The 55,722-nt window shown below is 59.2% G+C and carries 57 protein-coding genes (2 of these 57 only partly in view); 29 read left to right on the top strand and 28 right to left on the bottom strand.

Annotated elements, in window-relative coordinates; all coding sequences use genetic code 11:
- From sufC to yegQ, 4 genes are all read right to left on the bottom strand, one after another.
- Positions 1–56, bottom strand: partial view of a Fe-S cluster assembly ATPase SufC gene (gene sufC / locus LG327_RS00815; RefSeq protein ID WP_404364813.1) — the 5' portion only. The gene continues 703 nt to the left of window position 1, outside the view; the window shows 56 of its 759 coding nt (coding positions 1–56); the start codon lies at positions 54–56; its stop codon lies beyond the left edge, outside the window.
- 52 nt (positions 57–108) lie between these two features.
- Positions 109–1,557, bottom strand: a complete 1,449-nt coding sequence (gene sufB / locus LG327_RS00810) for a Fe-S cluster assembly protein SufB (protein WP_404364812.1) — start codon at positions 1,555–1,557, stop codon at positions 109–111.
- Between the two features lie 286 nt (positions 1,558–1,843).
- Positions 1,844–2,296, bottom strand: a complete 453-nt coding sequence (locus LG327_RS00805) for a hypothetical protein (RefSeq protein ID WP_404364811.1) — start codon at positions 2,294–2,296, stop codon at positions 1,844–1,846.
- Positions 2,293–3,600, bottom strand: a complete 1,308-nt coding sequence (gene yegQ / locus LG327_RS00800) for a tRNA 5-hydroxyuridine modification protein YegQ (protein WP_404364810.1) — start codon at positions 3,598–3,600, stop codon at positions 2,293–2,295. Before yegQ ends, LG327_RS00805 begins: the two co-directional genes overlap by 4 nt.
- 153 nt (positions 3,601–3,753) lie before the next feature.
- Here yegQ and LG327_RS00795 point away from each other — a divergent pair, with 153 nt between their 5' ends.
- Positions 3,754–4,122 carry a helix-turn-helix transcriptional regulator gene (locus tag LG327_RS00795; protein ID WP_404364808.1) on the top strand — a complete coding sequence of 123 codons (369 nt, stop codon included), beginning with the start codon at positions 3,754–3,756 and terminating at the stop codon, positions 4,120–4,122.
- A gap of 1 nt (position 4,123) precedes the next feature.
- Here LG327_RS00795 and fabB read toward each other — a convergent pair whose 3' ends face one another.
- A complete protein-coding gene (gene fabB, locus LG327_RS00790; protein ID WP_404364806.1) occupies positions 4,124–5,338 on the bottom strand; it encodes a beta-ketoacyl-ACP synthase I in 1,215 nt (404 codons plus the stop codon).
- A gap of 10 nt (positions 5,339–5,348) precedes the next feature.
- Positions 5,349–5,858: a bifunctional 3-hydroxydecanoyl-ACP dehydratase/trans-2-decenoyl-ACP isomerase gene (gene fabA, locus LG327_RS00785; RefSeq protein WP_404364804.1), complete on the bottom strand. Its 510-nt coding sequence runs from the start codon at positions 5,856–5,858 to the stop codon at positions 5,349–5,351.
- A gap of 184 nt (positions 5,859–6,042) precedes the next feature.
- Here fabA and LG327_RS00780 point away from each other — a divergent pair, with 184 nt between their 5' ends.
- Complete coding sequence (locus LG327_RS00780) at positions 6,043–6,558, top strand: SRPBCC family protein (protein WP_404364803.1); 516 nt, start codon at positions 6,043–6,045, stop codon at positions 6,556–6,558.
- 81 nt (positions 6,559–6,639) lie between these two features.
- Here LG327_RS00780 and LG327_RS00775 read toward each other — a convergent pair whose 3' ends face one another.
- Entirely contained in the window at positions 6,640–7,824 is a 1,185-nt protein-coding gene (locus tag LG327_RS00775) for an NnrS family protein (RefSeq protein WP_404364801.1), read from the bottom strand.
- 170 nt (positions 7,825–7,994) lie between these two features.
- On the opposite strand from LG327_RS00775, the gene LG327_RS00770 reads away from it, so the two are divergent.
- Complete coding sequence (locus tag LG327_RS00770; protein WP_404364799.1) at positions 7,995–8,369, top strand: SirB2 family protein; 375 nt, start codon at positions 7,995–7,997, stop codon at positions 8,367–8,369.
- Here the strand turns inward: LG327_RS00770 and LG327_RS00765 are convergent.
- The gene (locus LG327_RS00765; RefSeq protein ID WP_404364797.1) at positions 8,366–9,529 is read right to left on the bottom strand and encodes a cytochrome P450; all 1,164 of its coding nucleotides are present in this window, start codon (positions 9,527–9,529) and stop codon (positions 8,366–8,368) included. The two genes, LG327_RS00770 and LG327_RS00765, sit on opposite strands and share 4 nt — an antisense overlap.
- Positions 9,530–9,721: 192 nt before the next feature.
- The gene (locus tag LG327_RS00760; RefSeq protein WP_404364795.1) at positions 9,722–10,852 is read right to left on the bottom strand and encodes an NnrS family protein; all 1,131 of its coding nucleotides are present in this window, start codon (positions 10,850–10,852) and stop codon (positions 9,722–9,724) included.
- Between the two features lie 225 nt (positions 10,853–11,077).
- On the opposite strand from LG327_RS00760, the gene LG327_RS00755 reads away from it, so the two are divergent.
- Together LG327_RS00755 and LG327_RS00750 are read left to right on the top strand one after the other, a co-directional pair.
- On the top strand, positions 11,078–12,073 hold the full coding sequence (locus tag LG327_RS00755; RefSeq protein WP_404364793.1) for a peptidase U32 family protein: 996 nt from the start codon (positions 11,078–11,080) through the stop codon (positions 12,071–12,073).
- 15 nt (positions 12,074–12,088) lie between these two features.
- Positions 12,089–12,991, top strand: coding sequence for a U32 family peptidase (locus LG327_RS00750; protein ID WP_404369561.1), 903 nt, complete (start codon positions 12,089–12,091; stop codon positions 12,989–12,991).
- Positions 12,992–13,082: 91 nt separating this feature from the next.
- Here LG327_RS00750 and LG327_RS00745 read toward each other — a convergent pair whose 3' ends face one another.
- Positions 13,083–13,637: an SCP2 domain-containing protein gene (locus tag LG327_RS00745; RefSeq protein ID WP_404364791.1), complete on the bottom strand. Its 555-nt coding sequence runs from the start codon at positions 13,635–13,637 to the stop codon at positions 13,083–13,085.
- Positions 13,638–13,640: 3 nt separating this feature from the next.
- The gene (locus tag LG327_RS00740) at positions 13,641–15,056 is read right to left on the bottom strand and encodes a nitrate/nitrite transporter (RefSeq protein ID WP_404364789.1); all 1,416 of its coding nucleotides are present in this window, start codon (positions 15,054–15,056) and stop codon (positions 13,641–13,643) included.
- 234 nt (positions 15,057–15,290) lie between these two features.
- Here LG327_RS00740 and LG327_RS00735 point away from each other — a divergent pair, with 234 nt between their 5' ends.
- Both LG327_RS00735 and LG327_RS00730 read left to right on the top strand, forming a co-directional pair.
- On the top strand, positions 15,291–15,749 hold the full coding sequence (locus LG327_RS00735) for a universal stress protein (RefSeq protein WP_404364788.1): 459 nt from the start codon (positions 15,291–15,293) through the stop codon (positions 15,747–15,749).
- Positions 15,750–15,802: 53 nt separating this feature from the next.
- Positions 15,803–17,299 (top strand): MFS transporter, encoded by a 1,497-nt coding sequence (locus tag LG327_RS00730; RefSeq protein ID WP_404364786.1) that lies wholly within the window; start codon positions 15,803–15,805, stop codon positions 17,297–17,299.
- A gap of 106 nt (positions 17,300–17,405) precedes the next feature.
- Here LG327_RS00730 and LG327_RS00725 read toward each other — a convergent pair whose 3' ends face one another.
- The 10 genes from LG327_RS00725 to LG327_RS00680 form a co-directional block, all read right to left on the bottom strand.
- Positions 17,406–17,810 carry a PaaI family thioesterase gene (locus tag LG327_RS00725; RefSeq protein ID WP_404364784.1) on the bottom strand — a complete coding sequence of 135 codons (405 nt, stop codon included), beginning with the start codon at positions 17,808–17,810 and terminating at the stop codon, positions 17,406–17,408.
- A 206-nt stretch (positions 17,811–18,016) separates the two neighbouring features.
- The gene (locus tag LG327_RS00720; RefSeq protein ID WP_404364782.1) at positions 18,017–19,609 is read right to left on the bottom strand and encodes an antiporter; all 1,593 of its coding nucleotides are present in this window, start codon (positions 19,607–19,609) and stop codon (positions 18,017–18,019) included.
- Positions 19,610–19,883: 274 nt separating this feature from the next.
- Positions 19,884–21,380, bottom strand: a complete 1,497-nt coding sequence (locus LG327_RS00715) for a cytochrome D1 domain-containing protein (RefSeq protein WP_404364780.1) — start codon at positions 21,378–21,380, stop codon at positions 19,884–19,886.
- 32 nt (positions 21,381–21,412) lie between these two features.
- Complete coding sequence (gene cobA, locus LG327_RS00710) at positions 21,413–22,276, bottom strand: uroporphyrinogen-III C-methyltransferase (RefSeq protein ID WP_404364779.1); 864 nt, start codon at positions 22,274–22,276, stop codon at positions 21,413–21,415.
- An 11-nt stretch (positions 22,277–22,287) separates the two neighbouring features.
- Positions 22,288–23,487, bottom strand: coding sequence for a heme d1 biosynthesis radical SAM protein NirJ (nirJ, locus tag LG327_RS00705; protein ID WP_404364778.1), 1,200 nt, complete (start codon positions 23,485–23,487; stop codon positions 22,288–22,290).
- 15 nt (positions 23,488–23,502) lie between these two features.
- The gene (locus tag LG327_RS00700; protein ID WP_404364776.1) at positions 23,503–24,051 is read right to left on the bottom strand and encodes an Lrp/AsnC family transcriptional regulator; all 549 of its coding nucleotides are present in this window, start codon (positions 24,049–24,051) and stop codon (positions 23,503–23,505) included.
- The gene (locus LG327_RS00695; protein WP_404364774.1) at positions 24,026–24,517 is read right to left on the bottom strand and encodes an Lrp/AsnC family transcriptional regulator; all 492 of its coding nucleotides are present in this window, start codon (positions 24,515–24,517) and stop codon (positions 24,026–24,028) included. The genes LG327_RS00700 and LG327_RS00695 overlap by 26 nt, the downstream gene beginning before the upstream one ends.
- The gene (locus LG327_RS00690) at positions 24,501–25,025 is read right to left on the bottom strand and encodes an AsnC family protein (RefSeq protein WP_404369559.1); all 525 of its coding nucleotides are present in this window, start codon (positions 25,023–25,025) and stop codon (positions 24,501–24,503) included. Before LG327_RS00690 ends, LG327_RS00695 begins: the two co-directional genes overlap by 17 nt.
- 14 nt (positions 25,026–25,039) lie before the next feature.
- Positions 25,040–25,504, bottom strand: coding sequence for an AsnC family transcriptional regulator (locus tag LG327_RS00685; RefSeq protein ID WP_404364772.1), 465 nt, complete (start codon positions 25,502–25,504; stop codon positions 25,040–25,042).
- 27 nt (positions 25,505–25,531) lie between these two features.
- Complete coding sequence (locus tag LG327_RS00680; RefSeq protein WP_404364770.1) at positions 25,532–27,262, bottom strand: cytochrome D1 domain-containing protein; 1,731 nt, start codon at positions 27,260–27,262, stop codon at positions 25,532–25,534.
- A gap of 216 nt (positions 27,263–27,478) precedes the next feature.
- On the opposite strand from LG327_RS00680, the gene LG327_RS00675 reads away from it, so the two are divergent.
- From LG327_RS00675 to LG327_RS00665, 3 genes are read left to right on the top strand one after another with little or no spacing between them, the layout of a single operon-like run.
- Positions 27,479–27,844, top strand: a complete 366-nt coding sequence (locus LG327_RS00675) for a c-type cytochrome (protein ID WP_404364768.1) — start codon at positions 27,479–27,481, stop codon at positions 27,842–27,844.
- A gap of 25 nt (positions 27,845–27,869) precedes the next feature.
- Entirely contained in the window at positions 27,870–29,087 is a 1,218-nt protein-coding gene (locus tag LG327_RS00670; protein ID WP_404364766.1) for a cytochrome D1 domain-containing protein, read from the top strand.
- Positions 29,071–29,844, top strand: a complete 774-nt coding sequence (locus LG327_RS00665) for a PhnD/SsuA/transferrin family substrate-binding protein (RefSeq protein WP_404364764.1) — start codon at positions 29,071–29,073, stop codon at positions 29,842–29,844. Before LG327_RS00670 ends, LG327_RS00665 begins: the two co-directional genes overlap by 17 nt.
- Before the next feature lie 98 nt (positions 29,845–29,942).
- Here the strand turns inward: LG327_RS00665 and LG327_RS00660 are convergent, their stop codons facing one another.
- Complete coding sequence (locus tag LG327_RS00660; RefSeq protein WP_404364762.1) at positions 29,943–30,359, bottom strand: MarR family transcriptional regulator; 417 nt, start codon at positions 30,357–30,359, stop codon at positions 29,943–29,945.
- An 86-nt stretch (positions 30,360–30,445) separates the two neighbouring features.
- Here LG327_RS00660 and LG327_RS00655 point away from each other — a divergent pair, with 86 nt between their 5' ends.
- Positions 30,446–31,009, top strand: a complete 564-nt coding sequence (locus LG327_RS00655) for a Yip1 family protein (RefSeq protein ID WP_404364761.1) — start codon at positions 30,446–30,448, stop codon at positions 31,007–31,009.
- A 151-nt stretch (positions 31,010–31,160) separates the two neighbouring features.
- Positions 31,161–32,087 (top strand): AEC family transporter, encoded by a 927-nt coding sequence (locus tag LG327_RS00650; protein WP_404364759.1) that lies wholly within the window; start codon positions 31,161–31,163, stop codon positions 32,085–32,087.
- Between the two features lie 35 nt (positions 32,088–32,122).
- On the opposite strand, the gene rrtA is transcribed toward LG327_RS00650, so the two are convergent.
- Positions 32,123–32,695, bottom strand: a complete 573-nt coding sequence (gene rrtA / locus LG327_RS00645; protein ID WP_404364757.1) for a rhombosortase — start codon at positions 32,693–32,695, stop codon at positions 32,123–32,125.
- Between the two features lie 137 nt (positions 32,696–32,832).
- On the opposite strand from rrtA, the gene LG327_RS00640 reads away from it, so the two are divergent.
- The 3 genes from LG327_RS00640 to LG327_RS00630 are packed head-to-tail and all read left to right on the top strand — an operon-like array spanning position 32,833 to position 36,393.
- The gene (locus LG327_RS00640; RefSeq protein ID WP_404364755.1) at positions 32,833–35,022 is read left to right on the top strand and encodes a M12 family metallo-peptidase; all 2,190 of its coding nucleotides are present in this window, start codon (positions 32,833–32,835) and stop codon (positions 35,020–35,022) included.
- On the top strand, positions 35,019–35,477 hold the full coding sequence (locus LG327_RS00635) for a DUF6174 domain-containing protein (RefSeq protein ID WP_404364753.1): 459 nt from the start codon (positions 35,019–35,021) through the stop codon (positions 35,475–35,477). Before LG327_RS00640 ends, LG327_RS00635 begins: the two co-directional genes overlap by 4 nt.
- A 52-nt stretch (positions 35,478–35,529) precedes the next feature.
- Positions 35,530–36,393, top strand: a complete 864-nt coding sequence (locus LG327_RS00630) for a putative RNA methyltransferase (protein WP_404364751.1) — start codon at positions 35,530–35,532, stop codon at positions 36,391–36,393.
- An 11-nt stretch (positions 36,394–36,404) separates the two neighbouring features.
- Here LG327_RS00630 and LG327_RS00625 read toward each other — a convergent pair whose 3' ends face one another.
- The gene (locus tag LG327_RS00625) at positions 36,405–38,045 is read right to left on the bottom strand and encodes a BCCT family transporter (protein WP_404364750.1); all 1,641 of its coding nucleotides are present in this window, start codon (positions 38,043–38,045) and stop codon (positions 36,405–36,407) included.
- Between the two features lie 207 nt (positions 38,046–38,252).
- Here LG327_RS00625 and LG327_RS00620 point away from each other — a divergent pair, with 207 nt between their 5' ends.
- The 9 genes from LG327_RS00620 to LG327_RS00580 are packed head-to-tail and all read left to right on the top strand — an operon-like array spanning position 38,253 to position 45,364.
- On the top strand, positions 38,253–38,750 hold the full coding sequence (locus LG327_RS00620; RefSeq protein ID WP_404364748.1) for a Na+/H+ antiporter subunit E: 498 nt from the start codon (positions 38,253–38,255) through the stop codon (positions 38,748–38,750).
- A complete protein-coding gene (locus tag LG327_RS00615; RefSeq protein WP_404364746.1) occupies positions 38,750–39,052 on the top strand; it encodes a monovalent cation/H+ antiporter complex subunit F in 303 nt (100 codons plus the stop codon). Before LG327_RS00620 ends, LG327_RS00615 begins: the two co-directional genes overlap by 1 nt.
- Positions 39,045–39,365, top strand: coding sequence for a cation:proton antiporter (locus LG327_RS00610; RefSeq protein ID WP_404364744.1), 321 nt, complete (start codon positions 39,045–39,047; stop codon positions 39,363–39,365). Before LG327_RS00615 ends, LG327_RS00610 begins: the two co-directional genes overlap by 8 nt.
- Positions 39,358–39,639: a Na(+)/H(+) antiporter subunit B gene (locus tag LG327_RS00605; protein WP_404364742.1), complete on the top strand. Its 282-nt coding sequence runs from the start codon at positions 39,358–39,360 to the stop codon at positions 39,637–39,639. The genes LG327_RS00610 and LG327_RS00605 overlap by 8 nt, the downstream gene beginning before the upstream one ends.
- Positions 39,636–40,337, top strand: a complete 702-nt coding sequence (locus tag LG327_RS00600; RefSeq protein ID WP_404364740.1) for an MnhB domain-containing protein — start codon at positions 39,636–39,638, stop codon at positions 40,335–40,337. Before LG327_RS00605 ends, LG327_RS00600 begins: the two co-directional genes overlap by 4 nt.
- On the top strand, positions 40,334–40,684 hold the full coding sequence (locus tag LG327_RS00595) for an NADH-quinone oxidoreductase subunit K (protein ID WP_404364738.1): 351 nt from the start codon (positions 40,334–40,336) through the stop codon (positions 40,682–40,684). Before LG327_RS00600 ends, LG327_RS00595 begins: the two co-directional genes overlap by 4 nt.
- Positions 40,681–42,150: a complex I subunit 5 family protein gene (locus LG327_RS00590; protein WP_404364736.1), complete on the top strand. Its 1,470-nt coding sequence runs from the start codon at positions 40,681–40,683 to the stop codon at positions 42,148–42,150. Before LG327_RS00595 ends, LG327_RS00590 begins: the two co-directional genes overlap by 4 nt.
- A complete protein-coding gene (locus LG327_RS00585; protein ID WP_404364734.1) occupies positions 42,147–43,643 on the top strand; it encodes a complex I subunit 5 family protein in 1,497 nt (498 codons plus the stop codon). The genes LG327_RS00590 and LG327_RS00585 overlap by 4 nt, the downstream gene beginning before the upstream one ends.
- Positions 43,640–45,364 (top strand): complex I subunit 5 family protein, encoded by a 1,725-nt coding sequence (locus LG327_RS00580; RefSeq protein WP_404364733.1) that lies wholly within the window; start codon positions 43,640–43,642, stop codon positions 45,362–45,364. The genes LG327_RS00585 and LG327_RS00580 overlap by 4 nt, the downstream gene beginning before the upstream one ends.
- On the opposite strand, the gene LG327_RS00575 is transcribed toward LG327_RS00580, so the two are convergent.
- A complete protein-coding gene (locus LG327_RS00575; protein ID WP_404364731.1) occupies positions 45,361–45,504 on the bottom strand; it encodes a DUF2256 domain-containing protein in 144 nt (47 codons plus the stop codon). The genes LG327_RS00580 and LG327_RS00575 overlap by 4 nt on opposite strands.
- Before the next feature lie 71 nt (positions 45,505–45,575).
- Here LG327_RS00575 and LG327_RS00570 point away from each other — a divergent pair, with 71 nt between their 5' ends.
- Together LG327_RS00570 and LG327_RS00565 are read left to right on the top strand one after the other, a co-directional pair.
- Positions 45,576–47,264, top strand: coding sequence for an HAD family hydrolase (locus LG327_RS00570; RefSeq protein WP_404364729.1), 1,689 nt, complete (start codon positions 45,576–45,578; stop codon positions 47,262–47,264).
- Between the two features lie 26 nt (positions 47,265–47,290).
- Complete coding sequence (locus tag LG327_RS00565; RefSeq protein ID WP_404364727.1) at positions 47,291–47,890, top strand: DUF2845 domain-containing protein; 600 nt, start codon at positions 47,291–47,293, stop codon at positions 47,888–47,890.
- Between the two features lie 21 nt (positions 47,891–47,911).
- Here the strand turns inward: LG327_RS00565 and LG327_RS00560 are convergent, their stop codons facing one another.
- Entirely contained in the window at positions 47,912–49,444 is a 1,533-nt protein-coding gene (locus LG327_RS00560; protein ID WP_404364725.1) for a cryptochrome/photolyase family protein, read from the bottom strand.
- Positions 49,445–49,656: 212 nt separating this feature from the next.
- Here LG327_RS00560 and hemN point away from each other — a divergent pair, with 212 nt between their 5' ends.
- Complete coding sequence (gene hemN, locus LG327_RS00555; RefSeq protein WP_404364723.1) at positions 49,657–51,072, top strand: oxygen-independent coproporphyrinogen III oxidase; 1,416 nt, start codon at positions 49,657–49,659, stop codon at positions 51,070–51,072.
- Between the two features lie 383 nt (positions 51,073–51,455).
- A complete protein-coding gene (locus LG327_RS00550) occupies positions 51,456–51,893 on the top strand; it encodes an RrF2 family transcriptional regulator (protein ID WP_404364721.1) in 438 nt (145 codons plus the stop codon).
- A gap of 65 nt (positions 51,894–51,958) precedes the next feature.
- Here LG327_RS00550 and narL read toward each other — a convergent pair whose 3' ends face one another.
- Positions 51,959–52,612 carry a two-component system response regulator NarL gene (narL, locus tag LG327_RS00545; protein ID WP_404364720.1) on the bottom strand — a complete coding sequence of 218 codons (654 nt, stop codon included), beginning with the start codon at positions 52,610–52,612 and terminating at the stop codon, positions 51,959–51,961.
- Between the two features lie 3 nt (positions 52,613–52,615).
- On the bottom strand, positions 52,616–54,493 hold the full coding sequence (locus LG327_RS00540) for a histidine kinase (protein ID WP_404364718.1): 1,878 nt from the start codon (positions 54,491–54,493) through the stop codon (positions 52,616–52,618).
- Between the two features lie 228 nt (positions 54,494–54,721).
- On the opposite strand from LG327_RS00540, the gene LG327_RS00535 reads away from it, so the two are divergent.
- Positions 54,722–55,722 carry the 5' portion of a nitrate/nitrite transporter gene (locus LG327_RS00535; protein ID WP_404364716.1) on the top strand. 286 nt of this gene lie beyond the right edge of the window, so only the first 1,001 of its 1,287 coding nucleotides appear in the window; the start codon lies at positions 54,722–54,724; its stop codon lies off the right edge, out of view.

Below are 55,722 nucleotides of genomic sequence, written 5' to 3'. Positions count from 1 at the left end.
CCCTTGAGGATTTCTTTGCCTTCGACGGAGGCGTGCAGGTTCTTGATGCTCAGCATGGATCGGATTCTCTCTCGTTGCTCGAATTCGGTTCGATTAAACAGCCCGGCCTTACCCGACGGACCCTTCAAGGCTCACTTCCAGCAGCTTGCCGGCTTCCACCGCAAATTCCATGGGCAGTTCCTTGAACACTTCCTTGCAGAAGCCGTTGACGATCATCGAGACCGCCTGTTCAGGATCCATGCCCCGCTGACGGCAGAGGAACATCTGCTCGTCGCTGACCTTGGAGGTGGTGGCCTCGTGCTCCAGAATGGCGCTTTTGTTTTTCGTCTCAATGTACGGAAACGTATGGGCCGCTGAGCGGTCACCGATCAGCAGGGAGTCGCACTGGGTGAAGTTGCGGGCACCTTCAGCCCCCGGGCCGAACTTCACCAGCCCGCGATAGGCGTTGCTGCTGTGGCCGGCGGAAATGCCCTTGGAGATGATGGTGCTGGAGGTGTTCTTGCCCAGGTGGATCATCTTGGTGCCCGTGTCGGCCTGCTGGTAATTGTTGGTCAGCGCCACTGAATAAAACTCGCCTACGCTGTTCTCGCCCCGCAGGATGCAGCTGGGATACTTCCAGGTGATCGCCGAACCGGTTTCCACCTGGGTCCAGGAGATCTTGGAGTTTTTGCCAATGCAGGCGCCACGCTTGGTAACAAAGTTGTAGATGCCGCCCTTGCCGTTTTCGTCGCCGGGATACCAGTTCTGAACGGTGGAATACTTGATCTGGGCATCGTCCATTGCCACCAGTTCCACCACCGCTGCGTGCAGCTGGTTTTCGTCCCGCATGGGGGCCGTGCAGCCTTCCAGGTAGCTTACATAGCTGCCTTCTTCGGCAATGATCAGGGTGCGCTCGAACTGACCGGTGTTGGCGGCATTGATCCGGAAGTAGGTAGACAGCTCCATGGGGCAGCGTACGCCCTTGGGTACGTACACGAAGGTGCCGTCAGAAAAGGTTGCCGCATTCAGGCAGGCAAAATAGTTGTCGCCCACTGGTACCACCGAACCCAGGTATTTCTTCACCAGTTCCGGGTGCTCCTGCACTGCTTCGGAAATGGAGCAGAAAATGACACCGGCTTTGGCCAGCGGCTCCTTGAAGGTGGTGGCAACGGATACCGAGTCAAACACTGCGTCCACTGCCACGCCGGCGAGGGCCGCCCGTTCGTGCAGTGGGATGCCGAGTTTTTCATAGGTGCGCAGCAGCTCCGGATCCACCTCGTCCAGGCTCTGGGGCATGTCTTCCGGACGCTTGGGGGCGGAATAATAGGAAATGCTCTGGTAATCCACTTTCGGATAGTGGACGTGGGCCCACTCCGGCTCGTCCATCTCAAGCCACCGACGATAAGCCTTCAGACGCCAGTCAAGCATGAATTCAGGCTCATTCTTGATAGCTGACAGGCGCCGGATAACTTCTTCGTTGAGGCCGGGTTCAAACGTATCCGCCTCGATGTCAGTAACGAAACCGTGCTGGTATTCCCGCTTGATCAGCTCGTCAACCTGCTTGTCGGTGTTGGCCATGATGTCGCTCCGTAATCTCTCATCTGGGGCTTTTGGCCCGCTGTAGTTCTGGCTGGCATCTGGCTGGCGGCTGCCAGCGGATGCCTCAGATTCATGCTGCGTCAGTGTCGTTGATCTCTGTCGCTATGGCTTGCGCCACAGCATGTACGACCTGGCTGTTGTTATTGAATGATGCTTTTGATGACTGATTGTACAATATCAGACTAAATTAGTCAGGTATTAATTCCGCGCAGGTCGGATTATAGCCCAATCGGGCTGGAGGGCGGTAAGTGGCTTTGCCGGTGGCTTACTGGCCGGGGGACCTTACTGTCTGGTAAAGGTCATCGATGGTGGTGGAATAGCTCACTCCAACCAGTTTCCAGCCATCTTCGGGCTGGTAAAAGGTGAAAGTCCAGGCAATGGCCGCTGCGGCGAACTTCTGCAGCCAGACCACCCGGTGGAAATCATCCGCGATGGCTTCGTGCCGCACCCGTGCGTAGTCCAGGGTTTTGCCCGCCTTGTCCCGGACCTTGCTGAAGTAGACTGAAGCTTCGTCCGCAGATGCATCGAAAGCATCCACGGGCACCCCGAGAAACGGCCGGATGCCTCTGTAGGCAGCATTTATTTCTCCTTCGGCTGCCTTCTCCATGAATTCCCTCGTTTGTTCCGCAAGCGCGGCAGGAGTGGAGAGAGTTTCAGCGTTCACGGGCGCGGCAATGCCCGCAACCACGAGCAGGATCAGGGACAGTCTGGCAATCATGGAGTCTCCCGGTTTAAAAGGCGTGTGAGAAAACAGTGGTCCGTTGCGAGGGGCATGTTCTCAGGCGCGGGCAGCCGCACGTGATGGCCACTGCCTGGGGCACAGCTTAAGGCTTTGCCCTGCAGATTTTCCATGGTCGCCGTCTCAAAGCGGATATTTCCCGAGGGCGTTATGAGCTCCAGGGGGTCTCCCACCGAAAAACGGTTCTTCACATCGACGGTCAGCCACTGGCCATCCCTGCCGGTGATGGCGCCTACCACCTGCTGGGTGCCCAGGGAAGAGGCTCCCTGTTCGTAGTTCTGGAACTCCTGTGGCGGATGCCTGCGCAGGAACCCTTCGGTATAGCCGCGGTTTGAAAGCGCCTCCAGTTCATCCATGAGTTCCATTTTGAAGGGCTGGCCGCTTGCTGCCCCGTCGATGGCCTGGCGATAGACCTGGGTCGTCCGGGCAACGTAGTAATTGCTCTTGGTGCGCCCCTCGATCTTCAGCGAGTGCACGCCCATCCGGCAGAGCTCGGCCACATGCTGGATCGCCCGGAGGTCCCTCGAATTCATAATGTAGGTGCCATGCTCATCCTCGTAGGCGGGGATGTAGCTGCCGGGGCGATTGGGCTCCTCCAGCAGCATTTCCCGGGGCGCGGTTTTCGGTGTTGCGGAGATCAGATCGCCGGTATGGTCATGACTGTGGTTGACTGTTTTATAGTTCCACCGGCAGGCATTGGTGCAGGCGCCCTGGTTGGCGTCCCGATGATTCATGTAACCAGAGAGCAGGCAGCGGCCGGAGTACGCCATGCACAGGGCGCCGTGCACAAATACCTCAAGCTCCATGGCTGGAACCTGCTGGCGGATTTCGCGGATTTCATCCAGCCCGAGTTCGCGGGAGAGGATGACGCGGCTAATGCCTTGGCGGCGCCAGAACTCCACCGTTGCCCAGTTCACTGCATTGGCCTGCACCGACAGGTGGATGGACTGATCTGGCCACTGTTCGCGGACCAGCATGATCAGACCTGGATCGGACATGATCAGGGCGTCCGGCCCGAATTCAATCACTGGTGCCAGATCCCTGAGGTAGCTCCGCACCTTGTCATTGTGGGGCGCAATATTGGATACCACATAGAATGACTTGCCCAGGCTGTGGGCCCGCTGGATGCCGGCACCCAGAGCCTGGGCATTTTTGAAGCTGTTGTTGCGCACCCGTAGCGAGTAGCGGGGCTGGCCGGCGTACACGGCGTCTGCGCCATAGGCAAATGCTGTTTCCAGATGTTCTGGCGTGCCGGCGGGGGCAAGGAGTTCAGGGCTAGGCATCGGGGGTTTCCGGGGTTGGCAGGATCGGGGTGCCCATTCTGCCTGTAATCGCTCTGTTTTAAATTGATCAGACTCAATGTTGGGAATTACTATTTTCAGCTAACATGTGTACGCTGTTTTTCACAATGCAACGGATTTCAGGGAGGTCATGAAATGGGTCCTGATACACAGGCAGCCCTTGCTTTCAGTCGGAGGGTCAGGGCATTGATTGCCGACAGCCTGGCTGGGGGGCGGGTAGGGGTGGAAGCCGTGGCATCCCGGCTCAGTATGAGCCGGCATACCCTTTACAAAAAACTCAAGGAAGAGGATCTGACGTTTTTTGACCTGCTGAACGAAGTGCGCAGGGAAAGAGCCCTGCATTATCTCAGGGAGCGTGAGCGTTCGCTGGCAGAGGTGGCAGAACTGCTGGGTTTCTCCGAACTCAGTGCGTTCAGCCGCGCCTTCAAGCGCTGGATGGGCAAGCCGCCGGCGCAGTTCCGCTCCCAGGTTTTACCCGGAGCAGAACTGGCCGCAGGACACTGATTCAGCGCGGCTGGCTGAACACCAGGGTGGCGTTGGTTCCGCCAAAACCGAAGCTGTTGCTCATCACAAGGGGCAGGGACGCGTTGTCCTGACGTTCCCGCACGATTGGATAGAGGGCGGCGTCCGGATCCAGGTTTTCGATGTTGGCGGACGGGCAGATAAAGCCGTTCTGCTGCATGAGCAGGCTGTAGATGGCCTCGTGTACCCCGGCCGCGCCCAGCGAATGGCCGCTCAGCGGTTTGGTGGAGCTGAGCGGCGGCATGGTATCGCCAAACACTTCCTGAATGGCTTTGAGCTCCGTCACGTCCCCTGCGGGCGTGCTGGTGCCATGGGTGTTTATATAGGCGATGTTTCCGTCAAGCCCGGCCATGGCCTGCTGCATGCAGCGCACCGCGCCCTCTCCGCTGGGTGCAACCATGTTGGCACCGTCTGAGGTGGCACCGAATCCGACCAGCTCGGCAAGAATTGTGGCCCCACGGGCCTCTGCATGCTCCAGCGCTTCCAGTACCAGGGTTCCGCCGCCCCCGGATATGACAAAGCCGTCCCGGTCCGCATCGTAGGTGCGGGAAGCCTTCTGCGGTGTGTCATTGTATTTGGTGGACAGCGCGCCCATGCCGTCAAACAGCAGGCTCAGGGTCCAGTGGATGTCTTCGCCGCCGCCCGCGAACATGACATCCTGGCGGCCCAGGGCAATAAGATCGGCGGCATGGCCTATGGCGTGGGCGCTGGTGGCGCAGGCCGAGGTGATCCCGTAATTGACGCCGCGGATACCGTATGCGGTGGAAAGGCAGGCATTGATGGCACTGCCCATCACCCGGGGAACCCGGTAGGGACCGACCTTGCGAATGCCTTTCTGCCGGTGGGTGTCGATGGCGTCCATCAGTTCGACCGTGGACGCACCGCCTGTCCCCATGATGATGCCGGTCGAGTTGGCCTGGATCTGCCTGTCCGTCAGACCTGCCTGCTCTATGGCCTCCTTCATGGCAAGGTAGGTATAGCCAGAGGCCGGGCACATGAACCGCATCAGCTTGCGGTCGATCAGTTCGGCGAGGTCCAGATTGATCTGTCCGCATATCTGGCTGCGAAGACCGGCATCTCTCGCCTCCTCGCTGAAACCTATGCCGGACGTGACCTCCCGCAGGGATCGGGTGACTTCATCCCTGCTGGTTCCGAGGCTGGAAACAATGCCCATGCCGGTGATGACAACACGACGCATGATTTCGCTCCTAGAAGTTTTCAGTTGAAGTAAACAGGCCAACGCGGAGATCTTTGGCGGCGTAGATTTCTTTTCCGTCCACCTCCATGATGCCATCGGCAATGGCCATGTTGAGCTTGCGCCTGATGACACGCTTGATGTCCAGGCGATAGGTGACCAGCTTGTTGTCTGGCAGCACCTGGCCGGAAAACTTCACTTCTCCGGCCCCCAGGGCTCGACCCTTGCCTTCAGCACCGACCCAGCCCAGGTAAAACCCCACCAGTTGCCAGAGCGCATCCACTCCGAGGCAGCCAGGCATGACGGGATCACCGACGAAATGGCACTTGAAAAACCAGAGGCCCGGGTGAATGTCCAGCTCGGCTACAATGCTGCCCTTGCCATAGGCGCCGTCGCTGTCGTTGATATGGGTGATGCGGTCAAGCATCAGCATTTCATCGACAGGAAGCTGTGGGCCGCGCTCGAAGAGCCGCCCATGCCCACACTCGATCAGGCCGGCCTTGTCAAAGTGATCTGGGTACATAGATCTGGTATTCCCTGCAACGTATTTACTCAAAGTCTAGCAGCATTGAGGGGAGAGGCTATTGACCATTGGTTGCAATGTTTCTCCTGTCATCGCGGGAGCCGGCCTGGCCTTGACGGTGGTCAATGCTCCGGGCGGCTCTCCACGGTAGCGTTTCATCATAACCTGTGAAGTGGAGAACGTGATGTCAGAAGTGCTGAAGGACTGGGGGGCTCTCAGCCCCGAGAAAAACCGCGTCCGGGTTCGCCTGGAGCGGGAATTTGACCATGATACAGAGCGGGTCTGGACCATGTTGACCGACCCTGCCTGCCTCGCCAACTGGCTGGCCCCGGGCACCATTGATCTGCAGCCAGGCGGGGAGGTCAAGCTTGATTTCGGGATGAGTGGCACTCCCATTGATTCCCGGGTGAGAGCCATCCGCACTGGTCGGCTGCTTGAATATTCCTGGAGTGCCGGAGACGATCCGGAGCGACCCCTGCGGTGGGAGCTGGAGCCAGTGCCCGGCGGGACAAGGCTCTCGCTGACCCTTCTGCTGCCTCACGATCACCGGGTCGCCCTCTCCTCTGCAGGCTGGGACGCTCACCTGGAAATGCTTGCCGCGGCGCTGGAAGGCATCAGTATTCACTTTCCCGCGGACCGTTTCCGTGAGGCCAGGGCGGCATTCACCGAACTGGCGCAACAGCTCCCACAACAGGCCTGATCAGTTTCCCTGAATTGCAGTCTGACAGATATTCCAACTGAAACAGCGAGGGCGGCCAGTGGCCGCCCTCGCTGTTTCAGCTCAGCCTTCCCTGCCATCCGGTCGTGGTCGCGCCAGAATCCCTGCGTAGCGCACCAGGAAAATGCCGTAGGCGAGCAGCCACAGAAGAGCGCTGATGCCGATACCCGCCTGCCAGGACACCAGATTGAACGCGGTAACCACTCTGACCAGGGCCGCAAGGTGGATGGCGACGAAGGCGAGGACCATGCCCTTTGGCAGGACCAGCGGCCGCCCGGTGTGGCCCAGGGAGACCCGTGCAATCACCCCGAGGATGAGGCAGCCAACCGCACCTGTGCCAGCGGCGTGGGTCCAGGCGTTGGACGGCCATTCCGCCACAAGTGTGCCGGCCAGCAGTATCAGCGACACCGGTACCCAGAGGATGGACAGATGAAGAATCCACAGCAGAGGGTCGCTACGCACCAGCCAGCCTTTCCACCCCGCCAGCCGGATAAGCATGAGAACGGCTGCAGAGGTGGCCAGTACCGCCGCCAGCCCGTGCAGACCGCCCACAAGGACCAGCATCAGCAGAATCATGTTCACCAGCACTGCAAGGTCCAGGCGCGGGTTTATCTTGACCAGGCTGGCATCTTTGCCTCTCTGGCGTAGCCAGCCAGCCGAGAAGGCCGGGGTGATGCGTCCGCCGACGATACTGATCAGGGCCAGGGCCATGATCAGAGCCCCGTAGCTGAAGGCAGGGTCCAGCTGGGTGACGAAGCCGATCTGCATTGCCCAGAGCAGGCCCAGCACTAACAGTATCAGGAGCTGGCGTTTCTGTTTTGCTGCCCAGACCCGCCATCCCGCATCCAGCATGACCAGTGGCAGGAAGGCCAGATTGACTCCCTGAACCAGCCATTCAGGAAGCTCGGCCCCGAACGCGAGCAGCCCCCGGCCTGCCAGCCATACGCCCCAAAGCAGCAGAAGCCGGATGCCATGGGTGCGCTCTGTCTGGGTCCATACGCACACCGCAGTGAGCAGGAAGCCGGCAATGGCGGCAGAGAGGAAGCCAAACAGCATTTCATGCTGGTGCCAGAACAGTCCTGGCATGGCGAGTGGCAGATTTATGGCACCGGATACCTGGAGAATCCAGAGCGGAATGGCGAGCATCCCCAGCAGGGTCATGGAGAGGAAAAAAATCCGGAACGGGTAGGTGAATAACTGGCTCAGGGATGCCGACGGTTCTGGGCGATCGGTCGGAATGGCTTGCATGATGATGCTCCGGCGTCTGGTATTCGGAAGGTCATAACATCTATGGTAGATAAATGTTTATCCGTTTACCATACCGCTTCAGGGGTACTTTTTCCCGGAGTTTTTTGCGATATTCTGGCCCGTCATGGTCCCACCCCCGTAATGACGGGCCAGACAGAAGGAGTTTACCCATGAGCAGTTATCTGGTCCTGAAGACCATTCATATGGGCGCAGCCTGGCTGACCGTGGCGCTGTTCGGCCTCCGGCTGCTTATGGATGCGATGGGGCGTCCCGGATGGCGCAACACGCCTCTGCGCTGGATTCCCCACGCCAATGACACCCTGCTGCTGGCAGCTGCCATAGGCCTGCTGTTCGTCACCGGCTGGATGCCCTTTGTCCATCACTGGCTGACCGCCAAGGTGATTCTGCTGGTGGGCTACATAGTGGCTGGAATCTTTGCCCTGAAGCCCGGCCTGGGTCTGCAGACCCGGCTTGTTGCCAGCGTGCTGGCGCTGGTTCAGATAATGGCAATTTTCCACCTGGCTATTACCAGGCCGGCATTCTAGAAGACTTTTTCGGCAATCACCGGAAGAAAACTGAATCCTCCAGCGGGATAGACGGCCCGTCTGGACCGCTGACCTTCTGCCATGCGAATCGAATCGGTGCCAGCCAGCAGTTCCTCCATCACCATCCGGAGTTCCATCCTCGCCAGGCCCGCGCCCGGGCAGACATGAATGCCGGCCCCATAGAGCAGATTGTTGTCGGCATTCTGTTCCGGTTGAAAATCGTCCGGATCACCGAAAATCTCCTCATCCCGGTTTGCCGATGCCCACAGCAGAGTAATTTTTTCCCCCGGAGCCAGGGTGCGGCCGCCAATTTGCACCTCCCGGGTGGTTACGCGGCGGTTGGAGATCAGCGGGGCATCCATTCTGAGAATTTCATCGATGGCTCCAGGCAGACGGTCTGGATTCTGTCTCAGTTCATTCTGGAGGTCCGGTCGCTCAGCCAGGTAGCTCGCAAGAATGGAAACGCTTGCGGAGATGGTGCCCAGTTCCCCGACGGTCCAGTTGCGCACAATGCTCACGATTTCCTCATGGCTGAGGAGCCGGCCGTCCAGGGTCTGATTCATCAGGCCGGTGGTAACGTCCGTCGCATCCTCATTGCCGGCCTGACGCCGGCTATCCAGAATCTCCGTGATATAACCGTCAAACTCCCGGGCAATATCTGCCATGGCGCTCCGGTCCCGGGCCAGGGTCGCGCGAAGATTTTTTGTCACCCATGCCTGCAGCGGGCCATGGAGACTGTCTGGCCAGCCCATGAAGGCACACTGAATGCGCAGAGCAAAGAGCTGGCTGAAATGCTCCACAAGATCAAAAGCCTCGCCGTCCGGTATTTCTGAAACCAGTTGCCGGGCAATGTCCCGGCAGTCGGGTTCGAAGGCGACCAGCCTTTCATGAGAGAACCAGGTTTCGATCAGGCTTCGGTAACGACCGTGCTCCGGTGGATCCATACCGTTGGGGACGGACAGGTGGCTGGAGACCGTATTGCTGAATGTATCGTGGTCCCCCAGGACGCGCAGGACATCTCCGTGGCGGAACAGGGTCCAGTTCTGATAGTTGCTCCAGGCGACCGGGCATCTCCGGCGCATGGTGTCATAGGCATCGAGCTGGTTGGTCAGGATACTGTCGGCTCTTGGATCCCAATCGGGAGCGTGAGGGTCATTCACGGATTTCGTCTCCATAAGCTGCAAGAGAGATAGTCGATACCATCCAGCCATTACTACGATCCAGCCATTACCACCATCTAGCCATAACTGCACGACCGGATGCGGATCAAAGTCTATCTCTGGTGGCCGCATCCTGCATGGAGAAATATCAAGGGGTATAACACCGGTCGCCAATAACTGTCAGAGCCCGGCTTAACTCGCTGTCAGCTTCATGGGCATGGCAAGACGAACTCCGAGTGCCAGAAAAGCCAGACCCCAGCAGCTGGCTGACAGCCACAGAAGCCCAGGTTCTGAAAACGGCTGTGTCCCCGCCATAAACCGGGCGATGGCGGAGAGAGAGACCAGTGAAACCATGGCCCATACCCACAAGCGGGGAGGCGGTTTTCGGCGAGCGCGCTGAAAGTACAGGCGCAGGGTAACCGCAGAAGAAAGACTGCCCAGCCCTCCTGTGGTAATCAGGTGCAGGCTTGCAGCTGGCGGGTCTCCGGCGAGCAGGGTCAGGCCGGTTGTGCCAGCGCCAACCGATAACCACAGATAGCCTATGCCCAGAGCAATCAGGTCTGGACGCTCCGGGCAGAGCCAGAGTTGCCAGCGCAGGGTGCGGATCAGAATCAGCAGGGAGGCGACGAGCAGGGTCATGCCCGATGCCGGCGCAAGGCCCGGTATCAGGATGAACACAGCGGCAGCTGCCAGTAAAATGATCAGCGCAGCTTCAATACGGGGCTGCACCCGGGCTTCAAGGGGTATGCCTTTCTTCTCCAGGGTTCCTGCCGCTGCGGGGGCAATGATCCGTCCTCCCATGAATGTCATTAGCAGTAACAGGCAGAGAATCGCGAAGTGCATCAGTTGTCGCTGATCAGGAAGCTGCTCCCCGAACAGCTGGCTGAGCCAGGGGGATGCCTGCCAGACCAGAGGAATCAGGCAGGTCACAAGAATCAGCGGGCCGACCATCCGGTTTCGCCATTTCTTCGCTGCACTGAATCGAGGCACTGCCAGCCAGGCCAGGGTGAGAGCAAATAGCGGGTCCAGTATCATTGCTGTCCAGCTGTCGGGGCTCAGGAGCCAGGCGATACGGGTAGCCAGCCAGAGCCCTCCGAGAGATAACACGATGACCGGTGGCTGCGGGCCAAGGGTATATCCCGCAATAAGAGCCAGTGCGAAACCAAACAGCAATTCGTGACCGTGACCTGCTCCCAGCAACCCTGGCGGCCAGCCCGTCCCTGACTGCACGGCCCACACCGATAATGGCACAGTGATCGCCGCGAGAAAGGCCGCGGCGGGGAAAAACAGGCGGAAGGTCTGGATTTTTCTGGCTCTGGCCATGCTCCGGATTCCTCGCCTTCTTTTGCCTGTGACATGGTGCTGGCCTTGTTGGGACACGGGCATCAGTGTTTCATCACCAATGATGCCAGTGAAATGACTTAAGTCATTAATGCCTGACTGTATCTTTGATAAATGACGCCCAGCTTTTTTCTGCTGACAATGATCAAGGTGCCTGTCGCGACGGACGGTTAAGGTTGGCTTTATCGTGATTGCGGAGCAGAAGCCATGGAACTTGTCTGCCCGGCAGGCAGCCTGCCGGCCCTTAAAGAGGCGGTCGACAACGGTGCCGATGCGGTCTATCTCGGCTTCCGGGACAGTACGAATGCCCGTCAGTTCGCCGGTCTGAACTTCAATGAAAAACGGGCGGCAGAGGGTGTCGATTATGCCCGTCAGCGAGGCTGCCGGGTCTTCTGCGCTATAAATACCTATCCTCAGCCTGATGGCTGGAACCAGTGGACAGCGGCAGTGGACCGGGCAGCTGGCCTTGGTGTTGATGCCATCATTCTGGCAGACATGGGGCTGCTGGATTACGCCGCCCGCCGCCATCCGGATACCTCCCGCCACCTTTCCGTCCAGGGCTCGGCCACCAGCTATGAAGCTCTGCGTTTTTACAAGGATGCCTTCGACATCCGCCGGGCGGTTCTGCCCCGGGTGCTCTCTCTTGACCAGGTTCGGGGAGTAGCCAGACACAGCCCGGTGGAACTCGAGGTATTTGCCTTTGGCAGCCTCTGCATCATGGCGGAGGGCCGGTGCTATCTGTCCTCCTATCTGACCGATGAATCCCCAAATACCCGGGGCGCCTGCTCTCCGGCCAAAGCCGTGCGCTGGGAGGAAACCTCCGCAGGTCTGGAGTCGCGGTTGAACGGGGTTCTTATCGACCGCTACGGGCCCGGCGAGCCGGCGGGTTACCCGACTCTGTGCAAGGGACGATTTGAGGTGGAGGGCAATGTCTATCACGCCATCGAGGAGCCAGTGAGCCTGAGCACCATGGATCTGCTGCCGGAGCTCAAGGCGTTGGGCATTAGCGCCGTCAAGATCGAGGGTCGCCAACGCAGTCCCGCCTACATCGCTGATGTGGCCCGAACTTGGCGCCAGGCGCTGGATGGACTTGAGGGAAACCCCGGAAACTTTGAGGTGGCTCCGGCCTGGAGGGAAACCCTTTCCGGCTTGTCAGAGGGTGGCCTGACCACCCTCGGCGCCTATCACCGTAAATGGAAGTGAAGGAATGGAGGACCGATAATGAAGCTTTCTCTTGGACCCATTCTCTGGTTCTGGTCCCGCCAGACAGTTTTTGGGTTTTACGCCCAGGCAGCTGAGTGGCCGGTGGACACCATTTATCTCGGTGAAACAGTCTGCTCTCGCCGCCGTGAACTCAAGCCAGCGGACTGGTTTGCCCTGGCGCGGGATCTGAAAGCCTGCGGCAAGGAAGTGGTTCTTTCCACCCAGACGCTGATCGAGTCCGAGGCAGATCTCCGTGGCCTGCGCCGGCTCTGTGAGCAGAACGATTTTCTGGTGGAGGCCAACGACCAGAGTGCCCTGCAGCTTGTCTGCCAGCAGGGTATTCCGTTTGTTACCGGGCCTTCCATGAACACTTACAATACGGCCACCCTGAAATTGCTGGCTGAAAAGGGGCTGAAAAGATGGTGCCTGCCTGTGGAGCTTTGCCGGGATACCCTCCTTCGAATGATCGGGGAACTGGAACAGGACGGGGTGGATCTGCCGGCGGAGGTTTTTGCCTGGGGGTTTCTGCCACTTGCCTGGTCTTCCCGATGCTTTACCGCCAGGCACTATAACCTGCCCAAGGACAACTGTGAGTTTCGTTGCCTGCAGCATCCGGACGGCCTTGAACTGAGATCCAGGGAGTCCCGGGAGCTGTTCCGCATTAATGGCACGTCTACTCTTTCCGGTAGTCGTTATGACTTGATGCGTCAGTTGCCGGAGATGGCGGAGATGGGTGTGAAGACTGTTCGGCTGAGCCCGGAATATCAGGGCATGGAGGAGGTGGTCCGACGGTTTGATCAGGTGCGGGGAGGGGAGCGCCCTTCGGCTGATCCTCTGGCTCTGGTTGAGGCTCCGCCGTGCAATGGCTACTGGTATGGCCGACCCGGGATGGATCTGGTGCCTGGGAGTGGTTTGTAATCAGTAGAGGTACGAGTTTAACTCCCAAGTAAGAGCTGGCGGGAGCAGGGCGTTCCAAAACTGTCGGAGGCCAGGGATGGCCGGAGACAAGCTACAGGGATGTACTGGGGGCGTGTTTTGGAACGCCCTGCTCCCGCCAGCTTGGCCCAGGCACCAGAGTTCGAAAATCCCACTCCAGACTGTCCAGAAGATTCTTGATCCCGAGTCCAAGCTCGGTATCCCCCTCAATCATCAGCCGCCGCTGGAAGAACAGCTGGTCCGGATCCTGTCTGCGCTCTGCCAGAGTCCGGAAGGCGGACCAGGAGCCGCGGATGGTGGTCTCCCCAGGGCCTTCCACAACGCGAAGCCGCCCGCACCAGAAGCCCAGCGTTATCCCAGGCTGTCCGCCATCGATCTCAAGGCGGATGCACCGGCCCTCGAAGTCATCAAACTCGCCCTCGGTAATGGCCCGCGCGAATACCCGGTTCAGGGGTGCTTCGGCCAGAAGCTGTTTCACCGGAACCGGAATTCGCTGGTCTATGGCACCCACCAGGGGAGCCGGCGAAGGGGCGTATTCCCTGAGAACCGCAAGAAGCTGGCCAACCAGGGGGTCCGAAGACAGACGCCCAGGGAGTGACATTGCCGGAAGTGACGGGAAAATATGCATGGGTCAACCCTGTTGGTTCTGGTTCGGCGTTGAGAGCTCGGGAAGATCTGTTTGCTCTTCGTGGTGTCCCCATTCCACACGTTCGGCTTTGCGGATCGAGTGATGCATCCACAGCAGGGCGCAGGCAACGATCGCGAAGAGCAACATGAAACAGCTTTGCCAGATTCCCGTTGTGTCACTGAGCAGACCGAATCCCAGCGGCAGTAAAAACCCCCCAAGGCCACCGATCAGGCCGGTTATGCCGCCGACCGCACCAACGTGGTGGGGATAGTAGAGCGGAATGTGTTTGAACACGGCGGCCTTTCCCAGGGACATGAAAAAACCGAGAGTGAAGATGAGCAACATGAAACCCCAAAGACCCATCTCAATGCGGAAACTGATGTCTCCGTCGACCGCGGGAATCACATACCCGGTGGGCGGGTAACTGAGCAGAAAAGTGCAGACAAGGGAGCCGCCAAGAGCCCAGTACATGATGCGGCGTGCGCCATATCGGTTGGAAAGCCAGCCGCCCGGGATGCGAAAAAGGGCTGCGGGAATCGTATAGAGGGCTGCTGCCATGCCGGCAGCGACAATACCCAGACCGTAAACCTCCATCAGATAGTGGGGCAGCCAGAGTGCCAGCGCCACAAACCCGCCAGACACAAAGAAATAATACAGTGAGAAGCGCCAGACCCGGATGTCACCGAGCGGTGCCAGTTGCTTCAGTAATGGTCGGGAATGACGTTTTCCCTCTTTCGCCCGCGGATCATCCCTGGCGAACAGTAAAAAGCAGATGCCCATGACGGCCAGGATTGCCGCATATACCTGGCCGGTAGCCTGCCAGCCCAGCGCGATCAGCAGCAGGGGAGCTGCAAGGCTGGTCAGCCCTGCGCCCGCATTGCCTGCGCCAAGTACTCCCAGGGCGGCATTCCGGCGACCCGGTTCAAACCATGCCGCCGTGTAGGTGCTCACTGCCGTAAATGCCCCGCCTGCCAGTCCCATGCCCAGTGCTGCAACCAGAAGCATGGCGTAACTGCTCGCGAGCGTGAGCAGGTAAACGCATGCTGATGTAACCAGCATCAGAAGGCTGAAAGTCCGTCGACCGTCAAAGCGGTCAGCCAGGATTCCGAAAATCAGCCGGCTGATGGCGCCGGTCAGGATGGGCGTCGCCATCAGCAGGCCCAGTTGGGACTCGGACAGACCGAGATCCTGTTTCAGCTGCACCCCAATGATGGAAAGCAGAGTCCAGGCCGCGAAGCACAGGGTGAAGGCCAGTGTAGATAACCCGAGCGCACGGCGTTGGTCTGCCTTTGAGGTTGTCCCATCCACGTTGGTTGACCTCCTGATATTGACGGACAGGGAAGCGGGGATTCTGAGCGCCTCCGGGGCTCCCGCCAGACTTTCAGAATACCAGACCAGGCGCCGGGAGCCCGGGCGCATTGGGGGTACCTCCAAAAGGCAGGAAGTGGGTAGTCACCAGCAGCGGTAACGGCTTCCGGGGGTTAGGCCAGTATCGCCCGGCGGAGGTAAGGGGAGGGTAAGGAGGGGTAGATTTGATTTTTGTCAAAGGGTGCTGGCCACCGCTTGTGGGGTAATCGTGATGGAAATCAATAACGCCCAGTTCTGTCTGGTGGCTAATTCTGTGTGGTGGCTAATGAAAAGGAGCGCCCATCCATGAAGATCATGATTGCCTACGACGGCTCGCGCAATGCAAAGCTTGCCCTTGCCCAGTCCATAACCATGTTCGGAGGTCTGAACCCCAGGCTGACGCTGGCATCGGTTGCCGAAAATCCCCGGGACATCACCTCGGCCAATGAAGACCTGTTCCAGCAGGAACTGGATGAACTGAAACAGTATGTGCAGGAAGCTCTGGAAGTGTGTGAAAAGCATGGTATCCAGGCGGAGAGCCTTCTGCTGGAGGGGGACCCGCGAAAGATGCTGCTCCATGCCACGGAAAAAGTGCACCCCGACATGCTCGTAATCGCCCGCCATAGCGAACAGAAAGATGGCGGCTTCATTGCCCGCTCTCTTACCTATTTCGTCGATGAGCTGGACTACATGACCTTCGGCAGCGTGAGTTCGTTTCTCGCGCGCCGTGTGGAATGTCCCCTGCTGATTCTGCCCAGCCTGTGAGGCCGGACGGAGTGAAGACTTGACTGTTTGCCGTTCTGCCTGAGGAGGCTGAAATGAAAGTTGCAGATGTGTTCCGTGTGAAGAATCCGGAGGTCAGGGCCCTGCACCTGACCTGGATTGCTTTTTTCATTACCTTTTATGTCTGGTTCAACATGGCGCCGCTGGCATCCAGCATGCTGCGGAGCGTGGACTGGTTAACGGCGGATGACCTCCGCCTCTTCGCCATCTGTAACGTGGCGCTGACAATCCCGGCCCGCATTATCGTGGGAATGGCCCTGGACCGCTTCGGCCCCAGACGGGTGTTTTCCGTACTGATGATTGTGATGTCCATTCCGGCACTGGTGTTCGCCTTCGGTAACACCATGACCCAGCTTCTGGTGAGCCGCCTGGTGCTCAGCTCCATTGGTGCCAGCTTTGTAGTGGGCATCCACATGACAGCCATGTGGTTCAAGCCCAGGGATATCGGTTTTGCCGAAGGCTTCTATGCAGGCTGGGGCAACTTTGGCTCAGCGGCGGCCGCCATTACCCTCCCAACCATCGCTTTGCACATGTACGGTGGTGACGATGGCTGGCGCTGGGCCATTGCCCAGAGTGCCATCTTCATGGCGGCTTATGGTGTCTACTACTGGTTTGCCATTACCGACGGGCCTGTTGGTACAGTACACAGAAAGCCCCGCAAGGCAGTGGCGCTGGAAGTCAGCAGCTGGGGTGACATGATCAAACTGATCCTGTGGACCATTCCCCTGGTCGGTGTGCTGGCCATCCTGGTATGGCGTATAGAGAGCATGGGCTATCTGTCCGAAACATGGGCTGCTGTTTGCTATGCCGCCATTGTTGCCGTCGTCTGCTATCAGATCATCCAGATTCTCCGGGTGAACGTTCCCCTTTTGAAAAAGGGTGTTCCAGAGGACGACAAATATCCTTTCAACAGCGTGGCTGCGCTTAACAGCACCTATTTTGCGAATTTTGGGGCTGAGCTGGCGGTGGTGTCCATGCTGCCGATGTTTTTCGAGGAAACCTGGAGCCTTGGCGCCACTGCTGCCGGCCTGATCGCTGCTTCCTTTGCTTTCGTGAATCTGGTTGCCCGCCCCATGGGCGGCCTGGTATCGGACCGAATGGGTAACCGGCGTTTTGTCATGCTGTCCTACATGTTCGGTATTGGCATCGGCTTTGGCATGATGGGGCTGATGAACTCATCCTGGCCGCTGGTTATTGCCGTAGCCATCACCGTGTTCACTTCCTTCTTTGTGCAGGGAGCCGAAGGCGCCACTTTTGGCATCATCCCGTCCATCAAACGGAGGCTGACCGGCCAGATTTCAGGCATGGCGGGGGCGTACGGTAACGTCGGGGCTGTGGTCTATCTGACCATCTTCACCTTTGTCACCCCGACCCAGTTCTTCTACATCATTGCCGCCGGTGCCTTTGTCAGCTGGGTGCTGTGTCTGCTGTGGCTGAAAGAGCCCGAGTCCGGATTTGCGGATGAATACTATGTGTCTTCGGTTGATCTGCAGATAGAAAAAGAGGCGAAGCTTCGGGAGGCGTCTGTCTGATCTGCTGAACCCTCCATCTGAAATCACCGGCCCGTCGGGAGAGATCCTGACGGGCTTTTTCATTTGTGGCCGGCTTGGCTCGCCAACTCAGGGATCAGGGTCAGGGCTACTTTGCCATGATCGTCCCCTGGGCCACCGCGCAGATATAGGGCTCGTCTCCTTCTGTTTCCGCCCAGATCTCGCACTGGCAGGTAGCCAGGCGCTTTCCGGCGGCGGCTGTCTTTGCCTCTGCCCTCAGCCGCTGGGCCTTTGCCGGGCGAACATAATTGATCTTGTATTCGACGGTTACAGCATCACCGAATTCCGCACCGCCGGCAAAAGTGAGGGCGTTGTCCGCCAGATAGCTGACTACCCCACCGTGGACATAGCCATGCTGCTGAAGAAAGTCCTCGCGTACTGGCAGGGTCAGAACTGCCTCACCCGCCGCAAGATGCTCCAGCCCGGTACCCAGAAGCCGGCTGAATGGCTGGGCCTGCAGTATTCTCTGTCCGAGTTCCATGAAATCCTTCATAACTCTGCCCCTTCTCTCTCTTCGTGAAATAATCTGTTCAGCCCCTTGTCCGGCTCCGCCCTTCTGCTGACGAGCGGGACCTACCAGGGGAGACAGAGATTATCGCAAACTCTGGTAAGGGCGCAGAAAAGGTGGGCGCGGAAACAGAGAGAGCCCCGAACGGGGCTCTCTCTGGATACTGCTCGCTAGAGTGTTTGGGCTGGTGCTCAGGGGTTCTTGATGTAGGCATTCGGGCGGAGGTAGAACCACCAGTTCACCACCAGGCACACAGCATAGAACACGGCGAAGCCGTACATGGCGACTTCTGGTGTGCCTGCCTGGATCTCCTGGCCCATGACCCGCGGCGCTATGAAAGCACCGTAGGCGGCGACAGCAGAGGTCCAGCCAAGAACGGGTCCCTTTTGCTGCTGGTTGAAGATGAACCCGATGCTGCGGAAGGTGGATCCGTTGCCGATGCCACTGGCGGCGAACATGACGATAAACAGGATAAGGAATGGCGCGAATAAGGCGTTCGGATCTGTGCTGTTGTATGCCAGCATCATCACATAGCCGGTGGCGACCGAGGCTATGACCATGACCACCGAGATGATCTGGGTAACGATGGCACCACCAACCTTGTCGGAGATCCAGCCGCCGATCGGCCGGATGAGGGCGCCCACGAATGGCCCTATCCAGGCCCATGTAAGGGCGCTCGGCGCGTCAGGATTGACCACCCGGGTCATGGTGCCGCCTGCGTCCACTTCCATCATATTGCCGAAGATGACGCTGATTGACAGGGGCAGTGCCGCTGAAAATCCGATGAAGGAACCGAAAGTAAGAATGTAAAGCACAGTCATGGCCCAGGTGTGCTTGTTGCTGAAAATGGCGAACTGGTTTTTGATATTGGGCCTGATGTCACCGGGGATCAGGCGAAGCACTCCCAGCGTAACGATGATGGTAAGCGGCAGCGCCAGCCACATGTTCAGCACCTGAAGCGCCCAGACACCTGCAATGGAGGTCAGAATGCCAACGCCATAGAGACCGAGAATCCTGCCAAAAGCTGAAAGCGGGTGGCCCGGGTTGGGAGTAACCACTTTCAGGTTGTTCATGCCGAACCAGCAGGCAATCGCCAGCGGAATCAGGAAGACCAGCCAGATAAAGCCGGCGTTCTGGATCCAGGTGTCGGTCCCTGCCTCGATGCGACCGATCAGGGTGCCACTGGGGCTTTGTAGCTGCATGGGGTCACCGGCGATGGCGCCGAAAATGCCCGCGGTCATTACCAGCGGAATCACCACCTGCATGGTGGTCACCCCGAAATTACCCAGACCGGCATTCATCCCCAGGCCGAAGCCCTGTTTGCTCCTCGGGTAGAAGGTGCTGATGTTGCTCATGGAGCAGGCGAAGTTCCCGCCGCCAATGCCGGAGAGCAGCGCCAGAGCCTGGAAGACGATGAACGGGGTGTCCGGATTCATCAGCGCAAACCCGGTGCCCGCTGCCGGAATCATCAGCAGTGCGGTGGTCAGAAATATCGTGTTGCGACCGCCGGCAATCTTGATCATGAATGAGGCGGGGATCCGCAGCGTGGCGCCGGACAGACCGGCGATGGCGGCAAGAGTGAACAACTGATCAATGGTAAAAGGGAAACCCAGATTCTTCATCTGGGTGGTAATCATTCCCCACATCAGCCAGACGGCAAAGCCCATCAGCAGACTTGGGATGGAAATCCACAGGTTTCGGGTGGCAACACGCTTGCCCTCCCGCTCCCAGAATTCTTCGTTTTCGACATCCCAGTGTTCGATGTCGGCGTTCAGTTTTGCCATGGTCTTGACTCCCTCTGGTGATTCACCCCGGAACCGCAAAGGGCGCCGGGCGCTGATGGGAGTCATTGTGTGAACAGAAGCAGGTGATGATGATGACATTTGTCAAGGCAGGGCCGGGGCGGTCTGTTTCACGCAGCGGTGTGTTTCCTGATGCTGTTTTTATGTCAAAAAAACACTTTTAAAACATATGCTTGTCGAGGCTGTATCACCCTTGGGGTAGTGTGTCAGGCGAATGGAGCAATGGAGGTAGCCATTTGTTTTCAGGCTCTGGCCACTAGTGACTGGTGCCCTCTTCATACCGGATCTTGTTCCAGACGTTGTATTTGCCAGAGGGTTTGTTCATGGGAATCCGTTTCTCTTCCTCGAGTGTGTCTGCGTCATAAACGATGACGGCACCGTCATTGTCCCAGATGCTCAGCAGGAGTTTTTCACCATAACGGTCAAATTCCACGTGGGCTGCGACTTTGCCCGGGGCGGGCTGTAATGTTTTGACGATTTCCAGGGTCTGCTTGTCGATCACGTGAACCTTGTCCCTGTTGGGTCCGAAGAACACATCAACCCAGGCATAGCGGGAGTTCTTGTGGCTGCGCATGAAAAAGCCCGGTCCTGCGGTTTCCAGCGTTTTGATGACCTTCCAGTTGTCCATATCAATGATGGAAACCGCACCAGCGCGGAAATGGGGTGTGGCCATGACCCGCTTGCCCTGGTAATTCCAGGTGATGCCGGAGCCCAGGTGGGGCATGCCAGGCAGGGGAAGTTCAGCTACGGTCCTGCCGGTGTCCAGATTGATCACCAGTCCATGCTTGCCATCCCGGGCGGCGCCTATGAGATGGTCGTACTCCGGGTCGAAAAAAAAGTCATCAAGCCAGGTGTCAGTTTGCATCCGGCGGACCCTCGCCTTGCCATTCTCCACGCTGATCTCCCAGGCCTGGGGAATGTCCTTGAGGGCCGCAATGAAACTGTTCCGCGGCGGTGCCGCATAGACTGCACTGACCCTGGAGCTGTCGCCCGTGCCATCCTCCACAGGGATGATTTCCATCAGTTCCAGGTTTTCCGCGCTGAACAGTACCAGCGTGTGGGGCAGGTAGTTGGCGGCCATGACGTGCCTGCCATCGGCGGAGACGGCGATGTTCCGCATGTTGATGCCGGCGCGAACCTCGGCCGTCACTTCCAGGTTGTACAGGTCGTACTTTGTAATCCAGCCGTCGCGGGAACCGAAATAGACAAAGCGCCCATCCGGGCTGTATTTGGGGCCGCCGTGCAGCGCATAGCGGCTGGCGAAGCGGTGGATGGGCTCCATGGTGTTGCCATCCAGCAGGGTGACATGGTGGTCGCCGATTTCCACCACCAGAAACAGGTTCATCATGTCAGCGTCATAGACTGGCCGATCCGGCAGGGAACCCGCCGGGTGGGGCAGCAGGTGGCTGTCGGTAATGTCAGCCTGCCCCCAGCCAGGGGTGGTGGCCAGGGGCTGATAGATATACTCGGCCAGGTCGCTGACCGAGGCTTCACTGAGAATAGGCCCGAAGGCCGGCATCTGGGTGGCTGGCCGACCATGACGGATAGCGTCCTCTGCCTGCGGCTTTTTCAGTCGCGACAGATTGTCCGGCAGCAGGGCAGGTCCCATGCCCCCAAGGCGATCCTTGCCGTGGCAGCTGGCGCAGTGCTGCTGGTACAGCGTCTCGGTTTCCGTGTCTGCCTGCGCCTGCAGCGTGGTCGGAATTACCAGGCTGACTGCCAGGGCCAGCCATATTCTCCAGTCACGGATCACTCTTCTGCTCCCAGTCACTGCCTTGCCACGGATCACGCTGGCCTGCCTCCTGCTGATGCTGTAATGGCTTTGGTTGCCAGGGCTTCCCGGCCTTTGAGTGCCGGCTGAGCGAGTTTCTCCGCCAGTTTCACCACCTCGCCAATAATAATAAGAGTCGGGGGCTGGAAGCCTTCCCGGGCAATGGTCGCCTCAAGCCCCCACAGAGTGGTGACCGCCATGTGTTGCTGAGGTGTGGTGCCCCGCTCTACCAGGGCTACCGGACAATCCCCCGTTAAACCGTGGGCAATGAGTTCCCGGACAATGGTGGGGGCATTGCTGAGGCCCATGTAGAAAACCCGGGTCTGCCCCGGGGCTGCCAGCACCCGCCAGTTCAGTTCCAGGGACTGGTCTGCCTTGCGATGGCCGGTAACAAAGGTGACGCTCTGGGAGTAGTCCCGGTGGGTCAGGGGAATGCCGCAGTATGAGGCACAGCCGGCGGCGGAGGTAATGCCGGGAACCACCTGAAAGTCGATGTCGTTGTCTACCAGGAACTCCGCTTCCTCGCCGCCCCGACCGAATATATAGGGGTCACCGCCTTTCAGGCGGACTACCCGGCGCTGCCGGCCCGCCAGTTGCACCAGCAGCTCGTTGGTATCTTCCTGGGGCACGTAATGACAGCCACTGGCCTTGCCCACGTGGATACACTCAGCCCCGGGATTGACCAGCTCCATGATCTGCGGAGAAACCAGCCGGTCGTAAACGACAGCATCCGCCTGCTGGATCAGCATCAGGGCTCTCAGAGTCAGCAGACCGGGGTCTCCGGGGCCGGCCCCGACAATGGCTACTTCTCCGGGCCGAAAGGGTTGTTCCGCCAGCTGGAATTCCACCAGGCATTTCTTCCTTGGGTTCGTGCTCATGGCGCGGTTCCTTAAAGGTTATGGGTCGGAATCCCAATGGCCGGGGCTGCGACCCGCCTGGCCAGATCACCCTCCACGCCAATCTCCTCGTTGGTGAGATAGCAGCCCGGGTCTTCCTCCCAGAAATCACCGGAAACGTTGTAGGCCCGCACCCGGGTATTGCCATTGCAGATCGCCAGGTACCTGCAGTCGGCACATCGACCCTTAACCGGCCGCGGACGCTGGCGAAAGCCCTGCATCAGCGGATCCTGTGTTTCGGACCAGATTTTTGAGAAGGGAGTCTGCCGTACATTACCCAGGGGGTAATCCCACCAGAAAGTGTCCGGGTGAACCACACCCAGGTTGTCGATGTTCGAGATGTTAACGCCGGATGAATTGCCGCCCCAGCTGGTCAGACGCTGCTCCAGTGCAGGCACCTGCCCCGGATAGTGCTCTTTGGCCCACTCGATCAGAAAAGGGCCGTCGGCGTCATTGTTGCCCGTGACGTATTCCCGCTCGACGCCCCGCCTGAGTTCCTCATGACAGTGGTTGAACAGCAGGGTCATGGCGTCCCTGGTCATGTCGTACCAGGCATCCCGCTTGCGATTGCGCCCGCCCCGGCCTGAATAGTTCAGATGGGACAGGTAGAACTTGTCGATATCGTGTTCATCGAGCATGTCCAGCATGGCGGGCAGTTCTGGGTAGTTGTCCTGGGTGAGGGTGAAGCGCAGTCCTACCTTGATGCCGGCCTGCTTGCACAGGGCGACGGCATGCATGGATTCGCGGAAGGCGCCCTTTTTCTGGCGGAAAGTGTCGTGGGTTTCCTCGAGGCCATCAATGCTGATGCCGACATAGTCATAACGGGCTTCGGCAATTTTGCCGATGTTGTCCTCGGTGATCAGGGTGCCATTGGTAGACAGCCCCACGTAAAACCCCATTTGCTTGGCCCGGTGGGAAATCTCGAAAATGTCCGGCCGCATCAGGGGTTCGCCTCCGGATAGAATCAGCACCGGCACGCCAAAAGCCTTGAGGTCATCCATGACGGTATAGACCTCGTCGGTACTCAGTTCGCCCTTGAAGTCGACATCGGCCGAAATCGAGTAACAGTGTTTGCAGGTCAGGTTACAGCGCCGGATCAGGTTCCAGATCACCACCGGGGCGACGGGTTTGGGCACCGGACGCACCGGTGTCGGGTTCATAAGGCTCTTGATGTAGCGGGTCATGCGAAACATGAGTTTCCTCTCTGGTCAGGAGTGGCTTTCAGCCTTCTCCGGGTGTCCCTGTTTTTTTCTGAACCGCAGTCCGGTTTTTTTCAGAATGGCTGAACTGTAGAGAATGGTGCTTCCCGAGCAGGCCTCTCCCAGCATTTCCCGGATCTGCGCCGCTTTGCCTTCCACCTCGCTGCGGCTGGTGCCGTGAACCATGGCGAACAGGTTGTACTGCCACCAGGGCAGGTGCCGGGGGCGCCGGTAGCAGTGGCTGACAAAGGGCAGTTCCCCCACGCGCTGGCCTATGTCGGAAATGGCATCGTCCCGGACGTCCCAGACGGTCATGCCGTTGAACCGGTAGCCCAGCTGGTAATGGTCCGGTACAGCGGCTACACGCCGGATTACACCCGCCTCCTGCATGCGCTGAAACCGGAACAGAACGTCGTCGGCGGACAGCCCCAGCTGGTGTCCAAGGCTTCCCCATGGATCAGGCACCAGGGGCAGTCCTGCCTGTGTCGCCAGAACCAGCTGCCGGTCCTGCTCGTCAAGCATATGGCCGGCTTCAGATCGGGAAGTGCAGGTGGACATGGAACTCCTCCTCCTTGGGCATGTTGTAGACCGGGTAGCCTGTGGCTGCTTCGATGTCGGCAATCACCTGCTCAATGCCATCGGGGCTTTCCGTTGCCAGCACAAACCACATGTTCAGGTCATGTTCGCGGCGATAGTTGTGTGCCACCTCATCGAATCGGTTGACCTGTTCGGCGATTTTTTCAAAATCCCGGTCAGGGATTCGCAACGCTGCCAGGGTCAGTCCACCGCCCATTTCACCGGCATGAAACATGGGGCCAAAACGTGTGAGTATTCGACGGTCCAGCAGGTCCCGCAGGGTATCCAGCAGGGCCTGTTCGCTGATGCCCAGCTCGTCGGCAACCGCCGCGTAAGGTGAGTGAACCAGAGGCAGGCCGGACTGAAGCCGATTGATAACGGCTCTTTCCAGCTCGGTAAAGGCCGGTGCCACCTGGGCGGCCGGCTGGTGTTCAGCTGTGGCCGACATAGCGCCCTCCCCGTTGTCGATAGGCTTTGGTGCTGAACAGCACGGTATGGGCAAACTGCTGCAGGCCCTGCTCCGTAACCAGGGAGTCCAGCTGAGCCAGAACCCGCACCCGATCCACGCCGTGAATCATGCAGAACAGGTTGTACGGCCAGTCGGGCAGGCGCCGCGGACGCTGATAGCAGAGAGTCACAAAGGGCACGCGGGCCATGGTCTGACCCAGCACCTGAACCTGGTCGTCTGGAATGTCCCAGACCACCATGGCGTTGGCGGTGTAACCGAGGGTCCGGTGACGCACTACGAGGCCGAAGCGCTTGATCAGCCCCTGGCTCTGCCACTGCCGGATAGCGGACATGACTTCCTGTTCGGTGAGTCCGGCCCTGTCGGCCAGGGTCCGATAGGGTTCAGGTGTGAGTGGCAGTCCCCGCTCCAGTTGCTCGCGGAGCCGCAGCAGGCCCCGGGCATTGACTTGCCCGCCAACTGGTTCCCGCGCGAGCGTGGGGTATTGCAATGGAGATGACGGGTTCACGCCAGGGCCTCCCAGTCGATGTCGAAGCTCAGATCAATGTGGTAGCCCTCCACCATGGGAAGGCGGAGCATGGGCAGCCTGAGCTGGTGTTCCAGTTCGTCCAGTCGCTCGTCCAGAACGTCCTCGTCCGGTGCGGTCATGACAAACCAGAGGTTGTAGGTGTGCTCCCGGGCATAATTGTGATTCACCCCCGGCGCACGGTTGATCGCGGCGGCAACCAGATCCAGCTGTTCCTCCGGTGCCGCCACAGCAGCCAGCAGGCTTGCGCCCGCCCGGCTGTGTTCAAAAACGGGTCCGACCCGGCTGATGATCTGACGGTCCTGAAGTGACCGCAAACGCCCGATGACCTCTTCTTCGGAGATGCCCAATCGCCGGGAAACTTCCCGGTAGGGCCTTCCGCAGAGGGGAAGATCCCGCTGGTAGAAGTCGATCAGTTGCCTGTCGGTGGTATCCAGTCTCATCAGCTGTTTCCTCCGGGCCGGAAACGGTCAGTACACGTCGTGCTGGGTGTTGTAGACGTTGAACTTGCCGGTTGGGGTCACCAGCCGCTCATCCGTGATCACCTTCTTGAGCTTGCGGGTCTTGTCATCCACAACCACCAGCGCGGATTTCTTGTCCTGGGTGTTCCACACCGAGAACCAGACCTCGTCGCCTTTCACGTTGTACTCCGGCTGCACGACCCGCTTCGGGCCTTCCCCCAATTCGGCCCATTCGGCAATGGGTAGCACTACATAGCCGGCTTCCAGGTCGTTGATGTTGAATACCGCCACGCTCTGGCTCACGTCCTCGGCCGGGTTGAGGGCTGTATCAACCCAGAGGTTGCTGGACTCCGGATGGGTCTTGATGAACAGCGAGCCGCCGCCCTGACCCTGCAGGGTGCGCACCACTTTCCAGGCCTTGTCCGGATGTCCTTCAGGATCGGTACCGATCATCTGGATGCTGGGGTCACCCAGGTGACTGGTTGCCCAGACCGGACCATGCTCGGGGTCCACAAAGTTGGCGCCGCGACCGGGGTGGGGTGTTTTGCCCACCTCAATAAGGGCCTCCAGATTACGATCCAGCGAGTCCACTACGGCGATGGTGTCGGAGTTATTGGCGGCGGTCAGGAAGTACCGCATGCTGGAATCCCAGCCACCATCGTGCAGGAACCGGTCAGCATCGATGGTGGTGATGCTGAGGGCATCCAGATCCTCATAATTCACCAGCATGATCTTGCCGGTTTCCTTCACATTAACGATGAATTCCGGGTGATTGTGGGACGCTACTATGGCTGCCACCCGGGGTTCCGGATGGTACTCCTGGGTGTCTTCGGTCATGCCACGGGTGCTGACAATTTTCTTCGGCTCGAGCGTCTGTCCATCCATGATCACGAACTGCGGTGGCCAGTAAGCCCCCGCAATGGCGTATCTGTCCTCGTAGCCCTTGTACTTGGAGGTTTCCACCGAGCGGGCCTCCATGCCGATCTTGACCTTGGCCACGGTGTCGGGCTCTTCCATCCACAGATCGATCATGTTGACCAGTGCATCCCGGCCGATCACGAAGACATAACGTCCGGAGGCGGACATGCGGGAAATATGCACTGCGTAACCTGTATCTATGACCTGGGCAATTTCATGGGTGTCGCCATCAATCAGGGCGACCTGTCCGGCGTCCCTCAGTGTCACGCTGAACAGGTTTTCGAGATTTAGATTGTTCATCTGTTTGGTGGGGCGTTCTTCGGGCGGAATCACCACCTCCCAGGTTTCCATCATTTTCTCGAGGCCGAATTCAGGAGGCATAGGCGGCTCGTGCATGATGTATTTGGCCATCAGTTCCACTTCTGCTTCGGTAAAGTCTCCCGAGGTCAGCCAGTTTGGCATACCCGCCGGAGAACCATAGCTGATAAACGCCTTGAGGTAATCCATGCCCCGTTCCTGGGTGACATCGGGAGTGAGAGCCTTGCCCGTGGCGCCCTTTCGTAGTACCCCGTGGCAGCCGGCGCAACGTTCGAAGTAGATCTGCTTGGCCTTCTGGAACTCGGTTTCAGTAAGATCCGGCGCTCCCGGTGTGCGAACTGTTTTCGCCGACTCGGGGTCGACCGCACTTGCCGTGCCCTCATAAGCAGTGGTGGATGGGTCGGGGTCCTTCGGGGCGGCATAGGCTGGCATAACGCCAAATGACGCAACTGCAACTGCAACCGCCAGCGCCAGCGGCTTCAGAATCAGGGTTGTTACGCTCATCACATTCTCTCCTTGGATTAACGAGTCCTGCCAGCTTTCGCCTTTCTGAATAGATAAACATTGATTAGTGTCAAGTATTGGTTTGTTAATCTGCGTGTACCAAAAGTGAGGTATATCAAAACGAGCACTGGTATAGGAAAGTGGTTTTAACGATGATCATGGATGTGCTTTTACCGGACGTTCAACGATGCAGATGACATGATGGAAGGAGCAGGCTTGGTCCATTTCACAGAGAATGGGAAACAGCCGGGCGTCGCGCTCACGGGACTGCTGCTCGGTTTACTGGGGATGCCCGGGCAGTGTCTTGGTAATGACAGTGATACCTCATCCCTCAATGAGGCCGCACTCGCCAATCTTGTGGTGCAGGACTGTGGCTCCTGTCACGGACTGACGCTGCGAGGGGGGCTGGGGCCGCCCTTGCTACCGGAGGATCTCGCGGATCTCCCGGTGGGGGCTATCGCTGCCATCATTCGTGAAGGTGTTCCAGGCACGGCCATGCCACCCTGGAAACCGCTCCTGTCCCCGGGGGAGATTCACTGGATCAGTGAACAGCTGAAATCCGGCGAGCTGGTTTCGCCCTGATGATCAAGCCGCAGAAGGAGAACCCATGGACCTGAAACACCGCTCAGCAGGACGCCTTGTTCTGGCGCTGTTGTTCGCAATCCTGCTATCTGGATGTCAGGCCTTCCCTGATGCCAGCGCGCCATCTGATCTGATGGGCACAGGGGACCTTGGCCTGATCGTTGAGAGGGCTACCGGCTCGGTGCTGGTGATCAACACTTCCCACCATGAGGTGCTGGGGCGGATAAGCGGGTTGGGGGATCTGTCCCATGCCTCTGTGGTTTACTCAAGAGATGCCCGCTACGGGTTTGTATTTGGCCGGGACGGTGGCCTGACCAGAGTGGACCTTCTGACCCGATCTATTGTTGACCGGGTCATCCAGTCCGGCAACAGCATTGGTGGGGCCATCTCCCAGGACGGTCGCTACGTGGCGGTCTCCAACTATGAGCCCGGCGGCGTCAAGGTGTTCGACAGTGAGACCCTGGAACTGGTGGCAGATGTGCCGGCCACCTACACCAACGAGAAGGGCGAAACCGCCCGGTCCAAAACCGTGGGGCTTGTGGATGCACCGGGCAACCGGTTTGTATTCAGCCTGTTTGAGGCGAATGAGATATGGACCCTGGACATGGCCGGGGATTCCCCGGAAGTTACCCGCTACGAAGCTGGCGCGGCCCCCTATGATGCCCTGATCACGCCGGATGGCCGTTATTACATTGCCGGCCTTTTCGGAGAGGACGGCCTGTCCATGCTGGACCTGTGGAATCCGGAAGCCGGGGTGACCGAAATCCTTTCCGGTTATGGCAGGGGCGAGCAGAAGCTGCCTGTCTACAAAATGCCGCATCTGGAAGGCTGGGCCATCGCCGATGGTCGCGCCTTCGTGCCAGCGGTGGGGCATCATCAGGTTCTGATGGCCGACATGAACGACTGGTCACTCATTGAGCGCATTCCGGTACAGGGTCAACCGGTTTTCGTCATGGCCAGCCCGGACAATCGCCGGATCTGGGTGAGTTTCGCTCATCCGGAAAACGATGTGGTGCAGGTGATTGATACCCGCACACGGGAGATAGTTCGCACGCTGGAACCGGGGGAGGCTGTGCTGCACATGGAGTTCACGCCCAGGGGCGAAGAGGTATGGGTGTCCGCCAGAGACAGCAATCGGATCACCGTGTACGACACCCGCACCCTGGAGCCCGTGGCACAGCTTAGCGCCGAGAAGCCCAGCGGCATCTTCTTTACCAGCCGGGCCCATGTACTTGGGCTTTGAATACTGGCGGTCCACGCTGGCAGGTGCGCTGGCAGCGGGCGTGCTCGGCCTTTGCGCAGGGCCTGCCCAATCCGGGGGCGGGTCGATCCTGATCGGTATTGAGGTGAACGGCCATGTCCCGGAAACGGCCCGTCGTCGGCTGGCCCGTTATCTGGAGGATGAGCGCTGCGTAGCGGAGATTCATTTCACCGGCGCTGATCCGGAGATGGCACTGGTGTTCCAGCCGGGTATTCCGGAAGCTGGCGAGCCTCCAGTACTGTTGGCAGTGAACCGCCATGGCAGTCTCCCAGCGCCTGCCTGGATAACCCGCCGTACCGCGGGGGTCCGGCATATTGCTGAGCTTCAGGGCCGGGACCTGGCCACCGTGGCGGGTAGCCGTGATCCGCTGGGTGCCATGCTGCCGCTGGCAGCGCTGGAGCAGGCGGGTGTATCACCCACTTCTGACCAGTTATACGAGGCTGGGGACTATAGCTCTGCACTGGCGCTGTTGCTCCATAACAATGCCCACGCCGCAGTTTCGGAGCTGGGTTTCGTGGCGCCGTTTCTGGACAAAAACGACCTGGTTGTAACCTGGGCCGGCAAACCGGTGGTGGCAGCTGGCTGGTACCGTCGGGAAGGCTGGACTGAAGGCGCAGCGGTCTGTGAGCTGGCACTGGCCCGAATACAGCGTGGAGATGATCGCCAGATGTTCGCGGCTTTTCCGCAATGGGTTGAGGGATTTGTCTGGCAAGACAGCCAGGGTCTGGAGGTACAATAGCCTCCAGCGTGGAGATGCCATGACCGCTGACAAGCGCGCTCAGATCTTTTGAGTGCCTGTCCAGACGGAGGTATTTGCTTGTGTCTGCTTTTTTAATGTCACCGATCTGGCCAACCGGGAAAGGTGAACTCCTCCTGCAGGTGGCTCAGTTCCGGCTGATGCTCCCGGGCGATGACTTCGCTGAGTTCCGCACCCTTTTGCAACAGGTGGACTTCCATGCGCCGCCGGTCCCGGACCGAGGCTCGCCTCTCAATAAGCTCCGCTTGCACACAGCGGTCGATCAGCATGACCGTGCCGTGATGTTTGGCCTGCAGGCGTTCTGACAACTCGCCCACCGTGGCCCATTCGCGGCCATCGAAGCCTCTCAGATGCAATAAAAGCTGGTACTGCAGGGCGGTCACGCCATATTTCTGGCAGATGTCCTCACTGTGACGCAGAAAAACCCTCAACTGATGGCGGAAGTGTGAAAGTCTCTGGAAATCCGCCTTGCTCAGTGTCTTCTTGTCCGAAGTCATTCGGTGTCCTTGACGATAACGATGAGGTGGTCTAGGTTAAAAAATATCATACCATGATATAAACCATATGACACAGGAGGCGCGCCATGACTATTTCACGCCTGTTCCAGTTGCCATTCTCCGGCAATGGCCCATGGCTGGAGCTAAAACGTCTGAATCTGTCCATCCCGTTTCTGGCGTGGGTGGTCGTGGTCCCCATGTCGTTTCTGCCGCCATTGATGCTCTATTACGCCGGCACCCACTATGGCGATAGCTTCATGACAGGCTTTGCGGACAAGGAATGGCGCTTCATAACAACCATTCTGTTCCTTGCTGAACTGCTGACTTTTTTCGTCATGGGCTGGCTCATTCGCGCTGTTCTGGACAGTCAGAAAATGGAAATCAGTTATCAGGAGGCTTATCTGTTAGCTGCTGTTGCCCCCATACCTTTATGGCTGTCTTCGCTGGCGCTGCTCGTTCCGGTACTGGCGGTGAGCGTTGTGGCCGTATCTGTGGGGATGTTTCTGTCCTGTGCGCTGATTTATCAGGGGATTCGTTCCATGTGCCATCGCACTGACGATGATGTGGTGGCCATGTCTGCCACCTACACCATAATGGCTGCCTCTCTGCTGGCGTGGGGGCTATTGATGGCGATAGTCTGGGCATTCTGATCGGCTGATTATTCGGGATCATTTCAGACCACATCCGGGAGCGCGAGGAAGGAACCGCCCTGAAATAAATCAGGGCAGTTCGGCTAACGGCTGAATCAACAGTCCGCTGCGGTGTTAAACTCGGTGTTTTCATGCCCGTTCCGGAGTCTGGATGGCCGCAGCCCTGGCGCTTTTCTATAAACTGTTCCCTCTGTACATCACCGTTGCTCTGGGCTGGATTGCCGGACGCTATCTGCAGGCCAGCGGCAGGCACATTGCCGGCATCATGCTTTACATAGTTACCCCATCCGTGGTGTTTTCCGGTGTCATGGCTGCACCCCTCTCAGCGGAAGTAATTCTGCTGCCATTTGTGACATTCGCCATGTGCTCCGTCATCGGTATCGTGCATCTGGGGGTGGCAAAACGGATCCTCAGCGACGGCAGCGCTGCCATTGTTCCGCTCTCGGTGGGCACCGGCAACACGGGCTATTTTGGCATACCGGTGGCGCTCTTACTGTTCGGGCAGGAAGGGCTGGCGCTTTATATCGTGTGCATGCTGGGTACGACACTGTTTGAGAATTCCCTGGGCTTTTATCTCGCTGCCAGGGGGCGTTACAGCCTGAAAGATGCACTGGTGCGGGTAGTGCGGCTGCCCTCTGTCTATGCTTTTGCGCTGGCGGTTGCTTTGAACCTTTCCGGGCTGGCCATTCCCGATGTATTCACGCCTCTGTTCGATAATCTCCGGGGTGCATACAGCATTCTCGGGATGATGATCGTCGGCATGGGGATTCTCAGTTTTCGGGGACTGGCTGGAAATCCGCGTTTTACCGCCCTGGCCTTCTTCGGCAAATTCGTGTCATGGCCGATAGCTGCGATCGCCCTTTGGTGGCTGGACGCCAGCTTCTTTGGCATATACAACCTGGCGGTCTACCAGGCCATCTTCCTGATTTCCATTACGCCCATGGCAGCCAATACGGTGGTCATCGCCACTCTGCTGGATACCTCGCCAAAACAGGCGGCTGGTACCACGCTTCTGAGTACGCTGTTTGCCCTTATTTACATACCGCTGATGGTGTCACTGGTGCTGGGCAGTCCCTGAGTATTCAGTCGCTGATGGGTGAAACCCTGGTGGTTTCAGCGGTCTGAGTGGAGCCGGGAAGTCATCCTGAGAATAATGCCTCCCACCAGCCCTGTCAGAGCTCCGAGCCCGTGCGCCTCGGTAATCACCCGGCCGTCGATCAGTGCCGACGTGCCGGGAAAGACGCCGGCAATCTGCTCCCAGGCAATCTTGATCAGAACCGCTACCAGAATGAAGCCGCACCAGGCCCTTTCCCGGGGCAGATTGTGGATCGCGGTGAACACCAGCAGGCCATGGAGGCAGCCGGAGAATCCCCGGTACCACTCCAGTTCCGGTGTCAGCCACCAGAGTCCCGCCGAAATGAAAACCTGTGAAGCGGGCAGAAAGACTGCCCAGCTCACGATGGGCGGCTGTTGGCGAAAGAGCAGGGCAACAAGGAGCAGCCCGGCCAGGTTCAGCAGAAGGTGAGGAAGCCCCAGGTGAACCCAGTGGCCGGTTAACAGGCGCCAGACCTCAAATTCCGCGAGGCCGGCGCGGGACCACTCAAGATTAGTCGGAGGCACAAGGGCGGCAGCAATCAGAAGCCCCGCTACAACAGCGTACCGTGCATCAGGCTTCCATGAGGTCATGTATGTGTCGCTTTCCCGAATACATAATTTTACGCGAATCCAACTGATGCGCAGGTGAAACTACCATAAATTCCGGGAGCAGAGTTGCATCAATCGCGGTTAAAGGGTGTTCAATGATTTGCCGATCTGTTTCATGTATGGCTGCCGTTTTCGCGCTTACACTGGTGCTGGCAGCACCCGCCGCCGCAGAAAGTACCCAGCCTGAAACCATCTGGATTGACGGTCATGCCTGGGATGCCGAACTGCAGCCAAATACGGCCGTGAATACCTCCATGGGTGACCACGCTCCGCTGCTCCGTGGCTCTCATTACAAGGGCCATTTTCCCGATGACCCGGACAGCTGGGTGCGTCTGTCCAGAATAGACGATACCTGGGAAGGCCTGGCGTTTCTCTTCGGCCGCCTTCACGCCCTGGGCGGCGAACCGGAGCAGCAACAGGTCTCAACCCTTAATTTCAGCCAGATGGAAACACCCCAGTGCGGCCTCGATCATGCCCACACCAGCGCCGACATCACTACGGAAAGCCTGGTCAGTGCGGCCATGGTGCAGGCGGTATCCGTCACCTATGACACCCTCTGTGCTGAAACCGTGGATGGCACCTGTCTGATGCTGGAGCTGGAACTCGCCTTTGACCAGGAGTTCCAGACCGATTACCCGGACAGTTTTCAGGACCGCGCAGCTGGCATAATCAACATGGTGGAGGGCTTTTACGCCTCCCAGTTCGGAATCATCTTCGACACGCTGTCACTGACCTTTCTTGATACCGAAGTGTTCACGGAATCCACTGACGCCGCAAGCCTGCTGGGCGACATCCGGAACAAACGTGCCGACAACAGGATCGGCTTTCTCAAGAGCCAGTATTCCCTGTTTCACCTGGTCAGTGGCCGCAGCTTCGACGGTTCCACGGCGGGCCTTGCCTATCTGAGAACTGTCTGTGATGGAAACGGATACGGCACGGGTATAACCCAGGCATTCAGCTCGGACGTCACCACCTCCATTGTTGTGGCTCACGAGCTGGGGCACAACCTTGGCGCCGGACACGATGGCCCGGACTATAACGAATGCAGCACCGGCTTCATCATGGCGCCCTTTGTCGATACCTCGGCGGAGAGTTTTTCCAGCTGCTCCTTTGAATCGGTGACAAGCAGGATCAGTAGTCTTTCCTCCGCCGCGCAGTGCTTCAACTTTCCGGCAGATGCCGGGTTGTCCTCTTCCGGAACGAATCCCGATTCGGTTTTTCAGGGCGAGTCCTTCACGACTTCGTATGGAGTGGATTATCGCGAGGCTTCAGAGTCGGCTGACCGGCTTCTGCTCGAAGGCAGGGTTTCCGCCGATGAAGGCCGGCTGGAGGCCGTCACTCTGGATGGCGTGCCCTGCCTTGTAGAAGGTGAGGGCACCCGCTATTCCTGTGGCGACCTGGTGCCGGCACAGGACGGTCAGCAGCTTGCGATTCAGGCCGTTGGTACGGGCGCGAATCTGTCCATTTCAAAAACCGTGGTTCTGGTCAGCGCCAGCGGTGAAGTCAAAGATGTTGTCCCGGGTAATGACGGACTCGTTTCCACGTATTCGGTCCAGCCGACTCAGGCGGCCGCACCGACTGAACTGGCCGCCAGCGCGGACAGCAGCCGGGTCTCCCTTGACTGGCGTGACAATGCGGACAACGAGACCGGCTACCGGATAGAGCGCCGGCGCGACAGCGATGCGGCGTTCAGCCAGCTGGTGAACGGCCTGCCTGCGGACACTGTCAGTTTTGATGATACCGCCGCCTCTGATGGCGCTACCTGGGTCTACCGGGTCATCGCGTTCAATGCGGTCGGTGACTCATTACCCAGCAACACGGCCGAAGCGCTTTACGAGGTGGCACCTGCGGCACCTGCAATACTTGCGGCAACTGAAGAGGAACGCAATGCCCGGCTGGTATGGACAGACATGGCGACGAACGAGACAGGCCATATAATCGAGCGCCGGGGGGTGGATTCTGGCGAATGGATAGAGCTGGCCTTTCCTGGTGCGGATGCCGAGACCCATCTGGATTCCACCGTGGTGCAGGGGGTAAGCTATGAATACCGGGTATTCGCTGTGAATTCAAAGCCTTCGGACGCAAGCAATCTGGCCACATTTACTCTTTCCGATTCTGACAGCGAAGGCGGCCCGGGCACGGACACGGAAGAACCGGAGGGCCAGCCCAGACTGGAAGACTCTTCCGGTTCCACAACTTCCACGGAATCCAGTTCCAGCTCAGGGGGTGGCGGCGCCGTGGACTGGCTCTGGCTGGTGCTTGGCACAGTGACCCTGGTGTTCAGAAGAAGCCGGAAGGCGATATCATGATCCCAACGACCAGGTTCGCGGTTGCCCTGATGCTGTCACTTTCGGTTGGAGGCTGCAGCGCCAGCAATGGGGATGGCGCACCCCTGGACCTGGAGGAGGCCAGAGCCGTCTGGGAAAACCGCTCCATTGACGACTATGGCATGACATTCCAGCAGATCTGTTTCTGTCCTCCGGGATTGCGACAGCCGCTGGATGTGCAGGTAGTTGACGGCCAGGTGAAAAATGTCACCGGGCTTGAGCAGCCAGTGGAATATCCTGAATTACTGGATGCCGGCCGGCTCACCATCGAAGGCCTGTTCCGGTTCATCGAAAACACAAAGCTCCGGGATAGGGGCAAACTGAGGGTGGAGTACAATCAGGAGTACGGGTTCCCCGCCCTGATTGAGTACGAGGGCGACCCCAGGATTGCCGACGACCAGCTGCAGTACCGTATAACCGACTTTCAGCCCCGCTGAACCCGGATCTCCCTCCACCGACAGACCGCCCCGACAGACAGAGGAAAACCCAGTGACAAAGGTTGCACCATTCCAGGCCCTCGCCTGCCCTCTGGACGGCGATCCCCTGTCGAACAGGGGCGCTTCGTGGGTCTGCCCCCGGGGTCACAGTTTTGATGTGGCGCGTCAGGGGTATGTGCACCTGTTACCGGTGCAGAACAAGCGCTCCCTGGACCCGGGTGACAGCAGGGCCATGGTGCTGGCCCGTCAGCGCTTCCTCAATGCGGGACACTACCAGCCCATAGCCGATGCCCTGAGCAATGCCGTTGTGGCCGGGGCTCCTGCGGACCACCCCCTGAGCTGCCTCGATGCTGGCTGCGGCGAGGGCTATTATCTCCGGCAGCTGGCGGATGGTTTCTCACGGCCGGAACTGTCACTGCTGGGTCTGGATATCTCCAAGTGGGCCGTGCAGGCTGCTGCCAGGCAGTCAGGCCCGGACCGGAATGAAAGGCCTGCATGGGTAGTGGGAAGCAACGCCAACCTGCCTGTGCTGACAGGAACCCTTGACCGGGTGCTCTGTGTGTTTGGTTTTCCTGTTTACCCGGAATTCGCCCGCCTGCTCAGACCCGGCGGCCAGCTAATCCAGGTGGACGCCGGGCCGGACCACCTGCGTGAGCTGCGGGAAATCATCTACCCGGAACTGAAACCGGAGCGTCCGGACTCCCGCATAACGCCGGCCGGCTTTATTGCCGGCAATCAGGAAGAGATCCGTTTTACCTGCTCACTGACCGGCGCCGGGCAGGTGGCCGATCTGCTTGCAATGACGCCTCACCTGTATCGGGCCAGTGCCGAAGGGCGGGCGAGGGCGGCAGCGCTGAATGGGCTGACTGTTACGGTGGATGTCCGGCTCCAGTGTTTCGGGCGTACACACGACTGACAATCGGGTGCTCATGGCACGCTCCTGTCCGGCTCCTGTTCCGGCTCCGAATCACTGCCCTGGGCGGAGCGCAGAGCTGCAATGACTGTCTGGTCGCTGGCATCCAGCAGCCGCTGTATGCGCTCCCGCATGATGGCTTCATGGAGTTCTATCTGGCGGCGCTCGTTCCGCAGCGATTTGAGCAGGGCTGCCGCCATGAAAATCATCAGGATCATGAAAGGAAAGGCCGCCAGTATGGATATGGTCTGAAGGGCGGCAAGCCCGCCGCTTAAAAGCAGAACTCCGGCCACCAGCACCTGGATAATGCCCCAGGCTACGCGGGACCAGCGGCTGGGTGACAGTACGCCTTTGCTGGTGAACATTCCCAGCACGAAAGTGGCTGAATTGGCCGATGTGATGACAAACAGAACGATCAACGCCAGCATGATCATGCTGACAACCTCCGCTGCAGGCAGAAGATCAAGCAGCACGAAGAGGCCGGAACTGATTTCCCGGCTGACCGCAGCACCTATTTCTGCATCCTCGAAGAGTTCGAAGTAGAGCGCGGATCCGCCAAACGTGGCAAACCAGAAAGCACTCAGTAGCACGGGCATGCCAATGACACCGAGGACGAATTCGCGGATGGTGCGGCCACGGGAAATCCGGGCAATAAAACTGCCCACGAAGGGCGCCCAGGAAAGCCCCCAGGCCCAGTAGAATATGGTCCAGCGCTCGACCCAGTCCTCCCCCGTATAGGGAGTCATGACGAGGCTCATGCCAATTACGTTGGCAAAATAGTCGCCGATGGCATTGGTCATGGCAGCGGTGATGAAATCGGTGGGCCCGGCGAAAAATACGAATATCAGGAGCGCAGATGCAAGCACCATGTTCAGGTCGCTGACATAGCGCACGCCGCTTTCGAGCGGGGCAAGAGCGCATAGCAGAAAGACAACGGAAACGCCGGCAAGGATGGCGAGCTGCTGAGTGGTGCCAAATTCGAGATCCGCCACCGATACCAGTCCGCTGTTAATCTGGATAACACCGAGACCCAGGGTGGTAGCGACGCCGAACACAGTGGAGATAACAGCAAGCACGTTGATGGTATGACCCATGCCGCCATCCACCCGGTCACCCATGGTGGAACGGAAGGCCTCGCTGATAAGGCCCGGCCGTTGCTGTCTGAATCGCGCATAGGCAATGGCCAGTCCGACCACGGCAAAGTTGGCCCACTGGTGAAACCCCCAGTGGAAAAGCGAATAGCGCATGGCGATATCCGCCGCTTGCGGCGTGCGGGAAGCGGCTTCGCCGAGGGGCGGATCAACAAAATGGCTCATGGGCTCGGCCACGCCCCAGAACACAAGGCCAACCCCCATCCCCGCGGAAAAGATCATCCCCAGCCACGCAGGGTAGGAAAATTCGGGGCATTCGCCGTCCGCCCCAAGGCGTATCAGGCCGTAACTGCTGGCTGCCACTCCAATACAGAACACAAGAAAACCGGTGGTGGCAAACAGGTACAGCCAGCCGAAGTGTACCGTGGTGAACCCCAGTGCCTGGCTCGCCCAGAGTTCCAGCCGCTCGGGCATGGTGGCTCCCACACCCACGAATCCTGCCAGCAGGACAAGAGACATGTAAAACACCCAGCCAGGGCGCTGGTTCACTGGCGACTCGCTCATATGTCGGCTCCCTGACGTCTGGCGGTTTGCTGGAACTCAATCAGCGACGACCATAGCACAGCGTCGGGGCGCCTGAAATGAAGGCATCCGGCGCCATTCACTGGCAGCGGGGGCGGTTAAAGCTCCACCTGTGATAATCTGCTTCAGCAGCCTGATTCGCGATGAATGTTTGCAGGTCGCGACTGTAAAACACTTGCCGGAGGCCCTGTGTTCAAATTCAGAACTACAGTGTTACGTTTGCTGGTGCTGTACTTCATCTGGTGGATTCTGACAGCCGCAGACTCCGGGGGAACCTGGTTTGGCCTGGCGGTCAGCCTGCTGGTGGCAGTGGTTTCGATGAGGCTTTTTCCGCCCTCGCCATACCGGCTCCGACTCTCTGGAATTCTCGCCTTTGGCGGCTATTTCATGGCTCAGTCTGTGCTTGCCGGTCTTGATGTGGCCCGCAGGCTCATCAACCCCCGGTTGCCGATGCACCCCGGTATGGTCACCGTGACCACAGCGCTGCCGGAGCAGGGCCCCCGCTGGCTGCTTGCCAACACCCTTTCCCTGATGCCGGGCACCCTCACTGTCACCATTCACGACAACCAGCTGGGTCTGCATTGCCTTGATACAACCCTGGACATAGAGCGGGGCGTTCGTCGTACCGAGCGATATCTGGCCCGGGCTTTCGGTATGGACGTTCCAGTCCCGGGAGGGCAGGGCTGATGGGGCTCGTGCTGAACCTCGTTGCCGGGTTTCTGCTGCTGACGCTTCTGATGGGACTTGTACGCATCTGGTATGGGCCGACCTCAGCCGACCGGATGCTGGCCTCCCAGCTGTTTGGCTCAACCGGAGTGGCCCTTCTGCTGGTTCTCGCGGAAGCTCAGGCCATGCCCTCCCTCCGGGACGTGGCGATTACGCTTGCGGTCCTCTCTGTGCTCGCGGTGGCAGCCTTTGTCACCAGAGTGGTAAGGCTTGACCAGCCGGCCGCCGGAGGCAGGCAAAAACGCGGGAATGTCCATGACTGAAACTCTGGTCTTTCTTTTTCAGACGCTTCTGCTGGTGCTGGGCTGCCTGTTCTTTGCCGTGGGCACTCTGGGCCTCTTCCGTTTTCCCGACACACTGTGCCGCATTCATGCGCTCACCAAGGTAGACAACCTGGGTCTTGGATTTATTGCCCTGGGTTTGCTGCCCATGGTGCCGTCACCTGCGACTGGTCTGAAGATTGTTTTGATCTGGCTGGTGGTAATGGCGGCCAGCGCCACCTCGGCACATCTGGTTGCGCGGGCCGTTCAGCTGCGGGAAGGAGCAGAACCGGGCGGGGAGGTCACAGATGACTGAGTGGTTTCTGGATGCCCTGCTGGTGTCTGCGCTGGTGGCCACCGCCGTAGCTGCTCTGTGGTCCCGGGACCTGTTTCGGGCGGTGATTGTGTTTATTGCTTTCGGGCTTTTGATGGCCGTGGCCTGGGTGCGTCTGCAGGCGCCGGATATTGCTCTGGCTGAGGCCGCCATTGGTGCCGGTCTGACCGGCGTGCTGCTGCTGGACGCGGTCGGCCATTTCCGCCGTGGCCGGACAGGGGGTGACGGAGACGGAGATGGAGATGGCCCCCCATGAGCCGGCTTTCAGGATTTTTTTCTGTGCTTCTGCCATGCGCGGTCTTTGTGCTGGTGCTGGGCGGTGCCATCTGGACCATTGCCGGCAATCAGGTAGCAACGGGGCTGCCCGACCTGCTGACGGCAAATCTGAAGCGCAGCGGTGTCGAGCACCCCGTTACGGCAGTTCTGCTGAATTTCCGCGGATACGACACCCTGCTGGAGATCGGCGTGCTTGTGATAGCCGGTGTCACCGGGGTCTCCATGGCAAAAACCGCTTCTCTTGAGGACCCTGGATTCCGCACCGCGGATCCGCTTCTGTATGCGCTGCAGCGCTGGTTCGTGCCGCTGATGCTGGTGCTGGCCGGCTATCTGCTGTGGGCTGGCGCTGACCGTCCTGGCGGCGCCTTTCAGGCCGGAGCGGTGCTGGCAGCGACGGGTGTTCTGATGCGTCTGGGCGGCCTGCCGATGGCATTCCTGCGTCCCGGCTTCCTGCTCAGGGCTGGCCTCGCGCTGGGATTTGGCGTGTTCCTGATCGTAGCTGTGGCCAGTGCCGTGGTCGGGGACGCATTCCTGGCTTATCCGTCAGGCGTAATCCATGCCCTCATCCTCATCATTGAAACCGCACTGACCTTCTCCATAGCCATGATATTGCTGGCGCTGTTCGTTTCTGCGCCGGTCAACGAGGCCCTGGACCCGGACGAAGGAAACCCACCATGACGGTACCTTTGCTGTATGCCTTCGCGGGAGCGATGCTCTGGGGCATTGGTCTGTTTGGCTTTATCCGTCTGGCGCACCTTCTGCGCCGGCTCATCGCTTTCAACCTTACAGGGTCGGGTACCTTTCTGGTGCTTGTGGGTCTGGCCCAGCACCGGGGCGAAGCGGATCCTGTGCCCCAGGCGCTGGTACTGACCGGGATCGTGGTGGCCATTGCGGCGACGGCACTGGCGGTAGTCCTGATACGTCGATACTTCTATCTGACGGGGCGAACGGATCTCGATGCATCTGATGAGTCGCCAGAAAGGGCGCAGAACCCTGAGCCGGGCCGGGAGGATGGTCAGGTATGAAGGAATGGCTGATGGCCGGCCTTCTTTTCACGCCGCTGGCCTGGGCTGTGGCATCGCTGTTGCTGGATTTTCGTCTGGGGCGCCTGGTGACATGGCTGGGCATAGTGGTGCAGCTGGCGGTTTCCCTGGGGTTATGGCTGGTGGTGGCGGAAGAGGGTGGTTTTCACTATGCGCTCGGAGGGTGGGGCGCCCCCCTGGGTATCGAGCTCCGCGTCGATGGCCTTGCCGTTACCTTCGTCCTGCTCACAGCGACAGTGGCAAGCGCCTGCGGCTGTCATGCTGGCGCCTACCTGGATCCCGACAAGGACTGGCACCGCTACTTCTGGCCGCTGTTCTGGTTTCTGTGGGCCGGCCTGAATGGGGTCTGGCTCGGGGCAGACCTGTTCAACCTGTACGTGGGGCTGGAGCTGATCAGTCTCGCCGCCATCGGCCTGATCGCGCTGGGTGGCGAAGGGGAGGCGCTGCGGGCCGCCCTGCGCTATCTGCTGGCAGCCCTGATGGGATCCATGGCCTATCTGCTGGGCGTAGCGCTGCTGTATGGCCAGTTCGGCATACTTTCGGTGACGGGAATCGAGAGATTGCTGACCGATACGCCTCAACTGGCAGGCGCTGGCATGGCCCTGGCACTCATGCTTTCTGGTCTGGCGCTGAAAAGCGCGCTGTTTCCCCTTCACGGATGGTTGCCGCCGGCTCACAGTCATGCCAGATCCCCGGTTAGCGCGTTGCTGTCGGCACTGGTGATCAAGGCCTCCTTTTACATTGCGGCCCGGTTATGGCTGGCCTTTGGTGACCAGCTGGGTTCCATGGCCATGGCGCAGTTTCTGGGAGCGCTGGGTGGCGCCGCTGTAATCTGGGGAAGCTGGCTGGCCTGTGTGCAGCCTCGTCTGAAGCAGGTTGTGGCTTACTCTTCGGTCGCCCAGATTGGGTACCTCTTCCTGCTTTTCCCGTTAACACTTGGTGTAAGCGATGCCGTCTCGCTTCAGGCGCAGCAGGGTATTACGCTGCAGGTGATAAGCCACGCTCTGGCCAAGGCGGCGATGTTTCTCGCCGCGGGCAATCTGATACTGTCCATAGGCAGCAATCGGGTGGATGCCCTGGCCGGGGTCAGCCATTTCCTGCCATTTTCCCTGTTTTCCTTTGGCCTGGCGGGTGTCTCCCTCATGGGACTGCCCCCGAGCGGCGGCTTTGCAGCCAAATGGATGCTGCTGCAGGCCAGTCTTGCCAGCGGTCAGTGGTGGTGGGCGCTGGTATTGCTGGTTGGTGGCCTGCTGACGGCGGTCTACGTGTTCCGTATCTACCGGGCCTCCTTCGTGGAGCAGGATGGTCTGAGTGAATTCTATTATCCGCCCCGTCGGCTGGAAGTGGTGCCCATGATCCTGGCGCTTCTGGCGCTGGGCATGGCTCTGGTGGTGGAACCCATGCTGTCGATTATGGGGATACCTCTGGCAGTGGAGGTGGTTCCATGAGTTTCAATACTCTCCTCCCTGTTTTTGCGCTGATGACCTCGCTGCTGGCCTCGGTGATCATTTTTTCACTGCCGGAACAGCGCCACGGTCTGCGAACCACGGTGAACCTGCTGGCGGCGGGGCTGAAGCTGGTTCTCGTATGCATCATGGTCTGGGGCGTATTCCACGGGGAGGAATACCGGGCGGACTTTACCATGCTGCCGGGAGTCACCTTTGTCCTCAAGGCGGATGCCCTGTCGGTGATGTTTGCGGGGTTGTCAGCGGTTCTGTGGTTGCTGACGACCGTCTATGCCGTGGGCTATCTGGAGGACTCTCCCAATCGCAGCCGGTTTTTCGGTTTCTTCAGCCTCTGTGTGGCCAGCACCATGGGGATTGCCCTTGCGGGTAACCTGTTCACCTTTTTTCTGTTCTACGAAATGCTGACACTTTCCACCTATCCGCTGGTGGTGCATCGGGGCTCTCCTGCGGCCCTTCGCGCCGGCCGCAATTACATAATCTATACGCTTACCGGCGGCGCGGTGCTGCTGCTTGCCATCGCCTGGCTGCAGGGCCTGGTGGGGAGCCTTGAGTTCCAGGCAGGGGGACATTTTGCCGGTTTGGATCCCGCTATCCACGGCCAGCTGAGCATTGTTTTCATCCTGCTGATCGCCGCACTGGGGGTAAAGGCAGCCATCTTTCCCCTTCACGGCTGGCTTCCCCAGGCCATGGTTGCGCCGGCTCCGGTGAGCGCTCTCCTGCATGCGGTCGCCGTGGTGAAAGCCGGCGCATTCGGAATTGTGCGGGTGGTCTATGACATTTATGGCATTGAATTCAGTGCAGGTCTGGGGTTGCTTGAGCCTCTGGCCTGGCTGGCCGCCTTCACCATTATTTATGGCTCGATGCGGGCGCTGTGGCAGACCGACCTGAAGCGCCGCCTGGCATTCTCCACCATCAGCCAGGTGTCCTACATAATCCTGGGCATTACTCTGTTGGGACCCGTGGGAACGGCCGGAGGACTGGTGCACCTGCTGCACCAGGGCATCATGAAGATCACGCTATTCTTCTGCGCTGGTAACTACGCCGAGACCCTGGGGGTGCACAGGGTAGATGAGCTGGATGGCGCTGGCCGGCGCATGCCCGCCACCTCCGTGGCTTTCACCATCGGGGCTTTCGGTATGATCGGCGCCCCGCCGCTGGCCGGATTTATCACCAAGTGGACGCTGGGCGAGGGCGCCCTTGCGGCAGGCATGGCCTGGGCGATTCCGGTGCTTCTTCTGAGCAGCCTGCTGAACGCTGCCTATTTTCTGCCTGTGGTTCATCGGCTCTGGTTCCGGGCTGCAGCCGCAGACTGGCCGGCAGAACGGACCTGGGGGAGGCTGGAAACCCATGGCTGGCTTTTCTGGCCGCCGGTGATCACCGCTGTGATGACAGTGGGGGTGGGCGTATTGGCGTCCCTGCCTTTCAGCCCGCTCTCCTGGGCCGAGCTGATTGCCGAAAGGGAGTTCCTGCCATGAGTCCGCTGATGCTGGCCGCGATGGCAAGCGTGCTGCTGCCGCTGCTGTTTCCGCTGGTTGGCGCATTACCGGGCGGGGGGAGAAGCATGCGTTATGGTCTGCCCCTGCTGCCGCTGCCGGCGCTTGCTCTCGCCCTTTTTACTGAGCCCGGGTGGCAGCTCGAGCTGCCCTACCTGCTTACTGGTGCCGTCTGGACAATGGATGACCTGCGGCGTCTGTTCCTCCTGCTGACGGCCACACTCTGGACAGTCGCGGGTGTATTTGCGGCCGGTTACCTGAAGCCCGGTCACCTCCGCAGCTTCTGCGTTTTCTGGGGACTGACTCTCGCCGGCAATCTGGGCCTCACCATCTCCGGAGATGTTGCCAGTTTTTACAGTTTCTTTGCCCTGATGACCTTCGCCGGTTACGGCCTGGTGATCCATGAACGGAACAGGGAGGCGCTCAGGGCAGGGCGCATCTATCTGATCATGGCCCTGCTGGGCGAAGTCACCCTGTTGGCGGGCCTGATGATGGCTGCGGCGACTGCCGATAGTATGATTCTGCAGGAGCTGCCATCAGCCATCGGCGGCTCTCCCCAGCGGGATATCATGGTGGGCCTTTTGCTGGCCGGTTTCGGGGTAAAAGCCGGACTTCCGCTGCTGCATTTCTGGTTACCCCTGGCGCATCCGGTGGCGCCCACGCCGGCCAGCGCGGTACTCAGCGGAGCGATGATCAAGGCCGGCCTGCTGGGCTGGCTGGTTGTGCTGCCCTTTGGCGAGGCGGCGCTTCCGAGCTGGGGTCTGGTTATGGTGATCGCGGGAACTCTTGCCTCCCTGGGGGCGGCGGCCATTGGCCTGTGCCAGTCGCAGCCCAAGGCGGTGCTGGCCTATTCCAGTATCAGCCAGATGGGCCTCATGACCATGATAGTCGGGGTGGCTCTGGCAGAGCCCCGGCGTGCCGGAATACTGCTGCCAGTCATTGGCCTTTATGCCCTGCATCACGGCCTGGCCAAAGGCAGCCTGTTTCTCTCGGCAGGAGTGTCTTTGTCGGCCAACCCGTCTCATCGCGCTCTGGCCTGGATCATGATTGCCCTGCCAGGGCTTTCCCTGGCGGGTCTGCCTTTTACCAGTGGTGCCCTCGCAAAGCTGGCGATGAAGTCCGGGCTGAGTCCCGCAGCGCTGAATTTCCCCGTGGCGACGGCTCTTGCTCCGATTATGACCGCCGGCGCCATCGCCACGCTGCTGCTGGTGCTGCGCTACTTCTGGACACAGTCCAGGGTGGCGAATCGCGGTCACAATCCCCCTCTGGTCCTGGCGGGCTGGCTGCTCGCCACGCTCACAAGTCTGGTTCTTTTCTGGTGGATGCCCTGGCACGCCAGCAGCCTGGTTGAAGCGCCGGTCTGGATACCGTCCCTCGAACAACTCTGGCGGCTGTTGTGGCCAATGCTGATCGCCCTTTGCCTGACAGGGATCGCGCTGTGGCTGGGGAGGACCGGCCCGGGCATCCCGCCCGGAGATGGCATTGTCTGGCTCGAAGGGCTGGCCCGGGGTATCACTGCGAGCCTCGCGGCAGGCCCGAAGACCGGAAGCGCAGGGCCCGGCGTTTTGAGCGGAGCGGAGCCAGTCCGCTGGCGGAAAATCCCCGATTGTGTTTACCCGTGGTTGCAGGAGGGAGAAAAACAGCTGAGGCGGAGTGCAGCCCTGGTGCTTGCCATGCTGGTGCTGCTCCTGGCCTTCTTCTAACCTGTGCTCCCTCTGGCGCGTCTGCACCGTTCGCTGCAGTAGCGGACATTTTCCCAGTCTTTTGCCCATTTTTTGCGCCAGGTGAACGGCTTCTGACAGATCGGGCAGGTTTTGGAAGGCAAAGCTGGTTTTTTGTGCATGGTCCCGAAATACGTTTAACTGAGGATAGGTCTTCCCTTTTTACGTCCGTTTCTCCACAGGAGACCCCTTGATGGCGCGATTTTCCGATTCGATTCCTGTGCCCTCGGCACTGCTGTTCGACTGGCATGGCACCCTGGTGGACACCCATGACGCCATGTTCAGTGCCATGGAAGAAATGCTCCCCCAACTTGAGGAACTTGGGCTGGTGGAGCGGCTACTGCCGGAGGATCAATGCAAGACTCCGGACGACGCCCGCCTGGTGCGCTATATCCGTATTTTCCGCCGCCTGCACCCTCGAATACTGGCGGAGCGCCGGGTGTCCCGTACTGACATTTTCAATGCAATCTTCGGCGATGACCGGGAAGCCAGGATGATCGCCCACGAGGCCTACAACAGGGCCTACCGGAAGTTTTTCGGAAAAGTGAAGCCCTTTCAGGAAGGGGTTTATGAGTATCTGAAGGCCTGCCGCAACCTGGGCATCCGCCTTGTGGTGGCTACCAACCGGAACCGGGAGTTTCTGGAGCAGGAGCTGAGCACCGTGGACAACGGCCGCTGGCAGGACCTGTTCGACGCTACCGTCTGCGCGGATGACGTTACCCATTACAAGCCCGATCCGGAGATCATCCTGCGGGCTCTTGAAAAACTTTCCCTGCCGACGGATGGCTCGGCATGGTATCTGGGCGACAGCTACGTGGACATGATCACAGCCAATCATGCGGATGTGATCCCGGTCTTCTATAACGGGGCCAGTTGGGAACACAGCCGGATAGACGGCTGGTTCAGCCGCCGGGACAGGCCCAGTGCAATTCTCGACAGCTTTGATGATCTGATGGATTGCCTCGAGTTACTGGAGCGCCGCAACCCCGGTGCCTTTGACTGCAGACTGGAGGAAGTGCGCCCGCCACATTATCCGAGACCCAGCCCCCCGGAACCCCGGCAGGAGCCGGACTGGCACCCGGCGGTGGCGAAACTTGTGCGTCCCGCGGTGGTGCTGTTCGACTGGCATGCCACCCTGGTGGACACCCTGGATGCCATGTACCACGCGGTTGATGACATGCTGCCGGAGTTTAACGAGTTGCAGTTGATGGACCGGATGGTAATCCCGGAGGACAGCAAAACGCCGGAAGATGCAAAGCTGGTTGCCTATGTGCGGGAGTTCGCGAAGCTCCACCCCAAGGTGAAGGCAGACCGCAAGATTTCCCGCACCGACATTTTTGAAGTGCTGTTCGGAGACGATGAGGAGGCCAAACGCGTGGCCCATCTGGCGTTCAACAGACACTACCGGAATCACTATGGCACGGTGGCGGCCTTCGAGCCCCGGGTGCAGGCGGTTCTCGAGGGCCTGCACAAACTGGAGATCCGGGTTGGTGTGATTACCAATCGTGACAGGGAGTTCTTCGAGCATGAGCTGGCTGCGGTGGATGGAACGGGCTGGACCCACCTGTTTGAGACCAGTGTCTGCGGTGATGACACTGCCCTGAGAAAGCCCCATCCGGACCAGCTCCTGTTGGCGGCAGAAAAGCTGGGCTATCCTGCGGACCCCAGTGTCTGGTATGTGGGAGACAGCACCACGGACATGATCGCCGCCAAGCGGGCGGGCATGACGGCCGTGTTTTTCAACGGCGCCCAGTGGGATCTGCCCTGGCTCCACAGGATTTTTCCCGGCACCCGCCGGCACCCGGACAAGCCTGACGTGGTGGTAAACGATTTTTCGGAGTTCTGGGCGCTGGTGCTGGCCTGCGAGGTGGGGCCGGCCTGATCAGCCGAAAATCCGAGGGGGATTTTATGCAACTGTCAGTACACGGCCCGTTTACCGGCACCAGCTCCCGTACATGGCTGACCGTGGCTGTGCTGGTCAGCATGCTCATTGCCTCCTTCTGCGCCGAGGCGGCATTCCGCTGCGGAAGACACCTTGTGGAAAAAGGCCACTGGAAAGTTGAGGTGAGAGAGCGCTGTGGAGACCCGGATTACATCGCCACCTACCCCACCGCCACACTGCCGGGAATTGGCGTGACCGGTGAGCTGGAGCACTGGTACTACAACCCGGGGCCGCAGGGGTTCATTCGCCGGCTGGAGTTCCGGGACGGCAAACTCCGCCGTGATGAAAGCATGGGTTATGGCTTCCGCGGGGAAAGCGCCGGCCCCTGTACGCCCGCGGTAATAAATGAAGGGATGAGCGAGTTTGAACTCATCGCGCACTGCGGCGAGCCTCTTTCCCGGCGGGTGGAGTGGCGGTCACTGTCCCCTGGCCACGGCCATGTCGGCCATCGTGTGGTCCCCGTGCAGGAATGGCTCTACGGCTTTGGTGAGAACCGGTTCCGTCGCGTGATTACCCTGAAAAACGGTACGGTCACCGACATGGAGTCAGTTGACAAGCCCGGGTAAGAAGCTGCCCGCCGCTGGCTTTCACAGCTTTTCGATATTGCTAAGTAGCCAGTCCCCTCTGGCAATCAGCGCCTCCCGCCGGGCCGGCTTCTGTTTTTCCCAGTTCCGGTACATCATTCCCATCCGTGGATTGCTGGCGAATCTGTCCCGGTGCCGGTCGATGAAATGCCAGTAAAGGGCATTGAACGGGCAGGCGTCTTCTTCTGTTGCTCTGGTGACGCTGTATTTGCAGTTGCCGCAGTAGTCCGACATGCGGTTGATGTATTTTCCGCTGGCGGCGTAGGGCTTGGAACCCAGGTATCCGCCATCGGCATGCATCACCATGCCCAGGGTGTTGGGCAGTTCCACCCAGTCGTAGGCGTCTACATAAACCCCCAGATACCAGTCGCAGATTTCCTCCGGGACGATGCCGGCTAGCAGTGCAAAGTTGCCGGTTACCATGAGGCGCTGGATGTGATGGGCGTAGCCATTGCGCCAGGTGCTGCCAATGGCCTGTTCCATGCACCGCATACCGGTTTTGCCGGTCCAGTAGAAACCGGGCAGGGCGCGTTTGTTTTCCAGCCGGTTTTCCCCGGCGTAATCCGGCATATTCATCCAGTAGATGCCCCGCACGAACTCCCGCCAGCCGATGATCTGGCGGATGAATCCCTCTACCGCGTTCAGTGGCGCCTGATTCGAGTAATAGCATTGCACCACCGCCTCGCATACCGGCACCGGCTCCAGCAGCCCGCTGTTCAGGTAAGGGGACAGGATGGAGTGAAACAGCCAGTCCTCCTTGTCGGACATGGCGTCCTGGTAATCACCGAAGCAGGGCAGGGCATATTCAAGGAAATGCTCCAGGGCCGATTCCGCATCCCCGCGGGTAACGGCAAAATGAAAGTCATCGGTGGTACCAAAATGATCAGGGAAGGCGTTATTCACGTCCCGGATTACCTCCCGGGTTATGGCGTCCGGCTCAACGCGGAAAGGAACGGGAACTGGCTGCTTTCCGGTCCATTTCTTCCGGTTATCACTGTCAAAGTTCCACTTTCCTCCCTCTGGTTGACCATCCGGGGTCATCAGCAGCCTGGTCTTGCGTCGCATTTCCCGGTAGAAAAATTCCATCCTGAGCTGCTTGCGGCCTTCTGCCCAGTCAGCGAATTCTGCCTTTGTGGCAACAAAACGGTTATCCGGTCGGATTTCCACCTGCATCCCCAGTTTTTCGTGCCACTGACGGATCTGGCTGTCCAGCCGCCATTCTCCGCACTCCGTGGTGACCAGCCGCTCCGGCTTCTGTTTGTCTGCAAGGCCCGTCACCACGTCGAGCAGGGACCCGGCGTCGCTTTCCGGGTCGTAGCGGTGGTAGTGGACCTGCCATCCCTGATCTTTCAGTTCATCGGCAAAGTGGCGCATCGCACTGAACAGCAGGACCAGTTTCTTTTTGTGGTGGTTGGCGTAGCTTGCCTCGGCGTGTACTTCCGCCATGACCACCAGATCCTGTTCCGGGTCAGCATCCTGCAGAGCGCTGATGTCCGGCGACAGCTGGTCACCGAGTATGAGAATGAGACTGGCCATTGGCTTTTCCTGCTATTTCCGCGGCACGAGGTGCCTCTTTGGTGGTAGTGAAAGTACGCCACCGGGTGGAGGGTGGTTCAGGTGTCGCCGTGATACTTTGGCAGCACGCTGTTTCAGCAGGCTTTCGAGGCTGAAACTGATCCGGGTCAAGGGTGGCCAATGCCACCGCCTTTATAATCCGGGAGTTGTTTTCTGCTTACACAGGTATTGCCATGACTGCCGCCCCTGATCGAACCATTGTCCAGCCTGAATCCCCGTTTGTATGGGACGAAGCACTGATCCGGCGCTATGACCTGAGTGGCCCTCGTTATACCTCCTATCCCACTGCGGTGGAATTCACTGCGGACTATACCGCCGCTGACATGGCCGAAGATGTAATCCGAAGCAGGCAGAGCGGCCGGGACCTGTCGCTTTATACCCATCTGCCTTTCTGCGCTCACCTCTGTTACTACTGCGCCTGCAACAAAGTGATCACCAAAAAGCGGGACAAGGCACTGCCCTATGTGGAGCGGGTACTGCAGGAAGCCGCAATCCAGTCCGGGCTATATGGTCCGGAGCGGCTGGTAAAACAGCTGCACTGGGGCGGCGGCACCCCCACCTTCCTGCCCCGGGAAGTCATGCAGACGCTGATGGCGGGTTACCGGGACATGTTCAACCTGGCGTCCGATGAAAACAGGGACTTCAGCGTTGAAATCGACCCCAGGGAAGTGGCCGACGATACCCTTGCCACCCTCTGGGAACTGGGCTTCAACCGCATCAGCCTGGGGGTGCAGGATCTCAATCCGGTGGTCCAGAAGGCGGTGAACCGGATCCAGCCCCAGGCCATGACCCAGGCCGTGCTGAGTGAAGCGCGACGGCTGGGTTTTGGCTCCATCAACCTGGACCTGATTTACGGCCTGCCACACCAGACCCCGGCAAGTTTTGCCGAAACCCTGGAACACGTGATTGAAATGTCGCCGGACCGGCTGTCCGTGTTCAGCTATGCCCATCTGCCCAGCCGCTTCTATCCCCAGACGCGGATAAAAGGGGACACCCTGCCATCCCCGGCGGACAAGCTGACGATTCTCCACAATACCATCAACCGTCTGCTGGAGGCCGGCTACCAGTACATCGGCATGGATCACTTCGCCAAACCCGATGACAGTCTCGCCATTGCCCAGCGTGAAGGCCGGCTGCATCGCAACTTCCAGGGCTACACCACCCACAGTGACTGCGACCTGGTATCCCTGGGTGTGTCCGCCATCGGCCAGACCGAAGACGCCTATTTCCAGAACGATCATGACCTGCCGGGTTATGAGGCCAGAATGGACGCTGGCGAACTGGCCACTATCCGGGGCGTACGGCTTGGCCGGGATGACCGGATCCGGCGCTGGGTTATCGGGCAGCTCATCTGTCAGTTCAGTCTCGAGCGCGGGGATTTTCAACGCCAGTTTGATGAAGATTTCAACCGCTATTTTGCCGACGAGCTGAGACGGATCCGCCCGATGATCAGCGACGGCCTGATGAGGGACAGCGGTGACAGGCTGGAAGTTCTGGCTCCCGGCCGGCTGCTGATCCGCGCTATCTGCCAGATTTTCGATGCCTACCGCAAAGAAGGTGCCAGCCAGAGATTTTCCCGGATTATCTAGGCCCCTCAATTACTTCCCTCCCGCCTTCTGTAATATCCGGCGACATGCTGGCAATCTGGTCAGCGAACAGGCATTCTTGTTGAATCTTTTGCTTGCTGTCGTGGCTTAATCAGCCTTGTGCCGCATAATTAATTCATATTTTTGCACAGATAATATATTTTTAAATTCAGTGGGTTATCTGTGTAATCGCGAAACTGGAAATAAAAGTGGTATCCAGAGAGCCATTTTGCTGTTTTGTACGTAACGCATATTTGATAACATCAATTTGAACCTAGGGCATATTTTTTCAGGACATTCTGGCACGCCGGTAATCCTGGACAGATCGCCAAGAGAAGGCCGCAGTGACTGGTCTTCATTTGTATTCTGCCGACTGGAGCACGCCAATGCATGTCACCCGTTACACCGATTACTCCGTAAGGGTGTTGATGTACCTTGCGGTGCACCCCGGACATCTCACCACCATTCAGGAAATCGCGGACAGCTACAAGATTTCCAAGAATCACCTGATGAAAGTGGTGCATCAGCTCAACCGGAAAGGCTATGTTGAGACAGTAAGGGGCAAGAACGGCGGCCTCAAACTGAACATGGAACCCCGAAATATCAATATAGGCGTACTTGTCCGTGAAACCGAGCAGGATCTTCAGCTGGTGGAGTGCTTCTCATCCGACAAGAGTTGCGTGATTTCGCCGGTATGTGGCCTGAAGGGTATGTTTGCGGAGGCGCTGAGTGCCTTCCTCATGGCCCTTGATCAGCACACGCTTGAAGACCTGCTTCCTGACCGGCACCAGCCTCAGCTTATGCGGCTTCTGCAGATCGCCTGATCGCCGGCTTGTGGCAAGCGACGTCCCGGAGCCAGCTCCGGGACGTCGTGCTGTTGATTTTCTGTTTAACGGTGCAGCCCTTCCTCCACCGCCCAGACTGCAACCTCCACCCGTGATCTCAGATTGAGCTTCTTCAGAAGGTGCTTCACATGCACTTTCACGGTGCCATCACTGATGTCCAGTCGCCTGCCGATCATCTTGTTGGAAAGACCATCCGCGATCAGCTTGAGAATATCCCGTTCACGGGGCGTCAGTGATTCGTAATCTGCCCGCACCACTTCGGGCTTCTGGCTTCGAAGGGCCTGGGCAAGCAGGGTGGTCAGCCGTTCACTGATCACCATGCGCCCCACTGCTGCCTGATGAAGCTGGCGCAGAAGGTCTTCCGGCTCCATGTCCTTGAGCAGGTAGCCATCGGCACCTGCCCGCAGCGCCGCTACCACGTCATCCTCGTGGTCCGATACCGTAAAGATGATAATGCGGGCACTGACGTTTTCAGCACGGAGTATCCGGAGGGTCTCAATCCCGTTGACTTCCGGCATGTTCAGGTCGAGCAGGATCAGGTCCGGTTCAAGCTCCAGGGCACGGCTGACGCCATCGGCTGAGTTGCTGGCTTCTCCCACCACCTCCATGTCGTCCTCCATTTCGATCAATTGCTTGATGCCCTGGCGGAGCAGGGGGTGATCATCAATCAAAAGAATACTGGCAGGTGTTTCCGACATGGGTTAGCTCTCCTCGCTAATGGTGGATTCCGAATGGGACTGGCTGGTAATCAGGTGGCGGCTGGTGGGTACAAATGCAAGTTCCACCACTACCCCGCCTTGCTCCCGATTGCGCACTGAGAGCCGGCCGCCCAGCGTGCGGGCACGGTCATTCATGATGATCAGGCCATAGTGTTGTGGTGGCTGGCCGGTATCAGGCAGGCCCTTGCCGTTGTCCGATATGGTGGCCTCCACCCTCGGAGACACAAAGGTGACTGAAACCTCGACCCAGGTTGGCTCAGCGTGCTTGACGGCGTTGGCCAGAGCCTCCCGGATGATCTGCAGGACGTGGATTTCCTCGTTCGCAGACAGTATCTGGGGGGGCAGCTGATAAGTCAGTTGCACCGGATTCTGCAGCCGTTCGCTGAACTCCACAACCGTTTCCTTCAGGGCCGTCCCCAGGTCTGGGGTGTCCAGCTTGAGCCGGAAGGTGGTTAACAGCTCCCGCAACTGGCGATAGGCGCTATTCAGGCCAGTGCTCAGTTCATCCAGTATGTCGCTGTGGCGGCTGGCGTTATCCGGTGTTATTTCCAGCCTGCGCAGACGCGCCACCTGCATCTTGAGATAGGACAGCGATTGAGCCAGCGAATCGTGAAGCTCCCGGGCGATTACCGCCCTTTCTTCCGCCAGCGTCAGGCGCTGCTCTTCGGTCATCTGCCGTTGCAGGAAGATGGCCGTGGCAAGCTGGTCAGTCAGCGTTTCCAGGAGATGCCGGGATGTCTCCGGCAGCTTGTGATCACCAGGGTACCATGCCTCGAGGGTTCCAAGCAGGGAGTTGCCTGTGCGGATGGGCAATAAAAGACGTCGGTCGTCGCTGCCCTCTCCGGGAGAATCCTCCATTGCATGGGGTGACACCAGGCAGGCATTGCAGTCGTGGTCGCGGCAGTAATAGGGCCGCGCTTTTGTCGCTGTGGTCAGGGCTTCCACGGGCTCCGGTGAATTTTTGTCGTGAAGGAACAGACGGATGGGACCAATTCCCAATAGCTCCTCCAGGTTATGCAGAAGGGGCATGGCACCGGCGCACAAATCACCAGTGCTGTAGAGAGAGCGGCTGGCGCTGTGGAGAAGCTGAAGCGCCGCATGGCTTCGTTCAAGTTCACGGGTTTTCTCGGTGGCCTCGGTTTCAAGATTCCGATAGCTGATGGCCAGCTGGCTGGTCATCTGGTCAAACGCCATTCCCAGACGGCTGAGCTCGTCCTCTCCATGCAGTCCGGAGCGCTGGCTGAAGTCTTTTCTGGCCACGGCCTGGGCGATTCCCAATAATCGATTCAGGGGACGGACAACCCGGTTCTTGGTATCGAAGAAAAGAGCGATAATAACCAGCACCGTGATGGCCAGGCTTGTAATCTGCACCAGGTTCATCAGCTGGATCCGTGCTTCCGTGCGCTGCTCCATGAGGCTCACCAGGGTTTCAATTTTCCCCACCAGGGTGCTCACCTGCTCTCGCACAAGTTCTGGTGAGACCGATGGTGGAGCCTGCCGGAAAAGCGGCTTCAGGTCGCTCTCCCAGAAATCGGAGATGGCGCTGTGCTGCTGTGCCAGGGGATGGTCAGGACTTGAAGGCAGGGCTTCAATCAGGGCACCGTTGCCGAGGCGTTCCGAGAAGCGATCAAGCGTTTTCTCCCAGGCGGTGGACCCGGATATTTCGGCCGGCTCCAGCCGCTGCCATTGTGCCAGCATCTGAAAGCTCTGCATCCTGAGGGAGCCGGCCACATTGATGGCCGTAGCACTGCCCTGGATACTGCCGGAAACAGCCAGTGAAACGACGATATTGATCAGCGCCACGATACTTATGGCCGCGACTACGGCGCCCACGCGCCGCACCAGGGAATTTCGGAGCATTCACGCACCTTTTGCATGAGAAAGATGGCAATGCCCTCGTCAGCATTGCTATCCGCTATGGTAACAAGGCTGTGCCGCAATCCCTAGCCTTACGAGCGGGTGGTCGTATCTCCAGAGAGGTAGGCGCGTACCTCTGTTGTTGCTCCTCCGTATGACCTTTTGACCCTCGTTTATGCCTGATAAACACTTGGGCAATACCAAATCAACACCCTGAGACGGGAAAAAGGGATGAGCGCCAACCACCCGGCACCGTCACCGGCGGCCGATACTTCGCTGACAGTTGTTCTGCCGCTGGCCTTTGTCGCGGTCTTCATGGCGTTCGCCTGCTGGACCCTGCTGGCTGTGATGGGGGTGCACCTCAAGGAGACGCTTGCCCTGACGAGTACCGCCTTCGGTCTGCTGCTGGCAACGCCGGTTCTGGTTGGCGGCCTTATGGCTATCCCCCTTGGGCTGGCGGTGCAGGCCTTTGGTGCACGGAAGGTGATCATCGGCTGTCTTGCCGGCCTCAGTCTCGTCCTGACATCGCTGATGCTGGTGGAAAGCTACCTCGGCCTGCTCTTTGTGGCAGGAGGGCTTGGTCTTTCTGTCGGGCTCTTTATCAGTGGTCTGAACTATGTTGTGAGTCACAGTCCCACCAGCCGGATGGGCCTTGCTCTTGGATGCTGTGGTTCCGGAATGAGCGGCGCGGCCTTCAGCTATCTGGCGGTTCCCCTGATTCACGAAGCCTACAGCTGGCAGGCAGCACCCCTGGCCTACGTGCTGGTGCTCTGTCTGACGATGGTGCTCATCCTGTTGCTGACTGATCCGGACCCTCCTTCCGGGTGGAATCCGGAACTCAGGCAGTCGATCAAAGCCCTCCATCGCTCCCACCTCAGTGCTTTCGGTCTCAATTACAGTGTCCTGTTCGGGGGCTTTATGGCCCTTGCCCTCTGGCTGCCGGACTATCTTTCCGCCCACTATGGTATTCCCCTTCGCCAGTCCGCGAGCCTGGCCATGATGTTTATCCTTCCCGGCGCCCTTGCCCAGATCGGCGGCGGCTGGCTGGCGGACAGGGCAGGGCCACGCCACGTTCTCCGCTGGTCTATGCTGGCGTGCCTGCTGGCCCTTCTGGTGCTGTCCTATCCTCCCATGAGTCTGTCGGTCAGAGGCATAGACGAGATTTACATCATCGAATTCCGGCTTCCCCTGACGGTGGCCATGGGGCTTCTGATCCTGCTGAGCGGCGTCAT

It is taken from the genome of Marinobacter sp. (assembly GCF_044799475.1).
Taxonomy (GTDB): Bacteria; Pseudomonadota; Gammaproteobacteria; order Pseudomonadales; family Oleiphilaceae; genus Marinobacter.
The sequence above is the reverse complement of the archived record's forward strand: the minus strand, read 5'-3'. Positions and strand labels throughout refer to the sequence as shown.

Excerpts from the sequence above, each read along its gene's own strand:
- fabB (WP_404364806.1), bottom strand. The coding sequence starts at position 5,338 with ATGCGTCGTGTTGTCATCACCGGCATGGGCATTGTTTCCAGCCTCGGA.
- LG327_RS00745 (WP_404364791.1), bottom strand. The coding sequence starts at position 13,637 with ATGCATATTTTCCCGTCACTTCCGGCAATGTCACTCCCTGGGCGTCTG.
- hemN (WP_404364723.1), top strand. The coding sequence starts at position 49,657 with ATGACTGCCGCCCCTGATCGAACCATTGTCCAGCCTGAATCCCCGTTT.
- LG327_RS00685 (WP_404364772.1), bottom strand. The coding sequence starts at position 25,504 with ATGAGACTGGATACCACCGACAGGCAACTGATCGACTTCTACCAGCGG.
- yegQ (WP_404364810.1), bottom strand. The coding sequence starts at position 3,600 with ATGCCTAGCCCTGAACTCCTTGCCCCCGCCGGCACGCCAGAACATCTG.
- narL (WP_404364720.1), bottom strand. The coding sequence starts at position 52,612 with ATGTCGGAAACACCTGCCAGTATTCTTTTGATTGATGATCACCCCCTG.
- LG327_RS00580 (WP_404364733.1), top strand. The coding sequence starts at position 43,640 with ATGAGTCCGCTGATGCTGGCCGCGATGGCAAGCGTGCTGCTGCCGCTG.
- LG327_RS00655 (WP_404364761.1), top strand. The coding sequence starts at position 30,446 with ATGACTATTTCACGCCTGTTCCAGTTGCCATTCTCCGGCAATGGCCCA.
- LG327_RS00615 (WP_404364746.1), top strand. The coding sequence starts at position 38,750 with ATGGGGCTCGTGCTGAACCTCGTTGCCGGGTTTCTGCTGCTGACGCTT.
- LG327_RS00635 (WP_404364753.1), top strand. The coding sequence starts at position 35,019 with ATGATCCCAACGACCAGGTTCGCGGTTGCCCTGATGCTGTCACTTTCG.
- LG327_RS00730 (WP_404364786.1), top strand. The coding sequence starts at position 15,803 with ATGAAAGTTGCAGATGTGTTCCGTGTGAAGAATCCGGAGGTCAGGGCC.
- LG327_RS00625 (WP_404364750.1), bottom strand. The coding sequence starts at position 38,045 with ATGAGCGAGTCGCCAGTGAACCAGCGCCCTGGCTGGGTGTTTTACATG.
- LG327_RS00780 (WP_404364803.1), top strand. The coding sequence starts at position 6,043 with ATGTCAGAAGTGCTGAAGGACTGGGGGGCTCTCAGCCCCGAGAAAAAC.
- LG327_RS00740 (WP_404364789.1), bottom strand. The coding sequence starts at position 15,056 with ATGCGCCCGGGCTCCCGGCGCCTGGTCTGGTATTCTGAAAGTCTGGCG.
- cobA (WP_404364779.1), bottom strand. The coding sequence starts at position 22,276 with ATGAGCACGAACCCAAGGAAGAAATGCCTGGTGGAATTCCAGCTGGCG.
- LG327_RS00570 (WP_404364729.1), top strand. The coding sequence starts at position 45,576 with ATGGCGCGATTTTCCGATTCGATTCCTGTGCCCTCGGCACTGCTGTTC.
- LG327_RS00665 (WP_404364764.1), top strand. The coding sequence starts at position 29,071 with ATGTACTTGGGCTTTGAATACTGGCGGTCCACGCTGGCAGGTGCGCTG.
- LG327_RS00770 (WP_404364799.1), top strand. The coding sequence starts at position 7,995 with ATGAGCAGTTATCTGGTCCTGAAGACCATTCATATGGGCGCAGCCTGG.
- LG327_RS00550 (WP_404364721.1), top strand. The coding sequence starts at position 51,456 with ATGCATGTCACCCGTTACACCGATTACTCCGTAAGGGTGTTGATGTAC.
- LG327_RS00575 (WP_404364731.1), bottom strand. The coding sequence starts at position 45,504 with ATGCACAAAAAACCAGCTTTGCCTTCCAAAACCTGCCCGATCTGTCAG.
- LG327_RS00735 (WP_404364788.1), top strand. The coding sequence starts at position 15,291 with ATGAAGATCATGATTGCCTACGACGGCTCGCGCAATGCAAAGCTTGCC.
- LG327_RS00760 (WP_404364795.1), bottom strand. The coding sequence starts at position 10,852 with ATGGCCAGAGCCAGAAAAATCCAGACCTTCCGCCTGTTTTTCCCCGCC.
- LG327_RS00640 (WP_404364755.1), top strand. The coding sequence starts at position 32,833 with ATGGCTGCCGTTTTCGCGCTTACACTGGTGCTGGCAGCACCCGCCGCC.
- LG327_RS00755 (WP_404364793.1), top strand. The coding sequence starts at position 11,078 with ATGGAACTTGTCTGCCCGGCAGGCAGCCTGCCGGCCCTTAAAGAGGCG.
- LG327_RS00725 (WP_404364784.1), bottom strand. The coding sequence starts at position 17,810 with ATGAAGGATTTCATGGAACTCGGACAGAGAATACTGCAGGCCCAGCCA.
- LG327_RS00775 (WP_404364801.1), bottom strand. The coding sequence starts at position 7,824 with ATGCAAGCCATTCCGACCGATCGCCCAGAACCGTCGGCATCCCTGAGC.
- LG327_RS00670 (WP_404364766.1), top strand. The coding sequence starts at position 27,870 with ATGGACCTGAAACACCGCTCAGCAGGACGCCTTGTTCTGGCGCTGTTG.
- nirJ (WP_404364778.1), bottom strand. The coding sequence starts at position 23,487 with ATGTTTCGCATGACCCGCTACATCAAGAGCCTTATGAACCCGACACCG.
- LG327_RS00795 (WP_404364808.1), top strand. The coding sequence starts at position 3,754 with ATGGGTCCTGATACACAGGCAGCCCTTGCTTTCAGTCGGAGGGTCAGG.
- fabA (WP_404364804.1), bottom strand. The coding sequence starts at position 5,858 with ATGTACCCAGATCACTTTGACAAGGCCGGCCTGATCGAGTGTGGGCAT.
- sufB (WP_404364812.1), bottom strand. The coding sequence starts at position 1,557 with ATGGCCAACACCGACAAGCAGGTTGACGAGCTGATCAAGCGGGAATAC.
- LG327_RS00540 (WP_404364718.1), bottom strand. The coding sequence starts at position 54,493 with ATGCTCCGAAATTCCCTGGTGCGGCGCGTGGGCGCCGTAGTCGCGGCC.
- LG327_RS00720 (WP_404364782.1), bottom strand. The coding sequence starts at position 19,609 with ATGGCAAAACTGAACGCCGACATCGAACACTGGGATGTCGAAAACGAA.
- LG327_RS00595 (WP_404364738.1), top strand. The coding sequence starts at position 40,334 with ATGACGGTACCTTTGCTGTATGCCTTCGCGGGAGCGATGCTCTGGGGC.
- LG327_RS00590 (WP_404364736.1), top strand. The coding sequence starts at position 40,681 with ATGAAGGAATGGCTGATGGCCGGCCTTCTTTTCACGCCGCTGGCCTGG.
- LG327_RS00660 (WP_404364762.1), bottom strand. The coding sequence starts at position 30,359 with ATGACTTCGGACAAGAAGACACTGAGCAAGGCGGATTTCCAGAGACTT.
- LG327_RS00565 (WP_404364727.1), top strand. The coding sequence starts at position 47,291 with ATGCAACTGTCAGTACACGGCCCGTTTACCGGCACCAGCTCCCGTACA.
- LG327_RS00600 (WP_404364740.1), top strand. The coding sequence starts at position 39,636 with ATGAGCCGGCTTTCAGGATTTTTTTCTGTGCTTCTGCCATGCGCGGTC.
- LG327_RS00605 (WP_404364742.1), top strand. The coding sequence starts at position 39,358 with ATGACTGAGTGGTTTCTGGATGCCCTGCTGGTGTCTGCGCTGGTGGCC.
- LG327_RS00680 (WP_404364770.1), bottom strand. The coding sequence starts at position 27,262 with ATGAGCGTAACAACCCTGATTCTGAAGCCGCTGGCGCTGGCGGTTGCA.
- LG327_RS00805 (WP_404364811.1), bottom strand. The coding sequence starts at position 2,296 with ATGATTGCCAGACTGTCCCTGATCCTGCTCGTGGTTGCGGGCATTGCC.
- LG327_RS00610 (WP_404364744.1), top strand. The coding sequence starts at position 39,045 with ATGACTGAAACTCTGGTCTTTCTTTTTCAGACGCTTCTGCTGGTGCTG.
- LG327_RS00585 (WP_404364734.1), top strand. The coding sequence starts at position 42,147 with ATGAGTTTCAATACTCTCCTCCCTGTTTTTGCGCTGATGACCTCGCTG.
- LG327_RS00695 (WP_404364774.1), bottom strand. The coding sequence starts at position 24,517 with ATGTCGGCCACAGCTGAACACCAGCCGGCCGCCCAGGTGGCACCGGCC.
- LG327_RS00560 (WP_404364725.1), bottom strand. The coding sequence starts at position 49,444 with ATGGCCAGTCTCATTCTCATACTCGGTGACCAGCTGTCGCCGGACATC.
- LG327_RS00700 (WP_404364776.1), bottom strand. The coding sequence starts at position 24,051 with ATGTCCACCTGCACTTCCCGATCTGAAGCCGGCCATATGCTTGACGAG.
- LG327_RS00650 (WP_404364759.1), top strand. The coding sequence starts at position 31,161 with ATGGCCGCAGCCCTGGCGCTTTTCTATAAACTGTTCCCTCTGTACATC.
- rrtA (WP_404364757.1), bottom strand. The coding sequence starts at position 32,695 with ATGACCTCATGGAAGCCTGATGCACGGTACGCTGTTGTAGCGGGGCTT.